At 36.7% G+C, this 49,410-nt stretch carries 38 protein-coding genes and 2 pseudogenes; 30 read left to right on the top strand and 10 right to left on the bottom strand.

The window, feature by feature from the left end; genetic code table 11:
• Positions 1-19: 19 nt before the first annotated feature.
• Positions 20-532 carry a DUF932 domain-containing protein gene (locus ACP6PM_RS25990; RefSeq protein WP_426589800.1) on the bottom strand — a complete coding sequence of 171 codons (513 nt, stop codon included), beginning with the start codon at positions 530-532 and terminating at the stop codon, positions 20-22.
• Positions 533-2,734: 2,202 nt separating this feature from the next.
• Between ACP6PM_RS25990 and ACP6PM_RS25985 the strand changes: the two genes are divergently transcribed.
• The 19 genes and pseudogenes from ACP6PM_RS25985 to ACP6PM_RS25895 all read left to right on the top strand — a co-directional run bounded on the left by ACP6PM_RS25985 (position 2,735) and on the right by ACP6PM_RS25895 (position 25,363).
• A complete protein-coding gene (locus ACP6PM_RS25985; RefSeq protein WP_426589799.1) occupies positions 2,735-3,325 on the top strand; it encodes a Pvc16 family protein in 591 nt (196 codons plus the stop codon).
• A 19-nt stretch (positions 3,326-3,344) separates the two neighbouring features.
• The gene (locus ACP6PM_RS25980) at positions 3,345-3,980 is read left to right on the top strand and encodes a carboxypeptidase regulatory-like domain-containing protein (RefSeq protein ID WP_426589798.1); all 636 of its coding nucleotides are present in this window, start codon (positions 3,345-3,347) and stop codon (positions 3,978-3,980) included.
• A gap of 30 nt (positions 3,981-4,010) precedes the next feature.
• On the top strand, positions 4,011-5,729 hold the full coding sequence (locus ACP6PM_RS25975) for a phage tail sheath family protein (protein ID WP_426589797.1): 1,719 nt from the start codon (positions 4,011-4,013) through the stop codon (positions 5,727-5,729).
• Between the two features lie 216 nt (positions 5,730-5,945).
• Positions 5,946-7,067 carry a phage tail sheath family protein gene (locus ACP6PM_RS25970; protein WP_426589796.1) on the top strand — a complete coding sequence of 374 codons (1,122 nt, stop codon included), beginning with the start codon at positions 5,946-5,948 and terminating at the stop codon, positions 7,065-7,067.
• Between the two features lie 23 nt (positions 7,068-7,090).
• Positions 7,091-7,534 (top strand): phage tail protein, encoded by a 444-nt coding sequence (locus tag ACP6PM_RS25965; RefSeq protein WP_426589795.1) that lies wholly within the window; start codon positions 7,091-7,093, stop codon positions 7,532-7,534.
• Positions 7,535-7,554: 20 nt separating this feature from the next.
• Positions 7,555-7,917, top strand: coding sequence for a phage tail assembly protein (locus tag ACP6PM_RS25960; RefSeq protein WP_426589794.1), 363 nt, complete (start codon positions 7,555-7,557; stop codon positions 7,915-7,917).
• A 17-nt stretch (positions 7,918-7,934) separates the two neighbouring features.
• Positions 7,935-8,078, top strand: a pseudogene (locus ACP6PM_RS25955) (DUF6760 family protein); the annotation flags it as partial.
• 210 nt (positions 8,079-8,288) lie between these two features.
• The gene (locus ACP6PM_RS25950) at positions 8,289-8,771 is read left to right on the top strand and encodes a phage tail protein (protein ID WP_426589793.1); all 483 of its coding nucleotides are present in this window, start codon (positions 8,289-8,291) and stop codon (positions 8,769-8,771) included.
• Between the two features lie 4 nt (positions 8,772-8,775).
• The gene (locus tag ACP6PM_RS25945; RefSeq protein ID WP_426589792.1) at positions 8,776-10,368 is read left to right on the top strand and encodes a hypothetical protein; all 1,593 of its coding nucleotides are present in this window, start codon (positions 8,776-8,778) and stop codon (positions 10,366-10,368) included.
• Positions 10,365-11,027 (top strand): CIS tube protein, encoded by a 663-nt coding sequence (locus tag ACP6PM_RS25940; protein WP_426589791.1) that lies wholly within the window; start codon positions 10,365-10,367, stop codon positions 11,025-11,027. The genes ACP6PM_RS25945 and ACP6PM_RS25940 overlap by 4 nt, the downstream gene beginning before the upstream one ends.
• A gap of 564 nt (positions 11,028-11,591) precedes the next feature.
• Positions 11,592-12,665, top strand: coding sequence for a phage late control D family protein (locus ACP6PM_RS25935; RefSeq protein ID WP_426589790.1), 1,074 nt, complete (start codon positions 11,592-11,594; stop codon positions 12,663-12,665).
• A 70-nt stretch (positions 12,666-12,735) separates the two neighbouring features.
• Positions 12,736-15,612: an eCIS core domain-containing protein gene (locus tag ACP6PM_RS25930; RefSeq protein ID WP_426589788.1), complete on the top strand. Its 2,877-nt coding sequence runs from the start codon at positions 12,736-12,738 to the stop codon at positions 15,610-15,612.
• 289 nt (positions 15,613-15,901) lie between these two features.
• On the top strand, positions 15,902-16,402 hold the full coding sequence (locus tag ACP6PM_RS25925; RefSeq protein WP_426589786.1) for a hypothetical protein: 501 nt from the start codon (positions 15,902-15,904) through the stop codon (positions 16,400-16,402).
• A 388-nt stretch (positions 16,403-16,790) separates the two neighbouring features.
• Positions 16,791-17,498, top strand: a complete 708-nt coding sequence (locus tag ACP6PM_RS25920) for a phage baseplate assembly protein V (protein ID WP_426589784.1) — start codon at positions 16,791-16,793, stop codon at positions 17,496-17,498.
• The gene (locus ACP6PM_RS25915) at positions 17,498-17,881 is read left to right on the top strand and encodes a GPW/gp25 family protein (RefSeq protein WP_426589782.1); all 384 of its coding nucleotides are present in this window, start codon (positions 17,498-17,500) and stop codon (positions 17,879-17,881) included. Before ACP6PM_RS25920 ends, ACP6PM_RS25915 begins: the two co-directional genes overlap by 1 nt.
• A 6-nt stretch (positions 17,882-17,887) precedes the next feature.
• Entirely contained in the window at positions 17,888-21,583 is a 3,696-nt protein-coding gene (locus ACP6PM_RS25910; RefSeq protein ID WP_426589781.1) for a baseplate J/gp47 family protein, read from the top strand.
• A gap of 257 nt (positions 21,584-21,840) precedes the next feature.
• A complete protein-coding gene (locus ACP6PM_RS25905; RefSeq protein WP_426589779.1) occupies positions 21,841-22,818 on the top strand; it encodes a baseplate J/gp47 family protein in 978 nt (325 codons plus the stop codon).
• On the top strand, positions 22,796-23,875 hold the full coding sequence (locus tag ACP6PM_RS25900) for a phage tail protein I (RefSeq protein WP_426589777.1): 1,080 nt from the start codon (positions 22,796-22,798) through the stop codon (positions 23,873-23,875). Before ACP6PM_RS25905 ends, ACP6PM_RS25900 begins: the two co-directional genes overlap by 23 nt.
• 18 nt (positions 23,876-23,893) lie before the next feature.
• Entirely contained in the window at positions 23,894-25,363 is a 1,470-nt protein-coding gene (locus tag ACP6PM_RS25895) for a tail fiber protein (RefSeq protein ID WP_426589776.1), read from the top strand.
• Here ACP6PM_RS25895 and ACP6PM_RS25890 read toward each other — a convergent pair.
• On the bottom strand, positions 25,341-26,366 hold the full coding sequence (locus ACP6PM_RS25890; RefSeq protein ID WP_426589774.1) for a reverse transcriptase domain-containing protein: 1,026 nt from the start codon (positions 26,364-26,366) through the stop codon (positions 25,341-25,343). The genes ACP6PM_RS25895 and ACP6PM_RS25890 overlap by 23 nt on opposite strands.
• Positions 26,367-26,422: 56 nt before the next feature.
• Between ACP6PM_RS25890 and ACP6PM_RS25885 the strand changes: the two genes are divergently transcribed.
• From ACP6PM_RS25885 to ACP6PM_RS25875, 3 genes are all read left to right on the top strand, one after another.
• Positions 26,423-26,995, top strand: a complete 573-nt coding sequence (locus tag ACP6PM_RS25885) for a hypothetical protein (protein ID WP_426589772.1) — start codon at positions 26,423-26,425, stop codon at positions 26,993-26,995.
• On the top strand, positions 26,992-27,216 hold the full coding sequence (locus ACP6PM_RS25880) for a hypothetical protein (RefSeq protein ID WP_426589770.1): 225 nt from the start codon (positions 26,992-26,994) through the stop codon (positions 27,214-27,216). Before ACP6PM_RS25885 ends, ACP6PM_RS25880 begins: the two co-directional genes overlap by 4 nt.
• Positions 27,217-27,466: 250 nt before the next feature.
• Positions 27,467-29,641 carry an ATP-binding protein gene (locus tag ACP6PM_RS25875; RefSeq protein WP_426589768.1) on the top strand — a complete coding sequence of 725 codons (2,175 nt, stop codon included), beginning with the start codon at positions 27,467-27,469 and terminating at the stop codon, positions 29,639-29,641.
• Positions 29,642-30,736: 1,095 nt separating this feature from the next.
• On the opposite strand, the gene ACP6PM_RS25870 is transcribed toward ACP6PM_RS25875, so the two are convergent.
• Positions 30,737-31,957 carry a tyrosine-type recombinase/integrase gene (locus tag ACP6PM_RS25870; protein ID WP_426589766.1) on the bottom strand — a complete coding sequence of 407 codons (1,221 nt, stop codon included), beginning with the start codon at positions 31,955-31,957 and terminating at the stop codon, positions 30,737-30,739.
• Between the two features lie 1,550 nt (positions 31,958-33,507).
• On the opposite strand from ACP6PM_RS25870, the gene ACP6PM_RS25865 reads away from it, so the two are divergent.
• Both ACP6PM_RS25865 and ACP6PM_RS25860 read left to right on the top strand, forming a co-directional pair.
• Positions 33,508-33,699, top strand: a complete 192-nt coding sequence (locus ACP6PM_RS25865; RefSeq protein ID WP_426589764.1) for a hypothetical protein — start codon at positions 33,508-33,510, stop codon at positions 33,697-33,699.
• Between the two features lie 428 nt (positions 33,700-34,127).
• Positions 34,128-34,475, top strand: coding sequence for a hypothetical protein (locus ACP6PM_RS25860; protein ID WP_426589763.1), 348 nt, complete (start codon positions 34,128-34,130; stop codon positions 34,473-34,475).
• A 213-nt stretch (positions 34,476-34,688) separates the two neighbouring features.
• On the opposite strand, the gene ACP6PM_RS25855 is transcribed toward ACP6PM_RS25860, so the two are convergent.
• The gene (locus ACP6PM_RS25855; RefSeq protein WP_426589761.1) at positions 34,689-35,042 is read right to left on the bottom strand and encodes a Dethiobiotin synthetase; all 354 of its coding nucleotides are present in this window, start codon (positions 35,040-35,042) and stop codon (positions 34,689-34,691) included.
• A gap of 150 nt (positions 35,043-35,192) precedes the next feature.
• On the opposite strand from ACP6PM_RS25855, the gene ACP6PM_RS25850 reads away from it, so the two are divergent.
• Entirely contained in the window at positions 35,193-35,726 is a 534-nt protein-coding gene (locus ACP6PM_RS25850) for an EamA family transporter (RefSeq protein WP_426589759.1), read from the top strand.
• 47 nt (positions 35,727-35,773) lie between these two features.
• On the opposite strand, the gene mrdA is transcribed toward ACP6PM_RS25850, so the two are convergent.
• Complete coding sequence (gene mrdA / locus ACP6PM_RS25845) at positions 35,774-37,567, bottom strand: penicillin-binding protein 2 (protein ID WP_426589757.1); 1,794 nt, start codon at positions 37,565-37,567, stop codon at positions 35,774-35,776.
• Between the two features lie 563 nt (positions 37,568-38,130).
• Between mrdA and ACP6PM_RS25840 the strand changes: the two are divergent.
• Positions 38,131-38,985 (top strand): annotated as a pseudogene (locus ACP6PM_RS25840) (IS630 transposase-related protein).
• Positions 38,986-39,740: 755 nt separating this feature from the next.
• On the opposite strand, the gene ACP6PM_RS25835 reads toward ACP6PM_RS25840, so the two are convergent.
• A complete protein-coding gene (locus ACP6PM_RS25835; RefSeq protein WP_426589756.1) occupies positions 39,741-40,427 on the bottom strand; it encodes an N-acetylmannosamine-6-phosphate 2-epimerase in 687 nt (228 codons plus the stop codon).
• A gap of 219 nt (positions 40,428-40,646) precedes the next feature.
• Entirely contained in the window at positions 40,647-43,232 is a 2,586-nt protein-coding gene (locus ACP6PM_RS25830; protein ID WP_426589754.1) for a hybrid sensor histidine kinase/response regulator, read from the bottom strand.
• Between the two features lie 150 nt (positions 43,233-43,382).
• Between ACP6PM_RS25830 and ACP6PM_RS25825 the strand changes: the two genes are divergently transcribed.
• The 3 genes from ACP6PM_RS25825 (at position 43,383) to ACP6PM_RS25815 (ending at position 46,432) form a co-directional block, all read left to right on the top strand.
• Positions 43,383-43,997: a CBS domain-containing protein gene (locus tag ACP6PM_RS25825; RefSeq protein WP_426589752.1), complete on the top strand. Its 615-nt coding sequence runs from the start codon at positions 43,383-43,385 to the stop codon at positions 43,995-43,997.
• Between the two features lie 910 nt (positions 43,998-44,907).
• Positions 44,908-45,300, top strand: coding sequence for a hypothetical protein (locus tag ACP6PM_RS25820; protein WP_426589750.1), 393 nt, complete (start codon positions 44,908-44,910; stop codon positions 45,298-45,300).
• Positions 45,301-45,541: 241 nt separating this feature from the next.
• Complete coding sequence (locus ACP6PM_RS25815) at positions 45,542-46,432, top strand: sulfotransferase family protein (protein WP_426589748.1); 891 nt, start codon at positions 45,542-45,544, stop codon at positions 46,430-46,432.
• A 460-nt stretch (positions 46,433-46,892) separates the two neighbouring features.
• Here ACP6PM_RS25815 and ACP6PM_RS25810 read toward each other — a convergent pair whose 3' ends face one another.
• From ACP6PM_RS25810 to ACP6PM_RS25800, 3 genes are all read right to left on the bottom strand, one after another.
• Entirely contained in the window at positions 46,893-47,138 is a 246-nt protein-coding gene (locus ACP6PM_RS25810) for a helix-turn-helix domain-containing protein (protein ID WP_426589747.1), read from the bottom strand.
• A gap of 124 nt (positions 47,139-47,262) precedes the next feature.
• Positions 47,263-48,090 (bottom strand): class I SAM-dependent methyltransferase, encoded by an 828-nt coding sequence (locus tag ACP6PM_RS25805; RefSeq protein ID WP_426589745.1) that lies wholly within the window; start codon positions 48,088-48,090, stop codon positions 47,263-47,265.
• A gap of 280 nt (positions 48,091-48,370) precedes the next feature.
• Positions 48,371-48,844, bottom strand: a complete 474-nt coding sequence (locus ACP6PM_RS25800) for a hypothetical protein (RefSeq protein ID WP_426589743.1) — start codon at positions 48,842-48,844, stop codon at positions 48,371-48,373.
• A 222-nt stretch (positions 48,845-49,066) separates the two neighbouring features.
• Here ACP6PM_RS25800 and ACP6PM_RS25795 point away from each other — a divergent pair.
• Positions 49,067-49,410, top strand: a 344-nt coding sequence (locus ACP6PM_RS25795) for a leucine-rich repeat domain-containing protein (protein ID WP_426589741.1), incomplete at its 3' end; no start/stop codon positions are given.

Genomic DNA, 49,410 nt, shown 5'->3' with positions numbered 1-49,410 from the left:
TCGGGAACCCTACTGCTTATTAGGCAGCAGAACGAGTCGCACTGTTTTGGCAAACGATTCTTACTGGTGTAAGAAGGAAACCCAGACTGCCACTCCCAGTGTGGTCATTCTTAAAAGCGAAGTAGCATTCAATCAAATCATCTTTTACTATTTCTGCTGGTGGAGTGTTGATTTTGCAGGTAATGGCAATCCTACGTCCTTCTGAAAGGGAGATGGCAGCATCAATTATCAAATCTCCACTCTGAATAAATTCATCCAGCCATGCGAAGGCTTCCCAGTTTTGAAATACTTGGTAAGACTTGTGGCGAACAGAGAAAACTTCGTCTGTGTCTTCTCTAACAATAGCTACATGATCTGATAGAGGTTTATAGCTTTTTTCACCTACTCGGCAAATTGGCTGTTTTACTATTTGCCAATTTAAGCCAGCCATCTTAATAGCCTTCTTTGCTGAAATAGGCTTACGGATAACCGTACCGAGGCCGTGCCACGCAGGAGTAGCAAGGAATACCCCGCTGGTAAAATTATGTGCCATAATGAAAGTTAGTTAATTTTTTAGTCCAAGACCAATTGCTTTGCAATCGGTCTTTTTTTTGTACTTAGATCGTTCTAATTTTGTACTGAGATCAGTATAACGCAACGGTTGATATTTCGTCAACTGTTTTTGAGAAAAATATCTAAATATGTGTAAGCAATAAAATCTCAATAGCAATACAACTTCATCCCCCTAAAGCGATCGCACATAAGTTTAGTCATTAACAATTTAGAAACACACTTTAAACCCCTTGCTATAAAAATAGTTGATTGACTTTACCAACAGATTTATCCCGAAATAAATCTTTAGCAAATAATAAATTATTTGTGATTTTGTGACTGAACATCCACAAATGAAGGTATTCCATAGCCCTTCAGTTTGACTAAAGTATTGCTCACCACCTTCAGAGCAAGAAGGAGAATGAGGGTCTCCTGGGCGATCGCTGTACTGGTGGTGACGTCTATATATTGCTAATCCAATCAGTTACAGAGCCTTGAACTCCTCCCCCAATTATCCGTTGCGCGCAGATTTATGGGCGTTGGTAAGGCACTTATGCTGGAGGCAGAAGGGTTAGAATGATTTGGATAAACTAGCTTTTTATAACCGGATTTGAGATCGCACAAAATCTAAAATCATTCGTTACTGTGTAATGCCCCTTTCTAACTACTAACTTTTGGCTTCTACAAAGTCATACATTTATTCAGTAACGCTGATTTTTCATTATTCAGTGTTTTGTTAGGTACTTGAACCATACCATAGGGTTTTAGGAGTCAACCCACCCCTAACTCAACCCCTCCGAGGAGGCAGGGCTGTTTCATTCTTGGCTAAGGTAGAGGGGGAGCAGGGGAGCAGGGGAGCAGGGAGCAGGGGAGAATTTTCCACCCTAAACCCCAAGATTATCCCCAAATTTATCAATTATTCTTAAAGGTTAATTAACGACTTGTTGTGGCTTTGAGGGAATTGAAAGATATTTAGACAGAGTTTAATGACACAATTCGGGCTGAAAAATCGGCAAAGAATGGCTAATTTCTCTATTTTCTGATCCTCTCATCTGTTGTTCTCCTTAAATTGTTAACTCGCGATACTTTGAAACAGCCCTGCTCCGAGGAGGGGAGCAGGAGGGGGAGTCAGAGAGAAATAGGGAATGAGCGAGGAGGCAGCAGGAAGAATTATCACTTGATTTTTCTGCCATGGTAAAACCAAAATCCTAACTTTTTGATATCCCTAGAACGAAAACTTTGTACTTTTTCAAGACCATTACAGGCCAATACCTTTATCTGTCAATGCTTTTATATTTAATCAGTAAGCCCTACCATATATTTATAGGACTGATGCAGCACAACCTATTTCCGTCCGCAGCGACCGATATTGCTCTGCATACTTTCCTTAATTGTTATTTCTAGCACTAAATGATTTTTTTATGTGAATTTTTATGGTTAATAGTTTATTATTTAATCATAAATCTTTACTTTACTTATAGTATCTATTGGCTTTGTTGCATGAAAATAGTGATAGAATATTTGCAATGTGAAAGTCGTATATCTAACGTCTATAATATGCTAAGAATTAGCAGTTGTCTTCATCCAGGGAATTCTTTCTCCCTGTTCGCATTTAAAGGAATCATGGACTCGGCCTACGTCAAAAGTAGGCGTTGCCAGAAAAGAAAATAATTGGGAGTTTGAGGAAAAATGTCATGGAATCTCCAGAATGCCACAGTCATCACATCCATAAAAATGGTCACGGGAAAAGTTAAATAAAATTATATTCGTGTCAATTGTGGCCGTCAGTTGAGCACAAAATATCAACATAAAGGATACAGTGATAATGTCAAGGACTTGTAACTGTTAGAAAATGTATGTATAGAACCCATTTGGCATCTATAAAATTAGCTGGAGAGATGGGGGGATGGGGAGATGGGGAGATGATGAATATGGGGCTATTTTTATACTTTTTTCCCTATTCTATATTCTGGAAATTTTGACTTCTGACTTCTGCAAAGATACCAAATGGCTTCTATATGGCATGGGATTTTCTAACATTCCTCGATGTGAGATAGACTTTAAAATGAATTTCTACTCCTTGTTCTATCTTGCCTGTTGCCTACTAACTCAGTGGAAGTTCATCAACTTGTAAACTGTTGTATTGATTTTATGAAAGTGAAAATTACTGTAATATGTTACACTCAACGATAAAAATTAGCTCATGCTTCAGGATTTAGATAATACCTTAAAATCTCTACTGAACAAAGAAATCCCATACCTTCCTGGAACAACAACAACAGAGGTTTCTATCAGTTTTGATACACCCTATCAAGGGGCGATCCAAGAAAAGCCAGCAATCAATTGTTTTCTCTACGACGTGCGAGAGAACTTGGAATTACGTGACAGAAGTTGGTTAGTTGAACGGCAAAGTAATGGTAAAGCTCTCAAAAAACGTCCCCCTGCTAGGGTAGATTGTTCATATCTAATTACTGCTTGGCTTGAAGATGAAAAAGATATCCAGGCAGAACATCAACTTTTGGGAGAAGTTATGAAGGTGTTACTGCGCCATAGACAAATTCCTGAAACCTATGCTGTGGAAAATGACTTTGAAGAACAAAAAATCCCCCTGAGACTAATTAGTTTGCGTCCTAGTAATTTACAAAGTTTTGGGGAATTTTGGCAAGCCATGGGTGGAAAAGATGGGACAAAACCCAAGGTTGTATTGCATTGTACTATTACTATTTCTGTTCCTGTAGATGAAGCAGGAACAGAAGTGGGACTGGTAGGAGTTTATCAACCTAACTCTCAATAGTTGACTAAGGAAAGTAATCATGCTTAATATGATTATATCTAACCCACAGATATCGATCGCTGGTAGGGTATTAGAAGAAGGGGAAACGGAAAAACCAATTTCTGGGGCGATGGTAGAAATAATCGCAATGCCAGATAGATTCCAAGAAATTTTATCCCTGAAAGCCTTGCAATACGGTTCGCAGTGGGAAAAAATGAGCGATCGGCCAGACCGAAAAATTACAGCTAGTGATGGTTATTTTTACTTTGTTGATTTACCTCAAGGTATATATACTCTTGCAGCTTCCATACCTGGAAGTAGAACTCAATATGGTACCAAAGATTTTAGTTTAACAGAAGACTCTAGCAAGAGAATTATAACGGCCATAGATGATATTGATTTATTCCCAGTTGGAATTCAAGGTCAGGTTATAGATTCTGATTCCAACGAAGGAATAGGTTTAGCCAAAATACAAGTTGACAAAAGTACAGAATTTACGTTAAGTAATTTTCAGGGGAACTACCGCTTAGGTGTAGAAATTTCAACACTTCAGAAAAACAACAAGGTAACACTAAATGTATCTGCTACTGGTTATGATGAGGTTTCTGAAGAGGTTAATATTGATCTAACAAAGGTAACTGAAAAGGATTTTTCTCTTGAGCGTCAAGCAAATTAGTACAACATATCTAATCTAGGAGTTTATCAAATGCCTACTTATTTTTCGCCCGGTGTTTATGTAGAAGAAATTTCTTCTGGTTCAGCTCCAATAACAGGACTCAGCACCAGTACGGCGGGTTTTATAGGGGTGGTAAGTGATTCAATTAACATTCCAATAAGTCCTCTTATGCAAGTCTCAGATGAGTTTCTAGGAAGTCAAGGAGTAGAGGGAGTATTTAACCTAAAAAATTTTCCAGTTAATATAGAAGCAAATGCTGAAGTTATTATTGTTGATCAGAAGACAAAGAACTATTCAGCTATGACAATTAAACCAGAATACCAAGAACAAATGCAGGCAGAGAAGAAAGCAAAAATTACTATAGAATCAGCACCGACAGAAACTCAAATAGTCAAAGTTCAGTATATTGTAGAGTCAGTTAAAGTAACAAATGAAGTTCTTTTAACAATTCCACAGGATGCAGATTTATCAACCCAAACAGAACCCTGGGAAAGAAATCTCAAAAAATACCCGGTTAATACTGATAGTAATACATACAATATCAAGGCTAACGGTAGCATAACCCGAACAAATGTGAAAATCTCTAACGATGATGATGTAAATAAAGTTGCAACGGTGACTATTCCTGTAGATTGGATCAAAAACAATGAGGATTTATACGATAAAAATACCAAGAAAACAAAGACACTCATTACTATTACAGCAGATTACCAACAACTATTTCCCACATTTACTCCAGTTGGTGCTAATGAAGTAAAATTATGTACTAACTTTAATGAATTTAAAAAATATTTTGGTGATTTCTCAACAGACGAAAGACAGAAGCAATTAGCTCATGCTGTTTATGGTTTTTTCAATAATGGTGGCTCTCGTTGCTATGTATCCCGTGTAACAGATGCTGCTAATATTAGAAGCATTTTAGAAAAATTTGAGGCGATAGATGAAATTGCAATTGTAGCAGCACCAGGAATTACTGATGCTGCTAGCCGCAGTGCCATTGTCACCCACTGTCAGAACATGGGAGATCGCTTTGCCATCCTTGACTGCACTAAGGACAAAACGCCAAGTAATGTAAACGAAGACAAGCCAGATAATTCTGATTATGCTGCTTACTACTTTCCTTGGATTCAAGTATCCGATCCACTCGAAAGGATTTTAAATCCTAATGGCAAGGGTGAAGATTTTTATACCTCTGTACCCCCTAGCGGACACATTGCTGGAGTTTATGCCCGCGTAGATGCTCAACGAGGAGTACATAAAGCTCCTGCTAACGAGGTGATTTCTGGTGCATTAGGACTAGACTACAAAGTCACTAAAAATCAGCAAGACGGGCTAAATCCTGATGGTATTAACTGTATCCGCGAACTTAATGGCAATATCAGAATATGGGGGGCGCGTACTGTTGGTGGTGATGCAAACGGAGAATTTAAGTACATCAACGTCCGTCGTTTGTTTCTGTCACTAAGAGATTCTATTGACAAAGGAACTCAGTGGACAGTATTTGAACCGAATGATGCAGAACTCTGGGGAAAGATTCGGCGGAATGTAAATGCTTACCTGACCAATGTTTGGCGTAGTGGAGCATTGTTTGGAGCTACTCCCCAAGAAGCTTTTTATGTCAAATGTGATGCAGAGAACAACCCACCAGAAGTTAGGGATTTAGGTCAAGTTATTATTGAGATTGGGGTTGCACCAGTTAAGCCAGCTGAATTTGTGATTTTCCGTCTCAGTCAATGGTCTGGTTCGTGATCTAGATCCACCCCTAACCCCTCCTGGGAGAGAAATAGCCTCACTTCTTTACTTTTGTCATGTTTTATGTCAAGTAAAAATGTGGGTAATGGATAGCTAAAAAAAGGGAAACATCTTTGTCCTCCTTGAAAAGGGTAGGTGAACCTCATCCAACAGATAAATGGTATAAATAATATAGTCAATTTGAGGATAACTACAAGCTACAAACTAACGTTTATGCCCACTCAAGAGCCAAAAATACCAGGGATATATCTCAACCATATTGTTCCAACACCTGAACCTGAATTACTGACTGGTGTTCCGGTATTCCTTGGCTTGGCAAATGTAAAAGCAGGTGAGAATCGACCCCTCAAGCTAACTTTGGGGACTCAGTTTGACCAATATTTTAGTCAGGCAACGGAATATTTGGGTGATGCAGTCACAGGATTTTTTGAACAGGGAGGTCATCTTTGTTATGTAGTGGCAGTAGCAGATAACACTCTTGATGCTCTGCAACAGGGGTTAGAAGCAAGCGAAATCCTGGAAAATATTGATTTAGTTTGTGTTCCAGACATCATGGTAGCAAGAGAAGCAGAAGTTGTTCAAATGCAGCAAATTGTGTTAGATCACTGTAGCCGTATGGGTGATCGCTTTGCCATTCTTGATGGTTTGAATGATGTCCAAAAATTAGATAAGCAAAGACAGAAACTGACGAGCAATAATGGCGCGTTGTATGCACCTTGGCTAAAAATCGAAGATATCACAAGACCAAAGAATCCTAAGTCCATTCCTCCTTGTGGTCATATTGCCGGAATCTATGCAACTACTGACCGCATAGTTGGAGTACATGGTGCACCTGCCAATATAGCACTTGAAGGGGTACTGGATTTGAGTTTTTCCTTAACTCCAGCAGATCAAGCACAGCTTAATCCCCAAATTGGACCAAGCGTTAATTGTATTCGTAGTCTGCGAGGACGAGGGATGCGAGTTTGGGGAGTGCGAACTCTGAGTTCCCTTCCCGAATGGCAATATGTCAATGTCCGTCGCTTATTTCTCACTTTGGGACGCTGGGCAAATCAGAACCTAGCAGATACCGTGTTTGAACCCCATGATTTCCGTTTATGGATGCGCCTGGAAAGGGAATTAAGCATTTATTGTGAATCTTTGTGGCAACAAGGAGCTATCCAAGGAGCTGTTCCTCAAGAAGCATTTTATGTTAAATGTAATGAAGAAACCAATACCCCTGAAAATCGAGAGATGGGACAGATAATAGCAGAAGTTGGTTTAGCACCCACTATTCCGGGAGAATTTATTCAACTTTTGCTAGTTCAAAGTAGTAGTGGAATTACACTTACTTAATTTCAATTAAAGGAGATTATTTTATGCCAACAATTTCTAATTTCCGTGACCCCTACTCTGCTTATAATTTCTGGGTAGAATGGGATGGTATTGTTCACGCTGGTTTTCAAGAATGTACTGGTTTAACAGCTACTCGCAACGCCGGAACTTACAGAGAAGGAACAGATAAATCTTTAGGTCAACGTAAAATCCCTGGAATGAATGAATATGGTAACATTACCTTAAAACGAGGAGTTACTGATAATCAAGAAATGTGGGAATGGCACAAAAAAATACAAAATGGGGAAACAGATAGGCGTAATCTTTCGATTATTTTGGCAGATGACAAAGGAGAAGAAAAAATCAGGTGGAATTTAGAACAATGCTGGCCTACAACTTGGACAGCTCCAGGTTTTAATGCTAGTGCTGATGCAGACCCAGCCATAGAAACTCTGGAATTAGTTCACGAAGGGATTACCGTAGGTTAATATTTTTTGGGAATAAGATTATGCAGCAGACAGAATTTCCTTTCATCTTACCCCAAGGATATCTCGACTCGGAAGGTAATACCCATAAAGAAGGTATTATGAGGCTTTCTACAGCTTATGATGAAATTGCCCCGATGCGAGATCCAAGGGTGCAGAAAAATCCTGGTTATTTAGTGATTATTCTCCTAGCAAGGACAGTAGTTCGACTAGGAACTTTAGAGCAAATTAATACTAAGGTAATTGAGGGTTTATTTTCAGGAGATTTTGTTTATCTGCAAGATTTTTATCAAAGAATTAACCAAAATGGTCATAGTCGCCTCCGGGTAGCTTGTCCCCATTGTGATGGTGAGTTTGAGGTGGAAACTACTCCTGTGGGGGAGTAGTTAGCTACCCCCCAGAAAGACTCATGGAGGAGGTAGCTTATCTGGCATATCATTTTCATTGGTCTTATGAACATATTATGAGAATGGAACACCGAGAACGTCAGCAGTGGGTAGGACAAGTTGCACAAATTAATCAGCGACTAAACGATAATAATGGATAATTAATAATTAACAATTAATAATTGATAATTGATAATTAGGACTTGCTGATTAATCCTCAAAATCTTTACAGATAAAGGTTTGGGCATTTATAATTCCCCTGACTTCTGACTTCTGAATTCTGACTCCTACTCTTACCAAAATATTTATTCAGCAAACCCTAATTAGAGATAGTTTTCATTATTCATTATCCATCAATAAAGGAGGGACGGATGAATCCAAAATTTACTGCACTGAACGCAGCTTTACTTGCAGGTTCTACTGCCAGTTTAGCTGGACATGACCCCTATATGAGTTATAATTTTGCCGTAGAAATTGGTGGAGTTGTTGTGGGCGGTTTTAGTGAAGTTAGTGGTTTAAGTAGTGAAATTGAATTGGAATCTTATCAGGAAGGAGGATTAAATGGTTATGTTCATAAGTTTCCAAAACATACCACTTATCCGAATTTGGTTTTAAGTCGGGGATTGGTTAATATTGATTTGTTTCATATCTGGTATCAAGCAACGAGTCAAGGGTTGATTCAACAATTAAATGGTACAATTCTGTTGCTTAATACTCAGCAAATTCCGGTAATGTGGTGGACGGTGAAAAAGGCATATCCTGTCAAGTGGGAAGGACCACAATTTAACGCGAGTAGCAATGAAATGGCTGTGGAAAGAATTGAACTGGTACATCAAGGAATTTCTAAGTTATAAAATTATGGCAAATGTTTCATCAAATTGGCAAGATTCCCTCGATGATAGGTTGGTAAATCGACTCACTCGTCCCTTACATCAACCAGGAATGATAAAATGGGCTATGAGTCAGGGGATAATGAATCGTTGCGATCGCATCTTAAATCGCGTACCTCTCCTGAGTCAACAAATGGGACGTTGGGGTAATAATACGACCGTATCGTATGATCCTGTTCCTATTGTTTATGCAGAACCTGTTTCATCGCCAAAGCAAGAGGAAATGGGGACTGGAACGGATAATGTTCAGATGTCTAATCAATCTAAAAATCACCCTTCAGTTCCTATCATCCAGCGAAAAGAAGATTCTTCTCAGGTCAAATCAGTTCAAAAAGATAATAAGACTATAGATGTTCAAAATTTAACAGATTTATCTAGTTCTAATTTTTCGGGTGAAACAACCCCCTCTCTTTCTTTAGAAACTGAAACTAATCAAACCTCTATTTCCCCATCAGAAATTTCAGTAGTTTCACCACAACCAATTTCTGAGGAATTAGCTAATACTTCAGAAATGCCATTAGAAGCTAAATTTATTGACTCATCAACTCCACAATTCAATCAAAATACCTCATCAGCTTCTAGCCAAGAAGAGACAAAAATAATTAATCAAACTGCTATTTCTCCATCAGAAAGACTAAGAGTTTCGTCACAAATTTCTGAGGACTTATCTAATCATACTTCATCAATGCCATTAGAAGCTAAATTTATTGACTCATCAACTCCACAATTCAATCAAAATACCTCATCAGCTTCTAGCCAAGAAGAGACAAAAATAATTAATCAAACTGCTATTTCTCCATCAGAAAGACTAAGAGTTTCGTCACAACCAATTGCTGAGGACTTATCTAATCATACTTCATCAATGCCATTGGGACAAGAATTTACAAGTATTTCTGAAAAACCACTCCCTATCATTAAAGCAAAGCAGCAAAATTCTTCTCTATCACTCTCTCCCCTTTCTATAGTTAATCCTTTAAACACCCTAGTGCCACTAAAACAACTTCAACAAGATAATAATCATTCAACCAAAATAAATTCAATTAAACAAAAGAATTTAGAACCCGAAATATCCTCCAATAAATTTCCCATCGTGATGACTCAACCTCTAACCTATAAAGTTAATTTTGCTAAGAATGAAACATTATTTGCTAGAAATGAGCCAAATGATCAAAATCAATCTTTTAATATTTCCAACTCACAAACTAAATCCAGTAATAGTAATCAAAAAAATTATCCTCTTACAACTCCTCTTATTTCTCCAGTTCGTTCAAAATTAAAATCTCAACCCCTGCCTTTATATGTAGCAAAAAAAATGCCATTGTCAAACAGTATTAATCAGCAAGCTAACTTATCAAACCAGAATATAATAGGAGAAAATACCAGTTTTTCCTCATCCCAAAAAATCTATGCCAATCCTTCACTCCCAACACAAACTTCTGTTTCGACTATGGAAAATCAAGCAAATTCAAAGATTGATATAGATGCTATAGCTAATAAAGTTGAACGCAAATTAATGCGACGTTTAGTAATAGAAAGTGAGCGTAGAGGTAAAATTAGATGAGTTTAGAAAAATTAACAATTAAAGCTGAAAAAAATAACCCTGGAGACTTTAATGACAAAATTGAAGTTCTTTTTAATCCCAGTGAAATTAGCATAACTATCCCTGGTGGAAGAATGGGGAAGTCTGGACTTGTAGCTACAGAAGACTATGCTACTTTAAGTCTGAATTTATTCTTTGATACTACTCTAAATCAATATCCACCAGAAAACGTACAAAACTATACCCGAAAGATTGTGAGTTTAACGCAACCTCGCATTGGAAAAGACAAAAAAAGACTCCCTCGTTGTCAACTCGTCTGGGGGACTATATCGGGTAAAGATAGTGTGCTATTAGCGGATTGTTTTTTAGAAGCAGTAACTAAAAAATTAACCCATTTCCTGGAAGATGGAACACCTGTACGAGCCACCTTAGATTGTACTTTTAATGAGTGGAAAGACCCTGAAAAACAGAAAAAAATTGAAAATCCGATAGATGACCCGGTGAGAATTGTAAAAACGGGAGAAACTTTGAGTAGTATTGCCACCGAAGAATTTGGAAATCCGGCTTTATGGCGTATTATTGCTGAGGAAAATCGTTTAATTAATCCTCGGAAATTACCACCGGGAACAGTGTTAACTATTCCACCTCTCAAAATACCTAATATTACAAAGAGGGGGTGATTTCAGTTAGCCTCCTGTCGGAGGAACTGCGAACTTCAGTTAGCCTCCTTCGGAGGAGCTTTCCTACGGAATGCTACGCAAACGCTAACAGTTATCAGTTATCAGTACCTCAATGGAATAGGGAGGCTTGAAACACTGAAATTTTCTTTTTTTTATCCCCTTGTAGAGCGGTAGCTCGCGGCGCAGCCAAGGGGAGGCTTTATACCAATTTGAAAAAAGAATGTTACGAATAGTAATAGTGACAAAAAAATTTTCAGAAGATGTCTCTTTGACAAAAAAGATGATTTCTAACCTACAGCGCTTTTCAAATTGATGAACCACATCTTCACAAGCAAAACCTTGTAGTGACGTTCCATGGAACGTCCCTACTGTGGTCTACCCAAATGAAAACCGCTGTAAAACATGGTATGAAAGCAATTCATTCTGACTTCCCCTCCTGGGAGGGGTGGGGGTGGGTTGGGTTAGGGGTAGGTTGACTCCTGATGACTGAATTCTAGTAGGCACCCTAACTATTTGTAGCAAACACTTATCAAATTGTTATTACACCTTATTTTCAGGTAAAAAATGTCGAAAAAACCTAGTGGAGAAGAATTACTTAATCCTAATATTAAAATTTTGCTGAAAGGGAAAAATATTTCCCCAGAATTGGCAGCAGATTTTGTCTCAGTCAAAGTGTATGAGGATCTAGAAGCGCCCAGTATGTTTGAATTAAAATTTGTTACTTGGGATCTAGAAAAACTTCAATTTACTTGGATAGATAAGGAGGTTTTTGAATTAGGAGATACTGTTGAAATTCTGATGGGATACGAGAATAATCTCCAAACTGTTATGGTGGGGGAAATTACTGGACTTGAACCGGAGTTTTCTCAAGATACGACCCCGATGTTAGTGGTACGAGGACATGATTTACGTCACCGTTTGTTGCGAGGCCGTCAGACAAAATCTTTTACTAAAATGAAAGATAGTGATATTGTTAGTCAAATTGCTAGAGGAAAAGGACTTACCGCAAAAGTAGAGGATACCAAGGTGAAACTAGAATATGTTTTACAAAGAAATCAAACTGATTGGGAATTTTTGCAAGAGCGAGCTGCACGTCTTGGTTATGAGGTAGCTGTTGACAACAAAACTTTATATTTTCGTCCGCCTGACAATGGGGAACAAAAACTTTTTACCATAACTTATGGGGATGATTTACAAGATTTTCAACCTCGTTTAAGTACGATGAATCAAGTTGACCAAGTGCAGGTACAAGGATGGCTTCCCAAGGATAAAAAAACAGTTTTGGCGAAAGCAGGTGCAGGCAAAGAAGGTAATAAAATGGGAGGCTCAACTTCGGGGCCAAAGGAAGTTCAAAAAGCCTTTGGTAAATCTAGTGATACAATCGTTAATCAAGTTGTATCGAGTAAAGCTGAAGCTGATAAGATGTCTTTGGGACAGTTTAAAGAGCGTTCGCTTGACTATATTACGGGGGAGGGAATTTGTCAAGGTTATTCAAATTTCCGCGCTGGAAAAGTGATTGAAATTACTGGGGTTGGCAAGAAGTTTGGCGGTCTTTATTATATTATAAATGTCGAACATTCTTATTCGGAATCTCAGGGTTATAAAACTTCATTTACTGTTAGGAGGAATGCTACATAAATGAAGGGGATTTATATAAAAACAAAGAAAATATTCTATTGTCATAGAAGCTCATAAACAGGAGTTAAAAATGTATCACAAACAAATAGAAAAAAAAACATCTTCCTCTCTTTCTTCAACTCCAATTAACAAAAAAACAATACCAACTCCCAGATCTGGTTCTTTATCTGGAGTAATACAAAGAGCAGTAACAAATCCTGAAAGTTTAAGTCAGGAGGAATGGCTAGGGTTAGACAGTAGCATTGGCACAAGGGCAACTGAGGAAATTCAATCAGGAAAGGGGACTTCTTGGGTTCCTGAATTTCAAGGTATTTCTGCTCAACTTTGGGGTGATTCGGGGGGGGTCAGTGAACCAATACAGAGGAAGGAGAAGGATGATGTTGGCTTGTCTAAAGTAGGGTCAGAAAATAAGACAGGATTACCTGATAATCTCAAAGCAGGGGTAGAAAGTCTATCGGGATATTCTTTTGATGATGTTAGGGTTCATTATAATTCACCTAAACCTCTCCAATTACAGGCACATGCTTATGCTCAAGGGACGGATATTCATGTTGCACCTGGACAAGATGAACATTTACCCCATGAAGCATGGCACGTTGTTCAGCAGATGCAGGGAAGGGTAAAACCGACGATGCAGTTAAAAGGGTTGGGAGTAAATGATGATTCATCATTGGAGTATGAGGCAGATGTAAAAGGTAAACAAGCTAGTTTGTTAGGGTCAAATAAAAACAATGGTTCTCAGAGCGATCGCTTTGAGAATTCAAACATTCATACTAACAACTTAACCATTAATGACACTCCTATCTCGACAACTGAGTCTGCAAATGGGAGCTTAACTATACAGCAGCAGGGAAAGAAAAACACAGTCGTACAGCTCGGTAGAGCTGGGGACATCGGGGAAGAAATGGGAAACCCTTATATAATAGAACTAATTCTCTTTGGTCCTGGTGAAGATTTCTGGAAGACATGGCCAGAGGTGATAAAGGCATCGGGAATGCTTCGACTTACGCATCTAGATAGTTATACTACCATCTGGGAGAGCCGGAAAAATAATAGATTAACGCTGACAGTAGCAGGAGGTCCTGGACCATCCACAACAGGAGGTGTGAAGGCTTGGACAGGAATAAAGGGGGCAAGTGATACTGGCTCAAATAGCATAGAAGCCTATAGAACCAGAATTCTTAACGATATTTTTAACAAGATTCCTGAGCATATTAAGACGACAGTGAAGAAAGTACGCGCAAATCAACCGACAAATCAACCAATTTTAATCCTGATTAAAGCACATAGTAGAAATGCGGTAGCAAGAACACAAATTGCAAAAGAATTACAAGAGTTTGACAGATACTGGGATGATAACAATGTAAAGATTGAGTTTGTTGCATTCGATCTAGTTCCTGGGCAAAACAAGGACATACCTGTCCCTAAGATTAAAGGGGCGAAAGAGGAGTTAAAATCTTCAAAGTTTATTATGGGGAAGGGGAAGAACAAGACTGATGAAAGTACTGTAGAGTCACGTTTTAATACCCACGAAGAAAAAGAAGAAAAAATCAAAGGTTTCGAGAAAGCGAAGAAGAAAATTTCACAAGCCCCTGAAGAAGCACGTAAAGAAGCTTTCAATGTGTTAATGAAAGAAGGATTCTTCGAGTCTGTAGAAGCACGAAAAGAAGAACATGTTGGAACCGATCAATTATTAATTAGGAGTGGAGTATTTAGTGAAACAAAAGACAATAAGTATGGTTCGGAAAAATCCCAGGAAGTTTATAAAGGAGCGCGACTCAAAGTAACCTCCACTCAAGAATTCAATCAAGAGGTGATAGATGTCATTAATAATATTCTTTTGATGGCCAAGTTAGATATAGAGATAGGTTGGGGATTTGTAGATAAAAATCAGCAAACTTCGCATCAGGGAGACTATAAGACGAGATTTGAACGAGAACTTGCATTGTCGGCTAACCTCTTAAAAGTAAAAGTAAAAGAAGGTCAGTTACAGCTAAGTTTTGTAAATGGATTACTATTTAGTCGTTCATTCGAGGCACAAATAGGATTGAGTGGTTCTGCTTCCTTCGATCATCAAATCACTGGCGAGCATTTTGGATTGCAGGGTAAAGTAGAAGTGGCAGGTATTATTGGTGCAGAAGCAAAAGCTAAAGGCAAATTAATGGTTAATAAGCAAGACATTAGTGCTGCTGGTAAGTTGGAAGCATTCATTGGTGCAAAAGTTACTCCAAAAGTTTCTGGTGCCATCACAGATTCGAGGGGTAAGCCATTAGTTTCTGCATCTTTAGGTGTGCCATTATCCGCTGGAATAGGAGGAGCATTAGAAGGTAAAGTTGGGTACGAACATGGGCAAGTAACAATTGGGGGTGAGGTGTCAGGAACTGTGTTTTTAGGTGCTGGTGTAAAAGGTAATATAGGATTTGATATTTCAGCAATAAAAAGTTCACTTAAAGCATATCTTTCCAGTTCAAAACCGAAACTTCCCACCAGCGATGAAGACGAGAAGAGACCAAATATAGCGGAAGATAGGAAAGAGGAAATGAAAAAAGAATTATATGATGGCTTTTTTAACAGTATTTATCAGTACGCTTTCAAAAAAGCTAAGGACTACACAAGTGGTAACTCTATATCTTATGCCAAGAAAGACAGAGTACAGCAAATTATTGCTGAAGCGGTATGGAACAATGATCAATTAGCAGAACTAATTTTGTACCAGGAATCAGATTATGAGTTAGCTAAGATTGTTTGTGATGCTACTGGTAAAGCTGCTGAAGATGCAAAGTTTCCTAACTTGAAAGAATCTCAAAGTAGTTTTGGGATCAAAAGAGGAATAATCTATAAATGGCCATACCGCAATATAAGGGAAGAAAATCTAATGCCACCGCTGTCGGAATATGGTTCATTATCTGACTCAGATATAATCACCAGAGTCAATGTCTTTGGGTAAGTCCTGTTTATCTAGCATTGACCCACCAATACCCAAGTAATACCAATTAGTAAAAGTAATGCTATACTTGGGTGAAACTTCAGTTATTAATTAATATAAGAAAAATAACTTTCCCCCGAATTATTAGCAAGTTAATGTTAATTATTCTTATGCTTACTTCTTTCCACACTTCTTCACCTAATCAAATATAGCAACATTTTGGAGAAATGGTATAACCCTGTTTATCCTTACCAACTAAAAGCTGAAATTATTTTTTTGCTCTTTTTTATCTACCAAACTAGAGGAAACAATGACAGAATCACCAGAAATGGTCAGCTACTTTAATAAGCAAATAGGCATATCTATTTTGCTGCCCGAACAGTGGAGTATACAAGTTATTAACCAGTCCCAATTTAGAATATTTGGCCTTCTTGAACCAGGCTTCGAGGAGTATTTTGAAGAGTATCGCTCTACGATAAGTTATCTTCTTGCAGAACCTGAAAATGATAATTCTGGTTGGTTTGAGAGTCTGATTATTGAGTCTGGTCAGGAAATGCTTCAAGATTACAACGAATATCAGCTAATCGGGGAAGAACACTGCAAAATTTCTACTCAGTCTGCTTATATTAGATATTACGAGTGGACCGAGGAAAACACGGGTTTACGAATCTCGCAATTACAGTCTCTAATTTATAACAATTCTTCATCTTTTTATCTGATTAATGCAGCAACATTAAAGCCTTTGGAAGATAAATATATACCAATATTCAATGCAATTCTTGAGTCAACCCGGATTATTCCCATGAGATAATCAGGCTCTTCCGCAAAAAGGGGGGGTAAAATGTAGCTATCGCTACGTTTTACTCCCCTAATGATTATGGATCTTCATCTTGACTCTTTACTCAATCTGCCACAAGTAACAGTATTTACTTGCCAAAGTTATGGATTCAAAAATTTTGAACTGATGAGAGAGAAATTATTAGCTTGTCTTTTTAAATAAGCCTAGCTGATCACCATAGGGACAGGAAATACCCTATTGACAACCTTTACCAGTATTGATAAATTAATGAAAGTTTTTATACCAATTCTCTAAATTCTGTTTACAGATCCTTGTGTGGGAAAACGTTCATTCAACCGCCCAATTGATCATGTGTAGCCCAAAATTTGAGAATTGGTATTACTATGAGGAGAAATACTAAATGAATGGATACGATTTATTGATAAATAATGACAAAAATAATATTTTTAATGGAGTAACAATAGGCATAGTTACTAACAATAAAGACCCAGAGGGTTTAGGCAGAATTAAAGTGAAATTTCCTTGGCTTTCTGAAAATGAAGAGAGTTATTGGGCTAGGATTTTAACTCCTATGGCTGGAAATGATAGAGGTATGTATTTTTTGCCGGAAGTGAATGATGAAGTATTAGTTGCTTTTGAACAAGGTGATATGAATGTTCCTTATATTCTAGGTGCTTTGTGGAATGGAAAAGATAAACCTCCTGCTAAAAATGATGATGGTAAAAATAATCAAAGAATGATTAAATCCCGTAGTGGTCATCAGATTATTTTAGATGATACTAAAGGAGAAGAACAAATTATTATTCAGGATAAAACGGGTAAAAATCAAATTTTGATTGATTCTAAGGAAAATAACATGAATATTAAGGTTGAAAAAGATTTGACTATTGAAACTAAAGGTAAAATTATCTTAAAAAGTAGTGATGACGATATGTTAATTGAATGTAACAATTTATCAATAAAAACCAAAAAAAATTATCAATTAGAAGCAGGGGCAAATTGTACTATTAAAGCTAAGTCTAAATATGAACTAGAAGCCAAATCTGGTTTAGGGATTAAATGTTCTGCCGGAGTGAAAGTTAATAATAGTTCCTTGGAGGTGATGTGATGGATATTGATTTTTTAGGTGTGGGATGGACTTCACCTGTGGTACTAGAAGATGGTCAAATTAAGGTGGCAAAATATGAAGACGCTGTACGACAGTCTATTTGGATGATTCTGAGTACGGCGAAGGGAGAACGGGTTATGCGTCCTAATTTTGGCTGCGAGATTCATGATCAGGTTTTCTCTCCCAATAGCTCAGGAACAGTGGGTCAAATTGTTAGTGATGTTCGTAATGCTTTAATTGAATGGGAACCTCGGATTGATGTTTTAGATGTGGATACAATTCCTGATTCTAGCCAACCGAATTTAATTTTAATTCAGGTAAATTATCAAATCCGAACCACAAATAATATTTTTAACTTGGTTTATCCTTTTTATTTGCAGTAATTTATTATGGCTTTTTTACCTCCAAAAATAGACCAGCGGACTTATGAGGAAATTGTTGAACAAACGAAGGAATTCGCACAACAATTTACAGATTGGCAACCGACAAATGAAACAGGAAAAATAGATGCAGGAGAGGCATTAATTCGCATCTTTGGTAAAATGATCAAATTAGTGAGCGATCGCCTCAACAAAGTCCCTGAGAAAAATTTCCTGGTTTTCCTTAATTTAATTGGCGGAGAACTTATACCACCCCAACCTGCAAAAGTCCCTTTAACTTTCTATTTAGCTGAAGGGAGTGCTGTGGATGGTTTAGTTCCTGCTTATACCCAAGTTTCTGCACCACCAGCAGAGGGGTCAGATGAGGAAATAGTGTTTGAAACGGATCTGGAATTGGTAGTGACAACCGCCCAATTAAAAGCAGTATTTGTACGGGAACCTAGTCAAGATAAATATAGCGATCGCTCTTTAGCAGCAATTGGAGAAGAAGATGGAGCTTTTTTAGCTTTTGCAGGCGATCGCCCCATTGAACATTCTCTTTATATAACTTGTCCAGAAATTTTTAATTTACCAGAATTACCAGAGTTAAAACTGATTATTACTACTGATAATATTACTCAATTTCCAAGCAAACTAAATTGGTTTTATTGGGATGATTCCCAATGGCAAGAACAAAGTCCTAGCAGAACAACTAATGGGAATGAATTGACTTTTTCTTTTACTAATTTACCAATTCCAACTGCTTCTGAAATTCAGGGGGAAACTGGTAAATGGTTAAAGGCTAATTTAACTAATGTATTGGTAAGTTCACCTAAAATAACAGATATTAAAGGTGAAATAAATATTACTAAATCAGATTTGGTTCCAGATGTTTGTTTATTTAATTCTAGTCCTTTAGACCTCACTAAAGATTTTTATCCTTTTGGGGAACAGCCAGAATTTAATGATACTTTTTATATTGCTTTACACGAGCCATTTATTAAACCTAATACTATCATTACTTTAGGTTTAAGATGTAAATCAATTAGTGATTATAATGACCTAAATATTGTTTGGGAAATTAGTGATGGAGAAGAATGGAAAGAAATTACAACAGATAATGGCATAGTAAAATCGAAAAGGAGAATATTACCTTCAAAACTTACCCCATCCCCTGATTTTACTCGAGAAATTACTGCTATATTAGAGTTTTCTGGAGAAATACCATTACCTAGCACTGTCAATGGAGAAACTCGGTACTGGATTCGGGCGCGGATTAAAAAAGGTCATTATGGACAAACAGCTTCGGAGCGTGAATATCCTTTTTATGAGCATTTAGCAGTCTTGGCAAAGGAAGTAGACAAAGAAGCAACGGAAATAGAAGTTGATAATTTGGATTTATTCAAAGTAGGAGATTCAATTCGTTTGCTGCCAAATACGGAAGGATTTCCAGAAGAACATACAATTACTGAAATCACTCAAAGCTCTAATAAATTGACTCTAAATAGTGGGATTATTAATGATAATTTAGCTGTAGGAACCAGGGTTATGCGTAAGTTAATTATTACTGAAACAATTCCCCCAACTTATGACCCTCCTTTAATTCAATCTTTAAAATTAAGCTATAAATTTACTATAACTGAAGAGGCTATTTACTTTGCTAATAATGATTTTATTTATACTCATGCAAAACAGCTCACTACTAATTTAAAAGCAGAAGCAAATCAGGGAGATAAGTTGCTTACTTTAGCTGAAATCACAGGATTAACTGTTGGTCAATTTCTGACAATTGAAGATGAAAATTATCAAATAGAAGCTATAGACTCTAAAATAAATCAAGTTCTTCTGACTTCAACAGTGAAGGATAAATACCCAAATGAAACTTCTGTAGAATATATTTTCCAACCTTTTACTCCCACCGTAGACAAAGACCATACACTTTATCTAGGATTCGATCGCTCTTTTGAAAATAAAACCGTTACTCTCTACGCTCAGGTTGAACCCCCATTCCCCGAAGAATTATCAAGGGATATTACATCAAAAACAGTCCTCACAGAAGCTGCTAATAGTGGAGAAAAAATTCTGAAACTTTCTGATATTACAGGTTGGGAAATAGGTGATGAAATTGAAATTCAAAATCTAGCTATCAAACAATACGATAAATATGAAATTAGCAATATTGATGAACTTCAAATTACAGTCAATCAAACTCTAGAACAAAATTATAGTAAAGACAGTCGAGTTGTATACCCAAAAAAACCTGAATTAGTTTGGGAATATTCTAGTCCTTTAGGATGGCAACCATTGGGGGTAAAAGATGAAACTAAAGGTTTTTCTCAGCGGGGTTTAATTCAATTTATTGCTCCTATAGATTTGAGTCAAATGGAAAACTTTGGTGAAGAACTCTATTGGTTACGAGTTCGTTGGCAAGGTGGTAATTTTATTGCTAAACCCCGTCTGCGTCGCCTATTAACTAATACTATTTGGGCAGTTCAAGCAAATACTATCACAGAAGAAATATTAGGGTCTAGTAACGCCGATCCTAATCAAGTTTTTGTGGCTAATAATACTCCGATTTTGCAAGGACAACAATTAGAAGTTGAAGAAAGACAAATCCCTCCCGAATTAGAATCCGATAGGTTCACAGTAATTCGAGATGATATAGGAGAAATTGAAGAAGTATGGGTAAAATGGCATAAGGTGGCTGATTTTTATAGTTCTGGGGCGGGCGATCGCCACTATACTTTAGACCCACAAACCGGAGAAATTCACTTTGGGGACGGAATAGCAGGAATGATTCCGCCTCGGGGGCGTAATAATATTCGATTCTTTTTGTATCGCACAGGAGGAGGTGAACAAGGAAATATTGCTGCGGAAACCATCAGTCAGCTAAAAACCACAATTCCCTACATAGATCGGGGAATTAATCTTGAACCCTCAGCAGGAGGTGCCCAACAAGAAACCTTAGATCGTCTTAAAGAAAGAGTCCCTAAGCAACTCCGTCACCGAGATCGGGCTGTTACTGCACAGGATATGGCAGATTTAGCTTATGAAGCTTCCACTGATGTTGCGAGAGTTAAAGTCGTAACTCCAGATATGATGACAAGTAACTTTAGTCCATTAGATGAAAATCTTTGGCTAGATCCGAATAATCCTGATGTCTCATTTCAAGATACTTTTAATCAGATATCGGGGATATCCAACACGGTTACAAAAGGCAACTCTGGGGAAATAATGGAAGAAATTAAGCGTCGTGCGGGTCAAGTTAAACTGATTATTTTGCCTGATAGTAAAGCACGTCAACCTATCCCAAGTTTAGCCTTATTAGAACAAGTAGCCTCCTATATTCATTCCCGTTGTGAAGGGACGGTGGATTTGGTTGTTACTGCCCCAAAATGGCAAGAAATTAGTGTTACTGTCACCATAACTCCTATTTCTTTGGAAGGGGTGGATAGGGTGAGAGATAGGGTTAAACAGCGTTTAGAAGTCTTTCTTCACCCTTTAACGGGTGGTAGTGGCAAGGGATGGGAATTTGGTCGTTATCCCAAAGAATCAGATTTTTACGCTATTATTCAAGCTATTCCTGATGTAGATCATGTTGATTCTCTGACAATAGATGTAGATCATGTTGATTCTCTGACAATAGATGGCGTTTCAATAGAGACTCCCCTGAGTGCTGATACTTTGATTTTTTCTGGGAATCATACCGTCTATGTTAAAGGATAAAAACCTACCCCTAAGCCCTACCAGATGGGGAGTGTGGGAGGTGTCAGGAGTGTGGGACGTGTGGGACGTGTGGGAAGAAATTACGAGCGTGATGCGTAGAGCAAGCGCGTTTCAACCGGGGGATATAAGCGAATGGATGAATTTATTCATCCGAGAATCACATTTTTGTTTATGATCAAGATAGGTATTTTAAATCCCGACGATTTAGTCAGAGGTACTGATAACTGATAACTGATAACTGATAACTGATAACTGAAATGGCTTTACCTTTACCTAATCTCGACAATCGTACTTATGCTGACTTATTAGAGGAGGCAATTTCTCAGATTTCTGTTGAATATCCTGAATGGACAGATCATAATCCTACGGATACAGGAATTATTCTGATCGAATTGTTGGCATGGTTGACGGAAATGACTCTCTATCAAGTTAATCAAATTCCTGATGAAAATTATGCCAGTTTTCTTGGTTTACTTAAAGGAAAAAAATGGGAATTATCTGAGAACAAAGGATTACAATCAGAAATCAAGCAAACTTTATTGAATTTACGCCGTCGCTATCGGGCGGTTACTATTGAAGATTATGAGCAATTAGTTCTTCAAGACTGGAATGAATCTCGAGATTCTAATGGCTTGAAAATTGCACGGGTTAAGGGTTTATCACAACGCAATTTAGAGCCGTCAGATATTGATACTTTTGCTACAGGACATATTAGTTTAGTTGTTGTACCCGACAATAAGGATTTATTTAAAAATGAAGAGAAAAAATATGAAAATTTATTTGATTTTCTGGAGGAAAGAAAACTTTTAACTACTCGTCTGCATATTGTAGAACCTGAATATATATCTATATACATAGAAGCAAAATTAATTCCTAAAGATGAGGTAAAAGCAGAAGATTTAAAACAAAAAGCTCAAGCAGAAGTCCAGCTTTTTTTTGCACCTTTGAACTCTGGTAAATATTGGCAGGGTAAAGGATGGCCGTGGGGCAGAAGTATTTATCTCTCAGAAATTTATAAATTACTAGATGATTTGCCAGGGGTAGATTATGTGGAAAATATTTCAATTAAACATGAAGATAATCTACTTTTTGAGCCTCAAGATGGGCAACCTCCATCGGAAATTTATCTAGCTGATAATCAGTTAGTTAAGTTGGAAGGAAGTGAATTTATAGTAGAAGATAATCCATTTGCATTATTAGCGTCAGTTAAAAATGAACAAAGAACAATTAATTAGTACCTATCAAGAATATTTACCTGCAATTCTCCAAGAACAGGTTTTTCTGGGTCGCTTTTTATTGGCTTTTGAAAAGATTCTGAGTGGACTTGATCAAACCCCTAGCCCAGAAAAAATTATTACAGCTAACAATGAAAATGTACTAGGATTAGAGGAAATTTTAAATCGGATTCATCTCTATTTTAATCCTCAAGAAACACCACAGGAATTTTTACCTTGGTTAGCAGGTTGGGTAGCTTTAAGTTTACGGGATGATTGGAGTGTTGATGTTAAAAGAGCTTTGATTTTAAAAGTTGTTGAATTGTATCGTTGGCGGGGAACGAAAAAAGGATTAAGTGAACTTTTGCAGATTTATTTAACAAATTCAAATTTAGGAAGCAATGTGGAAGTATTTGACAATTTTACTAATTTTCCTCATTATTTTCAGGTTCAATTAACTTTAAATGACCGCGATCCTGTTAAGTATTGGCAACAGGCTAAAATCGCTAAAGCAATTATCGATCGAGAAAAACCAGCACAGACATATTATGCTTTAAAAATTCTTGTGCTAACGATGCAGCTAACGAAGAGACCGCAGGAATCGCAGTTTTCTGAGAATTTTGATTTACCAGAGGCAGCTCTCACTCAAGAAACAGAGAAAATCGAACTAGAAGCAATTGTAGAAGTAACCAAACCAAATCCAGTAACAGAAAATGTCCTCAATAAAATTAAAGTTCGGTTCAAAGATGATGTCTCTAATTTTCATTTATTGACTCCAGAAACTACTATCGAAGATCATAAAATTACAATTAAACGTATTCTCTACAACAATAACTTTTATGAAACTATAAATCAATTAACAGTTACGATTAAAAATCTCAACAATGTTGAAATTAATGGTAAAATCCGTGTTAAAGTATCTTTTGCGGGTCATGAGGAAGATTTGTTAAATACAAACTTGAAATTAGGTGCAGTTCCTCTCCAAAATATTCTACAAATTTGTTATAATTATGAAATTGGAAAAGAGCTGACAAGAGAAACAATTCCTACTATTTTAGGCACAACCACTCAACTCTGAAACTAACTGGAGTCAACTATGGCAAATCCAAGAGATTTTAATGACTTTGCTACCGAATATCCCAATTATTTTCCTGGGCAATATTTATTAGCCGAAGATTTTGAACTGCAACATAAATATTTAAGCGATCGCCTTCGTTACCACAACCAAAGTCTTCATGTTTCGGGAATTATTGAAGGACTAGAAGTTACAGCTCAAGACGGAACATCTGTGGAGATTACACCTGGATCAGCTATAGATAATCAGGGGAATCTGATTGTTTTAAAAGAAAAAGCAACTTATTCAGAGTTCAATGGCCTCGAAGAAGGGGAACTTTATATTCAATACGAGAAAAACGAAGCCGATAAACAACAAGATAAAGTAGAGGAAAGTAATACACGCTGGAAAGAAAATCCAATTTTCGGATTTGGATCATATACCCCAGATGGCGGAGTCAAGTTGGCGCGACTGGAGATTTCTGGAACAGAGATTCAAATAGATGAAAGCATTCGAGAATATTCTGGTTTGTCTTTACCCAACTCGAATGGTCAAACATTGACTCTTCGTTCTGGAGGAAATCCTAATCTTAATTTAGCAGTTTTAACAGGAAGTTTAAAGATAGATGGAGATTTGCAGCTACCCAAAGTAAACTTTAACGAAATCTTATCGCAGAAGATTAATTTGTATGAAAAAAGATATGGCATAGGGATCCAACAATACACACAATATTTTAGGACTGACAAAAACTTTGCATGGTACAAAGGAGGACAACATAACGACGATGAACTGGATGCAGGAGAAGGCGGACAAATACAAATGGTGCTCAAAAACGACGGAAAAGTGGGGATAGGGGAGCCCAACCCATCGGCGAAGCTGGAAGTACATGGGGAAGTCAAAGCGATGCGATTCGCTGGAGTTGGAGCAATCGAGAAAGGGATGATCATAATGTGGTCAGGCCAAGAGTCAAATATCCCGTCGGGATGGTACTGTTGCGATGGACAAGAAGTCAATGGCGAGAAGGTCCCCGATCTGAGGGCGCGGTTTATAGTAGGCACAGGAGGCAGGGCCTACGGAGGGGCCCATTATCCGTTAGGAGAAACAGGAGGGGAGGAAAGCATAGTATTAACCGAGGAGATGTTACCTGCTCACGACGGCATGCATAAGGGTATATTGAAGCACTGGCACAAAGTCAAAATAAGGTATCAAGGGCAAGCCCAGGATGGAACGGACCGGCCTTTGGACGAGGTAAGACTGGAAAGTAACGGCGGAAAAGGATGGGAAATAGTGAAAGCGAAATACCAGGCGAATAAGATAGAGGATAGGGTTTATGGCAAGTACGTTTCGGGGCTGACGGTAGAAGATGCGTCGCGCCAATTAGCCCACATACAAATGGAAACGGCCGATTCGGCGGAACCAACCCACCCCCCCGCGAGCAAGGACCTACCAAACCCCATCCCAATAACCCCAAGGTACTATGCCTTATGTTTCATAATCTACTTGGGCGTATAAGAATGAAAGTGGAGCCGGGAAACCAAACAAAACAAGACATGACCCGATCCACTCCAGACTTCACCCACTGCCACCAACGGCGAAGATACAGCCCAATGCGTTCATCAGACGCACCTTGCTCATAAAGCCGGGCAACCTTCACCATACATCTTTCCACGGTCTGTAGGGCTACAGTCAAACCCCCAGGGGAAAACCGATAGCCCAAAAAATCAAAGCCCCTGGATAAGCGCCCGATAAAGGTCTTTTCCGGGTGTTGCTCCACCAGCAACTCCTCCATCACCTCATTCACGGCTGCGATCGCCCTCCGCAACTTCCACCGAGTCGGTGCCAAAACCACCCAGTCATCCATATAGCGGACATAAAAGCAACCCAAAGCAGCCATGCGGTCATCCAAAGGCTTGAGGAAAAGGGCTCCCATCAAGGGAGACAGGGGACACCCGAGAGAAATACCCTGTTCGATAGAGGTAAAAAGGCAGTCATCGGAAACCGCTCGTTTCAGGTACTGCCACAACAAATCCAAAACGAGATCATCTTGAATATATTCGGAAAGCATTCTGAAAAGGATATCGTGGTTAATACTGGCATAGTAACCCTTAACATCAGTGCGAAACACAAATTCATGGTCTGGCAGATGGGCAGCCACCTCCCGCACAGCACCCTTGAGTCCTCCAGATCCTGCCAAATGAAAGCAGCGTGGGGATAAATGAGGTTTCAGATGAGCGGTTAAAACTATTGTTATAGCCTTTAACACCAAAGCATCAATGGAAGACCACCACTCTATTAGTTCTTCCCTACCCCGAATCAACCGCAACTCCCGAAACCGATACTGACCTACCCGTAATTGCTCTTGTAGAAAGGTTTTTTTCTCAGACCACCATCGGCGGAGATGCCAAACATCCCCATGAAAATGATAATGGGCTCGGGTTTTGCACAGCCACTGGAAAGCTTGCTCCAACACCTCATCGGAGCAAATTTGAGCTATTAGGTCCACCATGGAAGCCATTTAGAGAACATATGAACAGCTCTACTAATTTTTGCGCTCCTTCCTGAAATTAATACATGATATTTATATCATTATATCAAAAAGTACACCATAATTATACTAAAATAACAAAAACAAAGGCAATTACACAACCAATCAAAACCTTCGATTCACATTTGATAGTCGAGGGCAACTATTATTATTGGCTTGATTCTTATTCTATGGCTGACTTCATTCTCATAACAGGCGACAAAGCGATGTTTAACCCCACATTTGGCCAAGCAATTGTCACTGTGCGTCCAGGGGATTTAATTGGCACAGGTAAAGAAAAAATTAACCAGAAACTTGTCTGTGTGGATGGGGATGAAAAAAAGGTCATCGTCCCTGGTTGTCCTTACATGACCCCCCAATATAGTATTCCAGGGATGGGAATGCTTTCCATAGAATCCTTGGCAGGCAATCAAAAAGCCAAAAAGACTAAATCTGGGGGTAAACCCGTATTGCTAAAAGGAGCATCCTTCAAAGCTAAATTTCAAGTGATGGTTCCCGCACAACAACCCTCAGCACCTAGTCCCATTCCCGATGCTACCCCCCAATACTCAGGTACTGGTACATTTATTACGATGAATATCAAGGTAAAAGGAACATGAAAGAAAAATTAGAGAAACGTTTGGCAGCACTGAAAGTAGAATTTGAGTCAGGACAGAAGGTTATGGCTGAATATGAGGCAAAAGTTGCCAATCTACGGGATACTTTACTTCGTATTAGTGGAGCTATTCAAGCTCTGCAAGAAGCAATCTCTGAAGAAAATGAAACAGACAAGGATAGTCCTCTTCCCGAAATAGTCAATGTAGAAGATACAAATGTATAACCAAAAAATAAAGTCTCATATAAAATTTGGGTAATTAGCCACTCCATTTGTTATTGCGAGTGAAACTGAGTGGAAAGAAGCAATCTCAGGGGTTTTGCGAGATGGCTTCCCTTTGGTGGCAATGACAACTGTTTAACCGGGTTTCATATTAGTGTTAGTTTTTGGTGTGTTATCACCGATCGTCAGACCAGCTTATCTAAAATATTAATATTGAAAATTAAAGCCAGAGCAAATTAAAGAAATACAACCTATGGTAGAACCATTAAAAGCCAATTTAGAAACTCAGAATACAGAAACAAAAAGTTTTAATAAATTCATCGCTTCAGAAACACAAATAACCCCAGATATTAATGGGTTACTACCTCTCATTCAAAAATTAGATCGACGAATAACTCAATTTATTTCTACTCTGCAAAAACACCGTCAAGCCGAACAAAAATATGGCATAACATGGGTTCACAAAATAGAGATAGTAGATGATGAAACCCCTAGTCAAATTCCTGCAAATTCTCTGATAGATTGGTTACAAAAGACTTTTGAATTATCTCCTTTTGACTTAGATATTTTAACAGTCACCCTGGCACCAGAAATAGATAGAGAATATGAAAGAATTTATGCTTATATTCAAGATGAAACCAGCCACAAAAAACCTACAGTAGATTTAGTCTTAAACCTATACTGTTCTAATATTGTGGAAAAACTCTCACGACGTCAACATTTGACTACCAATGCACCCCTAATTTCTCACGGTTTACTCCATCTCTCCTCAGAATCAACATTCCTTTCCCAACATCTTATTATTAATCCGCAAGTTGTCAGATTGCTATTAAATCAACCAGGATTAGATTTCCGACTCACTTCTTATTGTCAATTAAGAGAAACAAACATATCTGCCGATATCTTATATCTCAATCCCGATATCCAAACAAAACTACAAATTTTAGTCAAAGAAGATTGGCAAAAACAACAACCCCTCCAGCTTTATTTTCAAGGAAGCGATCGCTCAGGCAAATCTAACACAGCCCAATTTCTAGCCAAAACCCTAAAAATTCCTTTATTAATAGCTGATTTAGCCAAATTATTAGAAGATAAATCTAACTTCCAAGAAAACCTACAATTGATATGGCGAGAAGCATGGTTTTTTCAGCGATTATTATATCTGGAAAACTTTGATATTCTCTACCTTCCTGAAAATCAAATACCCTATCAATCTTTCCTGAAAGAAATCGAAAAAAATAGAGGTATTACCATCCTCTCTGGAATAGAAAATTGGCTCCCCACAACCACAGGAGTCAAAGGTTTAATTACCATTACTTTTACAATTCCTGAATCTAGTCAACGTCGAGAATATTGGCAAAATTATTTAAACAAATTAGAAATTAGCATTGAAAAGAAAGAATTAGATATATTAAGCGATCGCTTTCGTCTCACCCCAAACCAAATTGCTGATGCCGTAGCCACTGCTTATAATACCACTCGTTGGCAACAAATATCCGAAACTAAAATTGAAAATAACAGCAATTTCAAAACAGAAAAATCCCAACCTTCATTTATTGATTTATGCAGTGCAGCACGCCATCAATCAGGTTACGATTTAATAAATCTAGCCCGTAAAATTGAACCAAAATATACTTGGGATGATATAGTATTACAGCCAAAACAACTAACACAATTAGAAAATATTTGTAAAGAAGCAGAATATCAAAATTTAGTACATAATCAATGGGGTTTTGCCACTAAATTATCATTAGGAAAAGGTTTAAATGTTCTCTTTTCTGGCATTCCCGGTACAGGAAAAACAATGGCAGCAGAAGTCATTGCCCATCACCTACAACTAGACTTATACAAAATAGATTTATCGCAAATAGTTAGTAAATACATTGGCGAAACAGAGAAAAACCTCAACCGAATATTTACCGCAGCAACCAATTCTAATGCCATTCTCTTATTTGATGAAGCTGATGCCTTGTTTGGTAAACGTACAGAAATACAAGACGCCCGCGATCGCTACGCCAATATTGAAGTCAGCTATTTATTACAAAAAATGGAAGAGTATGAAGGCATTACCATATTAACTACAAATCTTCGTAGTAATATGGACGAAGCCTTTGAAAGAAGACTCCGATTTATTATCGAGTTTTCCTTGCCAGATACCGAGCATCGTCTCCTAATTTGGCAAAAGATATTTCCCAAAAAAGCACCTTGTAGCCCCGAGCTAGATATAGAATTTCTGGCAGAAAATTTTGAGATTACTGGAGCAAATATTCGCAATATTGCCCTGACAGCAGCATTTTTAGCAGCAGATGATAAAGATAATAATAGAGTAATTGAAATGAGGCACTTAATTCGAGCCATACGTCGAGAGTACGACAAAATGGGACAAATTCTGTGGGATAAGAATTTAGGCTCTTATCTAAATATCTAAGCAAGAAGCGATAACCACTCCACAGGTAAATTCCCCCTTCACACTAATTGCCTGCTTAATTGTAAGAGTTAATTGGTTATTAGAATTTGTCATATTGTTAGAATCAATCTTAATCATCAAAAAAGATGCTAGAGCTGAAGTGATTTTGAATTAGCGACCTAAAAAAAATTAATTGCTCATCCCAGAATACTAAGTTTTGGGATGGGACAAACCGCTTTTTTAAACCTCAATATTGCTCAGATGACTTAGACTTAGGGATAATACGCATATCTACTTAGGGTTTGCTGAAAAAGTCTTTTAGTAGGAGACAGGAGACAGGAGACAGGAGAAATTGCAATTTAGAGGAGGTAGGAGTAAGAATTGTCCCTTGATTTTTCTGCCCAACTATGCGCCTAAAATACTAACTTTTTGAGCATGAAGAGCTGAAACAGGCGCACTTTTTTCGACTCCAAAAAGGCACTTGTCCTTATATGTCAATGCTTTTAGATTTAATCAGCAAGCCCTACTTACACAAACAAACCCCTGGCAAAGAATAAAACATTCCAAACAAGACTATTTCCGAACAAATGTCACTAATTGTTAGGCTTCAGTCGCAAATGATCCTGAATATCTGCAATACCCTTATACTGTAAGCTTCCAACAATATTAACTGAGAACTGTCAGTAAAAGTATAAATAGGATGAAAGTTATATGTGTTAAAGTTTTCATCCCTTTTGCGTTATCAAATGTCACCTAAGAATAATCATAGTTTATCTCAACGTTGGTTGAAGACCCGCGCTCTCCCCTTGGGGAGCGACGCAATTGGAAAACCAATCAATAAGAGCGGTTCTTACAATAGTATGCTATACTAAATCAAACTAGGCTGCTGGGCTAGCAGTGTCAGCGCCAGTCGCTCATGGGGGAGACCCCCAAGACCGCGCTGTCTTGTCTGTGGAGCGACCATAAGACCGAAAAGAGGTTTGGCAAGGGAGGCAGGTGCTATGTTTCGCTACGCGACATGAAAAGCGCAGCTCCTCTGCAAGAGGCAGCAGAAAGCCCCTATCAGTGATGTTAGGGAATCCCGCGTTGTCGCGTCAGCGCAACGTCGGGAGGATGTCAAACAGGCAAAATATTAATAACATTCAAGTCAAAGTAATGACTCTCAATCATTTTTACTGACGTGTCACACCATTTAGCAATAATTGTGGCACTCACACCTTTGCTCAATTGCTCAGTAATAAATGTATCTCGGCATGAGTAGGGAGTCGATTTTTTCACTAGCTCACAAACCATCCGTCGCCAAGCATTGTGGCAAAAATTATTATAGGCAATGACCTTACCAGTCAAGCTAGGGAAAACCAAATCACTCGGTTGTGCTGACTCTGGCCTAATACTCATAAACAGACCTCTCAACTCCTCATTAATTGGAAACCGTCTTACCTTGTTATTCTTACTGCTAGTAGTATTAACAATTCGTCCAGACAACAACTGTACTGCTCCACCAGCAAACACCACAAATCTATAGTCTGAGTCAACAGCACCCCAAGTCAAGCCAATACCTTCACTGGGACGACACCCAGTCAGGAACCAAAACTTCACCAATGGCAAGTAATGATTGTAGCCCTTGCCAGTTACTCCCCGACCATTCCAATTGCCCTTGTGTTGAGCAAAGTTTTCTAGAATTGCTAATTTCTCTGCTGGAGTAAAAGCCAGAGGTGTAGCTTTTTTCTGGTAATTATGCTTTAACTCATTGGACATTCCCTCATAAGGATTATTACCAAATACCAATTTTTGTTTTAACCCCCAATTAAAAGCAGCATTAATCCAAATTAAAACCCGCTTGGCCATAGATTCGGAAGTGTGGGATAACAAAAAGCTTCTCAATTCCACTGCATTATCAGCAGTCTTAACCTCAGCAGTAGCCTTTTCTAACCATCGCCTGACGGTAGTCTCTAAATAGACTTGAGTGCTTTCTTTCCACTTAGGTAACCCATAGTCATAGAATTTGTCCCATAACTCTACTAAAGAAATCTGAGATTTGGCCTCTTCAATCTTGTGATGGTGTAGTTTGTCCACAGAAGGCATTTGTAGGAGTTTATTTTGCTGTGGCCTGTAACGCTCTAACGTAAAGTCAAATTGGCCTAAAGCAATATCAGTATTGATAGCCTCAACCTTAACCTCAGCGATCGCTCTATATTTAGGTAAGTCAGGTAGTCCTAAATAAAGAGTCTTGTCTTTACCAAACAATTTTCTCGGAAAACGCACACGTAAACGGCCTTCACAAGAATCTAGTCGGGCAATACCTCTAGGAAGAAAATGGGCCTTATTTAGACTCATAAAATACCTCAACTCTTCCATAAAAGCTAAGGCAGAAGTGTACAAAAAATTGTACAAAGTAGATCAGTTTAAGAAAGCTTTAACTACTGGAAAGACCATATAGCAATTAAAGTCAGCAAATTAGGGTAGAGCCTTCCAAGCTAATGATGGGGGTTCGATTCCCCCTACCCGCTTTTACAAACAATACTACTCTACTGCAAATCCTTTGACTGTTAGCTAAAGGCTGCAAAATAGGAGAAGTTGCTGAAGTTAGTGGAAAAGACTTATGCCGGAATTCTTCAAAGATGGTTAGTAGTAGAAAGTCAAAAACGTCTATAATCAGATTTAAAACATCTGGAGAAAAAATTTAAAAATGAAGAGGTAGAAGCTCACAAAAAAATGCGGAGATTAACATCTCAAAAATTTGCTTGTATACCAGATGCCCAAAAAGTAGAAAGAGGTTTTAGGTTTCTGCGCATACCCTCTTTTCTTAACTGATAGTGTCTTTCTAAAATCTCACCAGAGTGAAGCTTTAGGGTTAATTATGGGTTTGTGTTTATTGGTTTATACGTGAAAGTCAATGCCAATTGTCAAACTTTAACATTCCGGCACTCTACTGTGAAAAATCAATTAGGTAGTCCCACAAATAGACCAAGGTTACGTTGGATATTTCAATGTTTTCAGTCAATCCATCTGTTGATTAATTCTGGGATCAAAGAGGTTTCTAATTTATAACGGTTTTCATTAATATAGAATACAACTGTCACGGCTGTAACTTATTAGACATCTCTGAAAATAGTCGAACACTTACTATAACTATCTTTCAGGAAGCGATGTAGCTACCGCTAGGCTCCGCCAACGCAAATGCTTAAGATAGTTAATTTTCACGCTAAACTCAGTTTTATACATACTTACTATTAAAAACTAGCTCAAGAATAGCCATATTAATTTAATAATTGACATCTCTATCAAGGTTGGTTTAATACTACAAAATAAATTTACCTATTCGTAATCTAACAAGGCCACAAATAGTCTTAATTATTTGCGCGTATTTCTCAGGATTTAGTCTAAATCTTTCTTGGACTACCCGAAAGATTTTTAGTAATCTAATTATATGTTCGCTCAATTATTCTTTCAGCAGCAAGGTCTTCCTGGTTGAGACTTTTCCTGGCTGGTTAATTCTTGATTTTTGGGCTTTTTTTTAGGTGTTTTTATCGCTGATTCTCCCACATAGGCTTTATCCCCAGTAAATTTTTGTTTTTCAGAGAATTTTGCCCTAGTCTCACGAAAAAAATTTATGTCACTTTCTTGAGTGCGTCTTACATTCTGGGGAGACCCCAGAATTACGCACTCGCTTTTTTATCTCTTGGAAAACCTTTAATTTTAATTATTTTACTCGTGGCATTCTTATCTATCAACAAATCCAAAACTATCTCCAAAATCAACCTATATCCTGTCTCTCCACTATCGAAACATATTGGGATAAAATTTTACCTTTCTTAGAAAACATTCACAAAATTAAACTCCTAGAAGGCCATGTTTTCCATTACTATGAAGGTTATTCCGGTAGGGTGGACTGTGTTGCCAGTTTCTACAATATCCCGTGCATCATTGAATTCAAATCTGCTAATAGAATCAAACCTCTTGCTGACGAACCGTTACAACTGGCAGCTTATTCTGGGGCAATTAATCGTCAATATGGCCTCAGACCTAACAACACTTTACTAATAGTTACCACTCCCCAAGAAACAATCGCCACTTGATTTGAACCAGATGAAGTTATGAAATATTGGCACCAGTGGCAACAATGAGTGGCCGATTTTTGGCAACTACAGGGTGTAGCATGATTTACCACTTTTGTATGCTTTTGCCATCTTTGTTAAGCTGGATTGAGTAGTCTAAGTATTTCTGAAGAAAAATAAATTAATCCTTTTGCCCATTAAAGGATAAAAAAGTCTATTTATTCTATTTGTAGGTTTTATCGGGATTTATTTTTCACTCCTCTGAAAATTTATTTAGAACATTATCAGGAACAGTTACCTCTGCCTCTAGAGATTTTAATAAGCTGTTCCATCTATTGTGTGTTTTTTGCAGAAAAATTAGTCTATTTCTAGACCCAAATTAAATTCAACTATGGTTAAATTTTTGCTTGTGATTTTCTTAGTAAATTTACTGAACAAGGATAATGAATATGAACCACCAACTCAGTCTATTACTTCAAAATGACCTAAACATTGAAAAATTAGGTTCTATTTCCGCAGTACATAATCCTAAAGATACTAATCATTTAGAGCGCCGACAACAACAACGTGCTATTAGTTTACCCATGATTAAAGTTGCTATAGTTTATGGAAGTAGACAATTTAGTTATGGAGCTGTGACTTATACTTTGACCGATAAAAATTTACGCAGAACTCCTTATAGTAGGTTTATAGATGTACTGCGGGGATTACGAGTTGTCTGTGTTAATGGGTTGCCAAATCCTAAAATTATGACTGCTTATTGGCATAATAAAACTAAGCGGAAAGTTCATAGATAGCTGTCTATACTGTAATTTATTGAGTAAAAAATTGGGCAAATTTGATGATTTGGTAAAACTCGCTTAAATGGTGTTGGTTAAAAATATTTGGAAAAATACAAATTCTACTATGCACCACTTTTGCGAGTACCATATTATAATAATGAATCCTTGCTTCATTCATTAAAAAACTGAGAGCTGACCGCTAATAGCTGAATGCTTACCGATGAAGTATTATTTTGCTTCAGACAAAACTCTAGAAAAGATATTTTTCACTGCAATTGTAATTCGTTCGATATCTTCTTTTAAAAGTGGTGGCCACATAACTCTTTTTCGTCTACCTGCTTCAAATAATTTCAGGCTTTCCATTGCTAATAAATATAATCCAGCAACTAATTCTCGGTCTAGAAGGGGGTCGCCTTGTAATGTTTCAAAAGAAATTTTTAGAGCTAACAAAATATTAGTTACTTGACCGGGAATGGGAGGTTTGCCTTGGTCGAGACGCATGAGAAAAGCATCTGGGTTAATTTTGGTTTCTAGGGCAGTTCCTTGGTCAATGAGAAATTGACGGCCGGTTTCGTAATCCATATTAAAAATTTAGTAGTTTTGATAATATTAATTCCAGTGGTTTCAGATTTATTTAGAATGTAGGAGTAGATTTTAAAAATCAATATTAAGTTTTATATGCTAGAACCAATTTGTAAATATACAGTAAATATACATTAGAGGTTAGCTGCTATGGAAACAAACTCAAATGATAGGATTATTTTGGAAACTATAGATAGCAATTACTTAGATAAATTTAGAACTCTGAGCGAGAGACTAAAATCCATAAAATTTCCTTTTCCTGCTCCTACTAATCCAGAGAAACCATTGTATTTTTGGGATAAGTTTAAACAAAAGGATATAGTCTATGAATTAAAACATGTTGAACCCCCATCGACTCTTTACTATAAGGGCAAAGATTGGAATTTTCTTAACGTGGATTTAACTGTTGGTTTTGGAGGTACAGAATCTCCTACAGTTGATGGATCGATGGCTGCAATATTATTAGGGCAATTGGTTTGTCAGCACGAAATTGTAACTTACACCCTCAATAAATTGTCGTCGGGATTTGTCTCAATATTTCTGTTGCTAGAGCCTTTTATTGCAGCCATTCTTGCTTGGTTTATTTTTCGAGAGAGATTAGGGATTATTAACTGGGCTGCTTTTTTTGTAGTTTTAACAGGTATATATTTAGCTAAGTCTAGTAGGTTACTAAGGGAGAACTGATATCATCTGTATCAGGTAAACTCCCCAAGTTGCTTTGGTATGATTTACTATTTTCCTTTATTAGCAAAATAGGTATCAAAAATTGCTTTGGCAATGGGAGCAGCTCCTACCGAACCGTAACCACCACCTTCAACTGCAACCGCTACAGCAATTTCAGGATTATAAGCAGGTGCAAAACCTATATACATTGCATTATCAGGTTGCCCTGGAAGTTCCACTGTACCTGTCTTACCCCCAGATAATGGAATAGTACCATCATTTAACCACCGAGCAGTACCCTTCCTGACTACATCAATTAATCCTTCTCGCACTGTATTAATAGTTGAAGGTTTTAACCCAGTCTTGATTGATTTAGTAGCAGCAGTATTAGTTTGAGAAGCCAATAAATGAGGCTGCACTCGATACCCACCATTAGCGATCGTACTTACCATCACTGAAGATTCTAAAGGTGTGACTAATACCAAACCCTGACCTATTCCCATGGTAACAATATCAGCAATATGCCAAGCTTCCCCATACATTTCTTCTTTTTCCTTGGGAGTAGGGATTTGACCATGATTACCATCTAGTCCGAATAGTTTTAAGTCAATACTGCCACCAATACCTAACTCTCGCCCCCACTTAGAAATTTGTTCAGGACCAGTTTTTACACCCACTTGATAGTAAAATGTATTGCTACTGTAAGCTAAAGCATCCCGAAAACCAATTACTCCATAACCGCCACTATGTTCGTTAAAGGTGATACCACCAATAGTCACAGCATTGTAAGTTCCCACTTTAGAGTTAGGAGAATACTTGCCAGACTGGAGTGCTGCCACAGAAGTAACAGCTTTGAAAGTGCTTCCTGGCGGATAACCCTGAAGAGCGCGATTCAAAAAAGGTTTGGTTGCACCTTGGAGACGTTGCCATTTTTCCCTTGTTATTTGGCCTGCGAATATACTGGGGTTAAATGTAGGTCCGCTTGCCATTGCTAATACTTCCCCTGTTTTAGGATTAATGGCAACTGCAGCACCCAGGCGATTTCCCAGGGCTTTTTCTGCAGCTTTTTGGATATCAATATCGATGGTTAATTTTACTGGTTTGCCTGGAGTGGGGTTTTCTACTCCCAACTCTTGAATTTCTTTACCTTTAGCATCAACTTCAATCAAACGATTACCCCAAACCCCTTCCAATGCAGAATTTGCTGAACGTTCGATTCCCATTTTCCCCACGATCATTCCCATTGGGTATTTGGGGTTAGCGATCAATTCTTCTTTGGTTGCTTCACCAGTGTATCCAAGCAAATGAGCTGCTAAACTACCATTAGGATAGTGGCGAATATTTTCGGTACGAACTTCTACCCCTCTTGTCTCACCAGTTTTTTCTGCTAATGCTACGAAAGTAGTGCGATCGATATTTGAGGTAATTCTGACTGGTAAGGGCGAGTTATAGCCAGTTGCCTCTAATTTGTTGATAATATCAGTAGCTGGAATATCTAAAATTGGACTAAGTTCCGTTGCCACCTCCAACCATTTTGTGGCTGAGTATTCTTGAGGCCATAAATATACAGAGCGAGAGAGACGGTTACTTGCTAATATTCTGCCTTTGCGATCATAAATTGTGCCACGACTTGCTGCTACTGGCATTAGGCGAATGCGGTTGTTTTCTGCACGTTCCCGGTTATATTCTCCCTGAACTAATTGTAATTGGACTATACGATAAGCATTGATTCCAATCAAGTTGGTAATCACTAGCATCATTATGAATGCTTGTACCAAGCGATGATGTTTTGAGCTAGTTTGTTGCCCAGGGGTTCTGGCAACAGGGGGAAATTTAGAATATAAACCAAAATCTTGAGCCATTGTTACTGCATGAGTGTTTTATCTTTATTTTTCTTTGCACCCTGCTTTTCCTCCGGAAGATTAACCACTTTTTGTGTGTATTTTTTCTGTGGTGAATTACCAATTATTCATTATATATTTTTGGCTCATAGTTCGTAGTATAGTTCACGACATTTTTACATTAACTAAAAGTGAATAGTTACTAAAGATTTTAACAAAAATAAACTTTTTCTGAGAGGAAGTTTTACAGAAAATAAAATCTCTTAAACTACGATCAAATCATTAGACCAAGGGTGAAAAAAGAATGTTATAAATAAGCTTGGGTAAAAATGGTTTTATTTTAATGTTTCTTTGACTAAAAATAGAGGATGAAGACAAAAAATGCTTAAATTTTATTTCTCCTAACTCAGTCCGACTGACTCCTGACTTCTAAACAGTAGCCCAACCACCTGTAGCAAAAATTTATCAAATCTGGTAGGATATCAAATCGGGTAGCATTTGTTTAATTAGATATAGTCGTTTAACTTAAGGATGAGACAAAAATGAAGTAAAATTCTCAAATAGAATTGAGGGTAGTTTAAAGAATGACTTATAGCTTAGACTTAAGACAAAAGATAATAGATTACATAGAAAGTGGTGGGAAGATAACCAAAGCAGCAAAAGTATTTGCTTGGAGGAAGAGCGTCCATATATAGATGGTTAGATAGGAAAAAGCTTGAAGCCACAAAGGTCAAGTATCGTTACAGAAAACTAGACTCGAAAGAATTAGAAAAATATATAAAGGAAAATCCGGAAGTAAAATTAAAACTCATAGCAGAAAAATTTGAAGTTAGTACAACGGCAATCTGGACTGCCTTGAAAAAAATGAAAATAACTAGAAAAAAAAAAGAACTTCGTTATCAAGAAAGAAATAGAGAAGAAAGAATAAAGTATTATAGAACCATGGGATAATTAATAAAAATATATGGAAGTAACAGTAAGCGTATATATTTATGAATCAGGATTTGAAGAGGTAAGTACTTGTATTTATGCTCAGTCAAAAAGAGGGAATAAAATTTATGGAGAGCAACTTTGGAATTCGAGGAAAAAGAGAAAATCTAGTAGGAGGGAGAAGAAAAAGAAATCCATGACTTAATAGCCCCAATGATATTCACAGTTCTTTTGAATGCAGAAGGGTTTGAAGGATGGTTATCATGCATATTTGTTACCATCATTAGAAATTGTCTCAGTCTTAATCATGGATAATGCTCCAATCCACCGCAAAAATGTAAGAACGAGAAATGTTAGAAGAGGCAGGGCATAAAGTAATATTTCTCTCCAAATATTCTCCTGATTTAAATGATATTGAACATGAAAAACCTGCATTAAAGAGAGCCAGAATGTATGCTCCTGCGCATAAATATTTAGATGAAATTATCCGTAATTATTGTGTAGCTTAATGTCTCATTCTTAAGTTAAATAACTATAATGGATAACCTGGTCAGTATTATGTTCATCCCTATTTCGCTCTGGTTTTCGCTTTGGTAATTGTCTAATAGGATTTGTTTTTATGTAGTTGGAATTTACTGCAAAGTTTAGTAAGGCATTAATGACTGTTTGATGATGGTTATGAGTAGTATATGAGAGATGAGTTAGTTCTAATAGGTACTCAGATAGTGTCTGACTATCTAATAATTCTATTGGCCAATGACCATATTTTTTGAGGAGGGGGAGTAAAATTTATTCATAGGAACGAAGGGTACTTTTTGCTAGTCTCTATAACAAATATTATTAAAGACTTATATCACGTCAATAGATAGTATTTATAAATATAAAATCCAAGTATAACAAAGTTTTGGATAATTGGTATTATACCAATTCCCAAAAGCATTGCTATACTTATGTCGCACTTCAGTTATTAAGTAATTAATACAGGGAAAATCACTTTTTTGCTAAAAATAGCCCAGTTAATGTTTATTATTCTTATGTTTACTCCTCCCCACACTCCCCACACTCCCCACACTTCCCCACCCGATCGGGTATAGCATTCTTTTTGAGAAATGGTATTAGGTCTATTAGTTACAGCATTTTTAATTTAACTAGACTACAAAATTATTGCGGAGTAAGGAATAGGGAATAGGGAATAGAAATATACTTTGAAGTTGCGAATACCCACTTTTGTATATCTATGTGAAAATCGCTATAAATATACCTTTTAAGAAGTTATCTCAATTTTGTAGGCTTTAACTTTACTATCAATTCCTGTAATATCAGTTCCTACAACAACAGCATAAGCTCCTAAATTCATAGCTTTTTTTGCCATTGTTGGAGAAGCAATACCCCCTTCACAAATTGCTGGCGTTGCTAAATTTTCTACTATCTGTTTTAATAGTTGAAAACCAGGGGGAATTTCTGTTTTTGTTAGCTCAGTATAACCATACAGAGTAGTCGCAACAAAATCCGCACCTGTTGCTGCTGCTAGTTTTGCTGCTTGTATAGTATCTACATCTGCCATTACAGCTTTTCCTAACTCTTGATGAATTTGGGAAATTAATGTCCCTAAAGTTTCTCCCCCAGGACGTTCTCTGAGAGTAGCATCAATAGCAATAATATCTGCTCCAGCTTCGGCGATCGCTACTGCATCGGAAAAACGAGGGGTAATATAAACTTCATATCCTGGTATTTGTTGCTTCCACAAACCAATAATGGGCTGAGTAATTCTCTGTCGCACTGCCCGAATATGGGATGGGGTATCTATTCTAATTCCCACCGCACCTTGATTTATAGATGCTTGTGCCATTGCAGCAATAACTTCTGGATGATGTAAAGGGGAGTTAGTGGGAGCTTGACAAGAAACTATTAAACCTTTTGGTAATAGTAGATTAGAATGTTTATTAATCATAATTAAATAATTATTTTGTAGTAATTTGTAGTAATTAATATTGATAATTTTAGGGCTATTTTATTGTACTTACAAATAGCTTTTAGTCTGTTTTTTTCTCTCTCCCTCATGGCTTCTATTAATTGATAATTAATCGGTGGAAGTCTGTATATTAAAACATTTTTACTTCTGTAAACTCCGCTGAATTATATCTGTTTTATTCTGTCTTCTAACTTTTTTTTAATTAGTTATTAATGCTATCATTTTACTCAATAAATATTCGAGATTAATTGGTTTAGTCAAACATTCATCCACACCTGCAGCATAATAAGATTCTCGATTTATTTCAGTATTAAAATTAGTTAATGCCAAAATTTTAATATTTTTAGTGCTGCTTGTTGTGCATAACTGCTGAATAATATCTACACTATCAATTCCTGGCAAGTGCATATCTAAAATTACAGCAACAGGCTGCAACAAAATAATTTGCTCCACAGCAGTAGAACCTTCTATTATCCACACAACTTTTAATCCTGCTGCTGTCAAAATATCACAAATGATTGTGGCAATATCTTCTTCTTGTTCAATCAATACTACTGTACCTTGTAAGGATAAAATATTTGATGTACTTTCTCCTTTTTGTTTAAGTTTTTCATTTGCTAATTTGAGTGGTTGTGCTGGCAGTTTAACTGTAAAAGTAGAGCCAATATTTACAGTAGATTCTACTTCAATAATTCCACTATGAAGTTCAACTAATTGCTTGGTTAAAGCTAGACCTAAACCAGTACCACCTTGTTGACGATTATAAGGAGAATCTAGTTGTTGAAATTTCTTAAATAATAGTGGTTGTTGCTCTTCAGAAATTCCCATGCCAGTATCTTCTACTTGAAAAATTGCTGTTTCTTGATCTCTCATTACTTTAAGTCTAACATTTCCGCCACTAGGAGTAAATTTAATTGCATTGCTGAGAAGATTAAATAGAATTTGTTTAATTCTTCTTTGGTCAGCCGTAAATCTATCTAAATCTGGATTTACATCCTGTTCAAAAATTAGTTTTACTTCATTTTGTTCAGCTTTTTCTCTAAAATTTTGCCAAAGTTCATAACTGAGTTTAGATAAAGAAAATTCACTAATTTTCAAGACTGTTTTGCCTGCTTCTACTTGAGATAAATCTAGAATATCATTGATTAACTCCAGGAGATGTTCACCACTATCATGGATTGTTTGTAAATAAGTTCTTTGCTTTTGTATTGGCATAATTTTTGCTCCCCTATTACCATAAGACCACTGCAAAAGAGTTGAAGAAATACCAATAACACAGGTCAGAGGGGTGCGTAATTCATGGCTCATTGTCGCTAAAAATTCACTCTTAGCACGATTAGCTGATTCTGCACTTTGAAGTGCATCATAAAGGTCTTGTGTTCGCTCAACTACACGTTTTTCTAAAGTTTGTTTTTGCCTTTGCAATTCTGCATATAATTGAACTTGATAAATAGCGATCGCTAGATGTTCTGCAATTTCTTTGAAAAATCTCTTTTCATTGTCTTGCCAATCTCGCTCAGAACTTTGATGGGCAATTAATAATCCCCACAATTTTTCATCGACTATAATTGGTACTACTAATTTTGCTTTGATGTGATGTTGTCGCATCAATTCTAGTAGACAAGGAAATTTAGCATAAGCTATTTCGACATCAGGTATGGCATGAACAGAGCTTTTACTATATTTAATTATAGAACTATTAGGAGGAAAAAAGCAGTTTTCTGCCTCACTTAAACCTAATACAGAATAAATTTCATTGGATGCCAAAGCTTCATACTTTACCGAGCCTTTTTCTTGATTTACTACTGTAATATTATTTGTTAAGAATAAAGGATGATTAAATTGGTAAATCAATAATCTCTCAACTTTGAGAAAGTTTCTTACCTGTTCCACAGCAGTTGATAAAATTTCTGGTAATTCTAAAGTTTGGCGAATTTTAGTTGTAACTTGATTTAGGAGTTTTTCTTGTTCTATTTGTTGGTGTAGAGCTGTCTCAATAGGTTTACATACTGATGGATAATGTTGATTATTCAGCCCTGAATCTGATGATGATAATTGATTATTTTGTAGTAAATTAGTTTTTGTGACTAATTCATTATTAGGAGTATATATGCCATGAATATTAACTATTGAATCATTTATTGATAGTAAATTTGATAGATCAGAATAATCTTTTTTTTGTTTATTTTTTTTAGAATTTTCTAGCTGTAAAATAGAATCTATATTTTCGCTAGAAGTCAATAGTTTAAGTAATTTTAAGGTGAATTCGCTCTGAAGATTAGCATTATTAACTTTGAGATTATTTATTCTAGATTTCAGTTGAGATATAATTATTGATTGACTTTTGTCTTTCTCTAATCGATTAATAATTTGGTATAAAAAAACTTGAATTGCTTTTGGGTCAAAAGTTAAACCCACATTGAATTGTAAATTTTCCACATTTCCCCTTTTCAAGGGAAAGCTAAAAGAGTTAGATTGGAAATTATAATTTTTTTGTTTTTGTTCTCTTCTCTGGATTTGATTGTTTGATAACTCCTTAACTATTTTGCCCCACAAAAGTCCATTAAACTCCTTTGAAATAACTGCTGTGAACTTTACCCCTGGGAACATCAGGTATTGAGTGGTGGCAAATATATCTTCTGTAATGACTATCGTTTCTAGACCTTGAGATGTCTGTTGTAATAACTGACTTAATAGCTCAAGTGTATTTAAAGGCAAAGTTAAGCTTGGTTTTGCAGGTGGAAAACTGGGCATTTCCCTAGTTGTCTTGTATGAAATGGCCATAATACTATTCCGGAGCAGGACAAAGAGTATTGTTTGTGCAATCATCAAACACCGATTAGATTTTAGATTGTTGAATCTAACCGTAAATTAATCCAAGCTAACATATCCTCATAAAATATTTTTCATATAGCTTATTCCTGATTAGTTTCAATGATTAACTTAACTCAGCTTACACTTAATTCTACTATTGGAAACTTGCCTTCCCACGATTTCCAAGTTAATTCTGGTACTTTAGGACAGATAGTAGCTGAAAAATTTAGACTACAACCAGAATTACCGGGAGTTATTATTACTCAAAGTACCCAAATGTTGGGTATGATTTCCCAAATCAGATTCCTGGAATATATAAAATTACCTGAAAAGAAAAAACTTTATTATAGATGTCCTGTGCGTAAATTGTTAGATTTTCTCAGCACTCCTCCTCTAGTTCTTTCTGAAAATTTTCAAATTAATGCGGCAGCTCTCACCGCACTGAATAGGCCAAAACAGTATGTTTATGAACCTATAATTATAGTTTTATCTAATGGCAGCTTGAGATTGATAGATTTACATGATTTACTATTAGCACAATCGGAAATTTTACTAAACTTGGATAAAAAGCTGCAAGAGCAAACGGATAAATCTCAATCAGAAACCCTAGAATTATATCTAGAGGAAAATGATGATGATGAACCCACTGGTTTTCTCTTAGAGTCAAAACCCCTGATCAAAAAAATTGAAAAGAAACTCAAACAGCATAAAAAAAAATCAAACAAGCAACTCTAAAAATAGTTCATTTATAGCGTCTAATTTATTTGTTTTATGACATATTTTTTTCAATCAACTTCGGAATTACCAGAAATTAAGAAATAGTTATAAATTGCCAAGATGCAACCTGTATCTAAAATTTGTCAAAAATCCCCAAATACATCAAAACTCTGAAATTATTATGGTTGCTTCCTAATTCCAAGAGATTTTATTCACAACAAAAATATGACTACTACTATATATATAGCAATTCCCAAAAAGCGTGAGATACAAAATTCCCTGGTTTTAGGGAACACTTAACTGGGAGCACTTAACTGGTAATAGGAAGTAGGAAGTAGTAATTCTGGTTCCGTAGGAATAAATAAAAGACTTCTTGCAGAAGTCAGGGAATAGGGAATAGGGAATAGGTATGGAGGGAGATGAAATTGTTGATTTTAGATCTTGAATTGATATAATTAAAACTTTTGCAAGAGGTCTAAAGAAGAAAAACATGGGAAAATCTTAGTCAGGCGGTGGAACTATGATGAAAGTTTTCCTATTACAAGAGGATGGATTGTATCAACTACAAGTTCAACTACCTAGACCATTACAGGATAAACATGGTCAGAAAATACAGTTATAATTTTCTGTTTCAGATAGGAATGGTCGATCTAGAAGCTCAAATTTAGATTATGCTATAAATAGTTTAAAACCAATCACAATTTCTATTTTTCGCAGGGAGGATAAACAGGATAATTGGTATGTACATCTTTCTACTTATGTACAAGAAATTCCAGTAGTTCATACTAGAAAAAATGGTTGTATAGGTATTGATTTTAATGTTGAGGAGATTTCAGTTACTTATGTTAAGTGGGATGGCAACATTGAATATTTAGAAGAAATACCTTACCAATGGAAAAATAAAACTACTGGGCAACGACAAGCAACTATGAGGAATATTGTCGCTCAAATTTTCAAATTAGCAGATTTTTCTGAATGTGCTATTGCCATTGAGCCTCTAGATTTTAGTAAGAAAAAATCCATTGCTCGGAGCGAGGAAAGTAAAGTTTATAATCAGATGCTTTCCAACTTGTCTACAGGGATGTTTAGAGAAGCTATATTGTCATGTTGTAGAAGATTTGGAGTTGAATTAATCAAAGTCAATCCCGCTTTTACTACCGTGATAGGAATGGTTAATTATATGGCTAAATACGGTCTAAACAGTGGCACTGCTGCTGCTTTAGTAATTGGTCGTAGAGCCTTAAAATTGTTAGAAAAAATCCCCAAATGTTTGTTGAGACCGGAGGATGTCAACAAACATTATTGGAGTCATTGGCGATGAGTTGCTAGTTTTATTAAACTACATCGTATCCCAAGGACTCAACTTTTTCAAGGTCGGAAAGCCCTTGAGGGAATCCGCTCCCCATAGTTTGTGGGCCGAACATCAACTTTCTGTGCAAGTACCCATTGAAACGGGTGAGCAATGAATCATTTGTACCTCACCGATGGCAAATGTCTAGCGCGTGTCTAGTTTTCAAGAAGGTGAATCAGTTAAACTTAGGAGAAATATTAGGAGAAATATAATGAAGTTACCAAATTTTTTAGTTGTAGGCATAGAGAAAGCCGGAACTACATCAATTTATCAATATTTAAACCAGCATCCCCAAGTTTATATGAGTCCTGTCAAAGAAACAAACTTTTTGGAGAGAGATTGGGAAAATTTTCAAGGGAAACCAAATCCAAAAAGAATTGATACTTGGGAAAAATACTCCAACCTTTTTAATAATGTTCAGGATGAAATTGCTATTGGTGAAGTATCTCCTAATTATCTTTTTCATTATAAATCCTCATCTGAAAGAATTATTAAATATGTTCCTGATGTCAAAATGATAGCTATACTCAGAAATCCAGTAGATAGAGCTTATTCTGACTATTTAATGCACCTTCGTGATTCAATAAATGTAGAAAAAGTTCATTCTTTAACTGAACAAGTTAAATTTCGTGCTGATACTTCTTTCACTCTTAAAAAAGGATTTTACTATACTCCACTCAAGTATTATTTTGATACTTTTGGTAAAGAAAGAGTAAAAATTTATCTGTATAATGACTTGTCTGAAGATTCCTCGGCAATGATGCAGGATATGTATCAATTTATTGGAGTAAATAGTGACTTTACTCCAGATACTTCTGAGCGTCAACAAGTTGCTGCAGTTCCGAAGAACCAATCTCTGAATAATTTAATCAAAACTAAAAATCCTGTAAGAGCAGCAGTTTCATCTGTTTTAAAGGTGGTAATGCCTCTGGAAATGCGACAAAAATTACGCTCTAGCTTAGTCAATTTAAATTCAGGAGGAAAAGAACTCAAACCTCTTTCTTCAGAAGAACGTCAACTATTAACTGACTTCTACCGTGAAGATATTCTCAAGCTACAAGATTTGATTCAAAGAGACCTTTCATCTTGGTTAGTAGTTTAAATATTAAACTATAGCAATTCCCACACTTGTAAGGTACAAAATTCGTTTGTTTTAGGGAACAGGGAACAGGGAACAGGGAACAGGGAATACAAGAGAAATAAATATTAGGTGTACCTCATTAGCCTGATAAACGCTATATTATATATAGATAAAAGTAGATTAATCCCAGTGGAATTAACTGCAGATAAATATAATATATAGAGTGGTATAGATATAGGAAATTATTCATTAATTTCCTATATTTTAACTCCTAATAAATTATAATTTTATATTTAATTTTTGCCTCCCACCAATTTTTGCTCTTATTGACTTTGTGTTGACCAACTTTAAACCCTCCCTTTGTAAACCTAGCAGTTTGCTTTGACTTTCTAATGCATGAATTTAGGAGGTTTAACAGGTTTACCTTTTCTCTGACCTTTAGTCGATTTAAAAAAGTTTTGATAAGCCTGGTTTAAATCATTTAAAGATTGCTGCAATGGTATAGCAGAAACTTCTGATAATCACTCTCTATTTTCAGTTTTTTTATTTGAGTAATAAAAAGCTTTTGTAGCTCAGAATTAATGGGTTTCTGTTCTCCTGAAGTATACTTTTCTTGGCAGCAAACTAGACTATCATTCCAAACCACACGGACACAACCAAATAGCTTGGCTAATCGGTATTTTTGTCCCGGTGTTGGATAAATACGATACTTAAATCTAGCTTTCATAATTCCGATCTAAACTAATAATATGATAGCATACTTATTACTATTTTCATCTATAAAAAGTCGCCCGCTTATGAGCGAGGCTTTAGACCCACTTTTTTGGTAAAATTCTTTGATTAAATTGGTATTAGACCTTCTGAGCAATCTGAAGCGCAGATAAGTAAGAAAGGTTAATAGTATCTCCATAATAATTGTGCAAAGTTATCCTCAAATTTGCAAATAGAGTATGACGTTGTTCTGAATCGATTGCGATGTAGGGCGATAAGGTGCTTAAAAGTTCTATATAATCATCAACTTCATAAGTTACTTCACATATTAATTCTTCCGAAACCAAGTTTTGAAACTTACCAGAGTCGATAACTTTATTTCCCAGACCCCTAATATTTTTTTGATGAGTAGTGATCGCTTCATATCCTTTTATATCTGGTGCGTAGGTTTGATAAATTGGGTCTAATAATTTCTGATAAATTTCTTGAGTTGGTTGGGGTGGAGTATTCCAGAGCAATATTAAATATCCATCAGTTTTTAATGTTTCAGCAGTTTTGACACAAGCAACTTCGGAGGATATCCAGTGAAAAGAAGTAGCAGCAAGTACCGCATCAAACTGATTTTTTTCTAATTCCCATTCCTCAAAGGTAGTGTTGATGATTTTCACTTTTTCATAAGGAGCGCAGTTTCTCAGGAGTATTTGATAAAATGCTGCATTGGGTTCGACGCACACCAGAGAAAAACCCAGTTCGGCAAAGGTAGTTGTTGCTGTTCCGGTGGCAGAACCTATTTCAAAAATTTTGGCATCGGTAGAAAGTCGAGCTATTTCTATAGCACGTTTGACTAATTTTTCAGGATAACGAGGTCTACTTTTGTTGTAAGCATTTGCTATTTGACCATACCATTTAGATTTTTCTTCTAGGTTTAGGTCTTGGTACCAGTTATTTTTAGGTGAGCGATCGGGCATAATTTTGAAGTTAGAAGTCAGAAGTTAGAAGTTAAAAATTGTAGGTTGGGTTGAGGAACCGAAACCCAACAAGAACTTTGAAGTCAGAAGTCAGAAGTTAAAAATTGAATATGGATAGATTTTATTCTAGTAGAAGCAGGAAAATCAAAATTTTCTACCTTTATACTGTGATGATTTCCCAAAAACAAACAGGATAAATTAGCTGAAGTTATTGTCAGTTGAGCTGCTCAAAGCGAATAAATATTTTTTTGTGATGATTAAGAGTGCTTTTGAAACTAGACTATATGTAAATTTGTTTGCTGGGTTGCCTTGCAGTAGCTGGATTGGATTGAGTATCTATAAATTGCACTGGCTCATAAGTATTAATCCACAGATGAGCGCCACAATCTGCTGGTTGGTAAGGTCGATAGACGATTTGGCAAGGACCGGGAATATATAAGTCATAACCATAATCGTTGCGTTCGCCATCCTTAACTGACAATACAGGTTCAAGTTGTTCGGGAGGTTTACCAAAATTACCTTTGATTTTGCTTTGATTAACATGAATCATTTTTGGTTTGGTAGATTGTTGCTTGCGCCATATACCTTTCGGACCGCGCCGAGCTGGAATTATTCTAGGCATACCGCTCCTTGAAACTGGAATTTCCCAGAATCTACCATTTTTTTTGGCTCCTTTCACTCTTCCTTGAGCGAGTAAAACTAATAAACGTTGACGGGAGATACCTAATAAAATAGATGCTTGTTTAGTACCCATGATTTTTTTTTCAACTGTTGGACAATAGTTAAGTTTGCCTAAATATGATAATTTTAAGAAAGTTACCTAAAAACAAACATAAACGAAATTCTTGGTTTTGTCTACCTACTTTTCTTTTTCTGAAGATGTCTATTGTTTTTCAGACGAATGGTTACGGAAAATAGAGGTTTGCGTTTGTAGGTATAGCTTGTAGAATAATCGTAAAAATTATTTTATAGAGCTATGAATCTTCCTAAAAAAAAGCGACAGAATCAGATACCACTGCTTTTTCAAGAAAGAATAAAAGAAGCTAAAGAGAAAAAGCTTAATAAATTAGATTTAAGTGGTAGTTATTCTAGTAAAAATGATGCAAAATTAGCTGAAATTCCTGGTGATGTTTGGGAATTAGAGCAGCTAGAAATATTAGACTTAAGTGGTAATCAATTAACAAGTATTCCAGAATCAATCAGTCAACTCTCCAATTTAACTCGGCTTGATTTAAGTTATAATCAATTAACAAGTATCCCGGAATTAATCAGTCAACTCTCTAATTTAACTCGGCTTGATTTAAGTTATAATCAATTAAC

It is taken from the genome of Dapis brunnea BLCC-M229 (genome assembly GCF_050015995.1).
In the GTDB taxonomy this organism is placed as follows: Bacteria; Cyanobacteriota; Cyanobacteriia; order Cyanobacteriales; family Microcoleaceae; genus Trichodesmium.
Note: the sequence above shows the minus strand (reverse complement) of the source record. Positions and strands in the feature narration are given on the sequence as shown.

Coding starts and splice junctions, on each gene's coding strand:
- ACP6PM_RS25990 (WP_426589800.1), bottom strand. CDS start 532: ATGGCACATAATTTTACCAGCGGGGTATTCCTTGCTACTCCTGCGTGG.
- ACP6PM_RS25985 (WP_426589799.1), top strand. CDS start 2,735: ATGCTTCAGGATTTAGATAATACCTTAAAATCTCTACTGAACAAAGAA.
- ACP6PM_RS25980 (WP_426589798.1), top strand. CDS start 3,345: ATGCTTAATATGATTATATCTAACCCACAGATATCGATCGCTGGTAGG.
- ACP6PM_RS25975 (WP_426589797.1), top strand. CDS start 4,011: ATGCCTACTTATTTTTCGCCCGGTGTTTATGTAGAAGAAATTTCTTCT.
- ACP6PM_RS25970 (WP_426589796.1), top strand. CDS start 5,946: ATGCCCACTCAAGAGCCAAAAATACCAGGGATATATCTCAACCATATT.
- ACP6PM_RS25965 (WP_426589795.1), top strand. CDS start 7,091: ATGCCAACAATTTCTAATTTCCGTGACCCCTACTCTGCTTATAATTTC.
- ACP6PM_RS25960 (WP_426589794.1), top strand. CDS start 7,555: ATGCAGCAGACAGAATTTCCTTTCATCTTACCCCAAGGATATCTCGAC.
- ACP6PM_RS25950 (WP_426589793.1), top strand. CDS start 8,289: ATGAATCCAAAATTTACTGCACTGAACGCAGCTTTACTTGCAGGTTCT.
- ACP6PM_RS25945 (WP_426589792.1), top strand. CDS start 8,776: ATGGCAAATGTTTCATCAAATTGGCAAGATTCCCTCGATGATAGGTTG.
- ACP6PM_RS25940 (WP_426589791.1), top strand. CDS start 10,365: ATGAGTTTAGAAAAATTAACAATTAAAGCTGAAAAAAATAACCCTGGA.
- ACP6PM_RS25935 (WP_426589790.1), top strand. CDS start 11,592: ATGTCGAAAAAACCTAGTGGAGAAGAATTACTTAATCCTAATATTAAA.
- ACP6PM_RS25930 (WP_426589788.1), top strand. CDS start 12,736: ATGTATCACAAACAAATAGAAAAAAAAACATCTTCCTCTCTTTCTTCA.
- ACP6PM_RS25925 (WP_426589786.1), top strand. CDS start 15,902: ATGACAGAATCACCAGAAATGGTCAGCTACTTTAATAAGCAAATAGGC.
- ACP6PM_RS25920 (WP_426589784.1), top strand. CDS start 16,791: ATGAATGGATACGATTTATTGATAAATAATGACAAAAATAATATTTTT.
- ACP6PM_RS25915 (WP_426589782.1), top strand. CDS start 17,498: ATGGATATTGATTTTTTAGGTGTGGGATGGACTTCACCTGTGGTACTA.
- ACP6PM_RS25910 (WP_426589781.1), top strand. CDS start 17,888: ATGGCTTTTTTACCTCCAAAAATAGACCAGCGGACTTATGAGGAAATT.
- ACP6PM_RS25905 (WP_426589779.1), top strand. CDS start 21,841: ATGGCTTTACCTTTACCTAATCTCGACAATCGTACTTATGCTGACTTA.
- ACP6PM_RS25900 (WP_426589777.1), top strand. CDS start 22,796: ATGAACAAAGAACAATTAATTAGTACCTATCAAGAATATTTACCTGCA.
- ACP6PM_RS25895 (WP_426589776.1), top strand. CDS start 23,894: ATGGCAAATCCAAGAGATTTTAATGACTTTGCTACCGAATATCCCAAT.
- ACP6PM_RS25890 (WP_426589774.1), bottom strand. CDS start 26,366: ATGGCTTCCATGGTGGACCTAATAGCTCAAATTTGCTCCGATGAGGTG.
- ACP6PM_RS25885 (WP_426589772.1), top strand. CDS start 26,423: ATGATATTTATATCATTATATCAAAAAGTACACCATAATTATACTAAA.
- ACP6PM_RS25880 (WP_426589770.1), top strand. CDS start 26,992: ATGAAAGAAAAATTAGAGAAACGTTTGGCAGCACTGAAAGTAGAATTT.
- ACP6PM_RS25875 (WP_426589768.1), top strand. CDS start 27,467: ATGGTAGAACCATTAAAAGCCAATTTAGAAACTCAGAATACAGAAACA.
- ACP6PM_RS25870 (WP_426589766.1), bottom strand. CDS start 31,957: ATGAGTCTAAATAAGGCCCATTTTCTTCCTAGAGGTATTGCCCGACTA.
- ACP6PM_RS25860 (WP_426589763.1), top strand. CDS start 34,128: ATGAACCACCAACTCAGTCTATTACTTCAAAATGACCTAAACATTGAA.
- ACP6PM_RS25855 (WP_426589761.1), bottom strand. CDS start 35,042: ATGGATTACGAAACCGGCCGTCAATTTCTCATTGACCAAGGAACTGCC.
- ACP6PM_RS25850 (WP_426589759.1), top strand. CDS start 35,193: ATGGAAACAAACTCAAATGATAGGATTATTTTGGAAACTATAGATAGC.
- mrdA (WP_426589757.1), bottom strand. CDS start 37,567: ATGGCTCAAGATTTTGGTTTATATTCTAAATTTCCCCCTGTTGCCAGA.
- ACP6PM_RS25835 (WP_426589756.1), bottom strand. CDS start 40,427: ATGATTAATAAACATTCTAATCTACTATTACCAAAAGGTTTAATAGTT.
- ACP6PM_RS25830 (WP_426589754.1), bottom strand. CDS start 43,232: ATGGCCATTTCATACAAGACAACTAGGGAAATGCCCAGTTTTCCACCT.
- ACP6PM_RS25825 (WP_426589752.1), top strand. CDS start 43,383: ATGATTAACTTAACTCAGCTTACACTTAATTCTACTATTGGAAACTTG.
- ACP6PM_RS25820 (WP_426589750.1), top strand. CDS start 44,908: ATGAGGAATATTGTCGCTCAAATTTTCAAATTAGCAGATTTTTCTGAA.
- ACP6PM_RS25815 (WP_426589748.1), top strand. CDS start 45,542: ATGAAGTTACCAAATTTTTTAGTTGTAGGCATAGAGAAAGCCGGAACT.
- ACP6PM_RS25810 (WP_426589747.1), bottom strand. CDS start 47,138: ATGAAAGCTAGATTTAAGTATCGTATTTATCCAACACCGGGACAAAAA.
- ACP6PM_RS25805 (WP_426589745.1), bottom strand. CDS start 48,090: ATGCCCGATCGCTCACCTAAAAATAACTGGTACCAAGACCTAAACCTA.
- ACP6PM_RS25800 (WP_426589743.1), bottom strand. CDS start 48,844: ATGGGTACTAAACAAGCATCTATTTTATTAGGTATCTCCCGTCAACGT.